The organism is Exiguobacterium sp. s5, assembly GCF_018618075.1.
GTDB lineage: Bacteria > Bacillota > Bacilli > Exiguobacteriales > Exiguobacteriaceae > Exiguobacterium > Exiguobacterium mexicanum_A.
In genome coordinates, this window is sequence record NZ_JACSLK010000002.1 from 400,015 (window position 1) to 456,788 (window position 56,774).

Genomic DNA, 56,774 nt, shown 5'->3' on the forward strand with positions numbered 1-56,774 from the left:
AAATACGCTCAACACGTTGAAGCGTCGGGCGGCCGAAACGCGAGACCCGATCGACATCTCGATCCTCCAGAAGACGCCGGCCAACGTCTGCGATTTGTGTGACGTCACCATCAACGGGCGCGCCTTCGATGTGACCATCCTCTCTCCAGGCAACGAATTACCCGCTGATCTCGTCAACGTCGAGATTACCGTCGCCTCGGAGACGTTGCTCAAACCCATCACATTGAAAGGAGTGGTGACGAATGCGACGCTTCAAGATAAATTCCCTGAGACGGACGTTCCAGAGCTTCCGTGACCGTGAGGACGGCGTCACGCTCGTCGAATTGTTGCTCGCGCTCGTCATCTCCGCCATCTTTGCCGGCATCGTGATCACCGTCTTCTTGACCGGCTCGCTCGGTTTCCGTCTGACGAACGACACGAGCTCGCTCCGGAGTGAGGCCGACTACTTGATTACGAGCGTCCTCCAGGACATCAACCAGACCGAGTTCGACGCCTTGACCGTCAACGGGGATACATATTCGTTCCACCGTCTCCATTCCCCGCGCATCTCGACGGAAGGCATTTTGTACCGTCAAGGCGACTATATGGAAGACGCCGTGTTCGAGCTCGCCCCGTCAAGTTTCGTGACGGACAACCCTGACGTCACCGTCCAAGCCGTCACGATCGACATTCAGGACGAAGTGACGGACGCAAGGAGCGGACGCGAGGCTTACATCGTGTCCGGACTGATGGAGATTCAAGTGACGCTCGCCTCGCGCGACGATGCCACGCTCACCAAGACGTTTACGAGTACCATCCCGTTATGAAAAGAGGGATCCAGATGAAACAAGATGAACGAGGCTACGTCCTCATCCTCGTCCTCGTGACGATGGCGGCGCTCGCCGTCCTCTCGCTCGCTGCGATTCAAGTCAACTTGGCGACGAACAAGCAGACGAATATCCGCGTCGACGAGACGCAACTCGATACCGATATCAAAGGCGTGCTCGACGTGCTCGTCGCCGATTTGCGGACGACGTTCCCGCTCCACGATGCAAATGTTGTTCAACCGTATATGGAGAACCAAGCAGCATTTCAAGCGAAAGTCGCGACGGTGCTCCAAGTGAACACGCTCTATACGGGTGATTTGCAATCGGGCGACAACGACATCCGTTACTCCATCACCCGCTCGACGGCGGACCAGGCGAACGCGCCGTTCACGACGGTGTTGACGCTGACGGCGACCGGGACGACGAAAGCGAAACCGGAACAGCCGATGCAGACGAGCACGTATAGCCAGGAAGTGTACGTGACGGCGTTACCGTCGTTCCTCTATTACGTGCTCGGGTCCGATGACACGTTGACGGTCAACGGTCCGCCGAAGATTGAAGGGAACTTGTTCGCCGGGACGAAACTCTCGCTCGACCGCGATGCGAAGTATCAACTGAAAGATCGAGTCAACACGTTGAACAATAGTGCCTCGAGCCGCTTCTATCTCGACGGTCGCATCGACCTCGGGAACGGGGCGACGTGCGACGGCTGTGACTCGCCGAACTATTTCACGAACTCAGTCACGCCAGGTGTGGACTATCAGCCTGAGATTGGGCCGGTCGAGAGCAGTTTTTCTCGCTTTAATTTGAATTACTCGGTCATTCAGTTTGCGAACCGACATCGTGACAATGCCGGTAAATTACCTTACACGAATTCACCGAAGCAAACATTGTTTCAATCGACGGCTATCCCGACATCGTCAATCTCACCTTTCCTCAAGCAAACGTACGTCGTCGATGGGGAAACAACGCCACGTGAGCGACCAACTGAGTTTATCGACTCCAGTCAGCTCAACTCGATTCAAACGTTACAAGTCGTCAATCTTCCGGATAACGTGACTGGTCCGATCGTCATCACGAAGTCGGTTGTGAATAGCACCGTTCCGCTCCTTTTAAACGGAGACGTCACCATCGATGCATTGGACACCATCACGATTAGCCGCCCACTAATCATTAATGGGGATTTGACGATCCGTGGGAAAGTCGCGTTCAACACGACCGTGTACACTTTAGGGGACGCATTCATCGACCGCGCGGATCTATTGCCGGTCGCATCCGGTGCGAATGATAGTTCCCTCGTTCTTCTCGCTGAAGGAAAGATTTTATTGAACCGGATCAATGAATTCCAAGATAGTTCTTCGACACTCCAAGCGTTCATGTACAGCGCCTCGACTGAATCGACTCGACTCTATTCTGTCGGCTCTATCGTCAACATGAAAGGCGGCCTGTATAGTAAAGGACCTCTCGAAGTGAACACGTTCCGCGGGTCGTTCAAATCGCTACCGCAGCAGGCGAATAAACAAGCTTATTTCGCTCCGGAAAATGTGATCGCTTCTCCAGACGTCGACGATTCGCGTCTCGTCATGGAATATAACGAAGGAGTATTCCGTCAAATCGATACGCTCCCGGTCACGAACCAACTCCAACTGTTCGTCGGTCAACAACTGAAGAAATGAAAAAGAGGCTGCTCGCGTGAGCAGCCTCTTTGAGTATCTGGATTAATAGAAATCGCCAGACGGATCTTCGGTTCCTGGGTTCGGATCCGTGCCGGCTTTGACCCGGACGTAGAAAGTTTGGCTGATGATTTTCGGTCCTTCTCCTGCTTTAAATGATGCACTGACGTCCTCCGTGACCAGTCCGACTTTCGCGATACCTGGCTTCAAGAGTGTCAATACGCCATCTTTTGCGGTCATGACATCGGTTCCTTCAAGTACAGTCAGGCCGTAACCTGTCACGTTTGCCGTCTCAGGCCAGAATTTGACCGGATAGCTGTATGGGCTGTCTGTCATGTATAGAATGACGTTCGGTGTCGAGACTTTTTGTGGGTACTCTTTCACGTTGATCAAGACAGGCATCGTCTGTCCGATATAATCCTTCAATTTTGCGATGACAGAAACGTTGCTCGTACTCCCATGTTCGGCTTGTACGGTCGCGGACGTGTTCTGACTAGAAAGAATTTTCAAGGCGGTCGAATCAACGTCCCACGTCACAGCAAGCGGATTGGTAAGTGCTCGTTTATCTTCTACCAATTGTTCCAATGTCAACAAAGCCTGTTGCTTCACCAACGTTCCTGATTCGTTTTTGTAGACCCAGAGTTCTTGATCATTGGTAGTTAATGATAAATCCGGTAGTTTGACGACAACCTTCATATCATTCGATTTAACTTTTTGACCGTTCGCGTATTCATAGACGGCTTTCACAGTCGCCTCACCTGCATCCAACGCTTTTAGCGTAACACTTTGATTCGTTGATTTCGTTTGATTTACAAAGCCGGTTTGATCGATTTCCCAAGTAAGTTTCGCATTTGGTGGAATCGCCGCTTTCACAGTCGATAAGTTAGCTTCTATCGTTTTTGAATTCCCTAAGTAAATCGTCGTTTCAGTCGGAACATTAATGTTCAGTTCTTCAACCGTCACCGTCGTTTTTGTAAAGCCGCTACCTTCGTCAGTGAAAAAACGGTCGTGCTTCTGTGCACCGCTCCCATTTCCTGAATGATCAGCTTCCAGCGAATAAGCGTATCGCCCATTCTCGAACGTATAACTACCTGGTTTTTCTGCAATCAATTTGATGGTGATAAGGTCTGAGAACGCTGCATTCTTATATTCGTTACAAGATTCAAGTCCGGAGTTTTTCTTTCCACAGAGTACATTGATTGTCCCCGTTAAGAGACGTGTTTTAGGATCGAAATTTAAATTATGAGCTGTTGAAGGAGTTACGACTGCAGATAATCCTTCTGGAATTGTCTCTTCAATTGTCACAGCCCATTCTACATACTTGTAAGAATTGATATTCGGACCGTTTGTAAAATCAAGAATGTTATTCAATGACAAGTCATATGTCAAATCAAAACTGTCCCCTACAAGCACAGCTTCTGGTGTAACTGTTCGAATTGTCTCATCTTTAATATCCGTTTGAAAAACAATGCCCTGTTTGTTTCCATTCCCGTTACCATTATTGCCGTTATTGTTATTGTTCCCATTTCCTCTTCCGTTCCCGTTATTCGCAAACGTTGACGTATATGCGAACAACAATAGAATCATCCCTACCACTATGAGGAACCCGTACTTGGATCTTAGCTGCCTCTTCATCGTTGTGCCTCCAGTCGGTTTGTCATCACACTTCTTCAGTTAATTCATACCCCTTTTTCTTCCTATTCACAAGTGGTTTTTTTCAAACTTTGGAAATAGGTTCTGACTTCACTGATGAAGTAGAGCGACCCGGTCACGACGAGCGTCTCGGATTTCGGTGTCTCCAGCCATGCGGCCAACCAGTCTTGCCAGTCCACATAGCGGGCCCCGTCGGCAATCAGACTTTCTTTCGTCCGGGTGCGCGGGAAATCGAACGTCGTCTCATAGACATCCGCCACCATCTGGAGCGACGCGATCATCGCTTCTCGGTCCTTGTCGGCAAGAATGGCCGCGAGGACGGTCACGTCACGCTCGAGCTTCAACTGTTCAACGAGCGCGGCGACCCCTTCCGCATTATGTGCCCCATCGAGCACGATGCGGGGCTGTCTCGAGATGAGCTCATAGCGACCCGGGTGTTGTGCCGCCTCGAGCCCCGCTCGAATCGCTTCCGCCTTCCAGCCGAGGTGGCGCGCGACGGCGACGGCGCACGCCCCGTTATACGCTTGATGGTGTCCGGTCAATCCGAGCGTCACCGACTTCATCTCGTCATACGTGACGACCGTGTCGGTCCCGTCCTCGATTGACGTGACGAGTGGTGTGACGTCGTGAATCGGCGCGTCCATCGCCTCTCCTTGTCGCTTGAGCAACGTGATCAGCCGTTCATCCGTCAAACTATGGAACATCGGCACGCCCAGCTTCATGATGCCAAACTTCTCAAGCGCGATCTCTTCGAGCGTGTCGCCGAGAATCCCTTGATGGTCGTGCCCGATCGACGTCACGACCGTCGCGAGCGGTCGCGTCAACACGTTCGTCGAATCAAGGCGACCGCCGAGACCGACTTCCCAAATGACGAGGTCAGGTTGTTGCTCGTGGAAATAGAGCCACGCCATGACCGTCAGCAGTTCGAACTCCGTCAACGTCTCCGGTGACGCACTCGCACAGTCACGGACCCGGTTGGCGATTCGGACGAGGTCGTCTTCCCGGATCGGTTCCCCGTTCAACATGATCCGCTCCTCAAACTGGATGATGTACGGTGAGATGAACGTCCCGACGTTCAAGCCCTGTTTCATCGCCATGGCCCGCAAGAAGGCGACCGTCGACCCTTTCCCGTTCGTCCCCGCCACGTGAATCGACGGCAACTCCTCGATTTGTAGTGCGTTCAACATCCACTCGATGCGTTCGAGCCCGGGCTTAATCCCGAACCGTAGCTGCCCGTTCAGCCATTCCAATACGTCTTGTCTCGTCTCCATCTTCCATCACTCCTGTTTTCACACTTCCCTCTCATCTTACCAAAATTCGCGAAGCGCTATGCAAGGAATCGGCTGTGCTATACTCGAGGCGAAGAAGGGGGAATTACTATGACCAACAGTTGGAACTTCGAGGCGACCTACCTCGATCTCCGTGACATTTTTTACGACCGGGGACCGGTCCATCCGGTCGACAAGCCCGAACTCGTCCTGTGGAACGAAGCACTCGCCAAGACGCTCGGTCTCGACGCCGAAACGTCTCAAGACGTCGCACTCTTCGCCGGGAATCGTCAGACCGACACATCGTTCTCTCAAGCGTATGCTGGTCATCAGTTCGGCCATTTCACGATGCTCGGTGACGGACGGGCGCTCGTGCTCGGAGAACACGTCGCACCGAACGGAAAGCGTGTCGACGTTCAATTGAAAGGCTCGGGCCCGACCGAGTACTCGCGTGGCGGTGATGGACGGGCCGCCGTCGGTCCGATGGTGCGTGAATTCCTCATCAGTGAGGCGATGCACTCGCTCGGCATCCCGACGAACCGGGCGCTCGCCGTCGTCACGACCGGTGAGCCGATCATGCGCCAAGGACCGAAGCACGGCGCCGTTCTGACGCGCGTCGCGGCAAGCCATTTACGTGTCGGTACGTTCCAATACGCCGCCGCGGCCGGATCAATCGATGACGTCGTTGCGCTCGCCGATTATGCGATTCAGCGCCACGACCCTGACCTTGCAGGACAACCGGACCGCTATGAACAGTTCCTCGGCCGCGTCATTACCCGGCAGGCGAAACTGATCGCGGATTGGCAGCTCGTCGGGTTCATCCACGGCGTCATGAACACGGACAATACGTTCATCAGCGGTGAAGGGCTTGATTATGGCCCGTGTGCGTTCATGGATACGTATCACCCGAATACCGTCTTCAGCTCAATCGACCGCGAGGGACGCTACGCCTATGCGAATCAGCCGTATATCGGATCATGGAACTTGGCCCGCCTCGCCGAGACGTTGCTCCCGCTCCTCGCTGACACACAAGAAAAGGCCGTCGATATCGCCAACAAGCTGTTGAACGACTACACGGAAACGTATAAAGAGGCGTACTTTACTGGGCTCGCCCATAAAATCGGACTCTACGTGCGAAAAGACGGAGACGACGCACTGACGGATGAATTGCTCCGGCTCATGATGGAAACCGAGGCCGACTTCACGAACACGTTCCGCGCCCTCACGCTCGGCGACACCGAAGCACTCGCCTTCGCCAACCAGGACGACGGCAAGGCGTGGCTCGCAGCTTGGCGGAAACGACTCGGGGAACAAGGTCTCCCGGATGAGGACGTCATCCGCCTCATGCGTCAGCACAACCCGGCCGTCATCCCGCGCAACCATCACGTCGAGGCCGCCCTCATGGCAGCCGAACGCGGTGACTTCAAGCCGACCCACGCACTGCTCGACGTATTGCGGAAGCCGTACGATTACGAAGCCGACTATGGACGCTATGTCTCACCTGGACCGCCACGGACGTATCCATATCAGACGTTTTGTGGCACGTGAACCATTCTGCTTCGGCAGGATGGTTTTTTTGGAACCTTTTTCATTTTCGAGCGTAAAGTGGATAACATCACTTTTAGGAGGTTCAACATGCTTCTACTCACTTCGCTCATTGCGTTAGGGTTTGCCTGCTTGATGTCAATCGAGCTATTGCAAGGACCATTCATAGATGACTGGGCCTGGCTAATGCCTGCCTTTTTCTTTGCTGTTTCCTTTTCCACCTTGATGAGACATTTGAATAACCTTGAATGGAATGAATCGAAATGAAGATGACTATCTTGCTCATGGCAATCATCGTCTTATCCACGTCCTATCTCGTCTACAGTTTTTATCTATCATTTACGGGTCAGCCGATTCAGCCGCAAGTAACTGGACTCGCAATCGGCGTCCTGCTCACGTCCTCGTATTTCGTGACAACCGGTCGTCTTCCGTTTTGGACAGAACCGGAGGAAGAAGACGTATGAAAGTTCTTTATTCCGTCTTGGTAGGATTCGGAAGCATCCTTTATGTCGTCTATGCCATGCACCTATTCCGCATTGGTTATCCTCGACCGCTCCTCTTGCATGTTTTGTTTGCCGCCACTGTATTTGGCATAATCTACATCGAACGCAAACGAAACCCCGAACATCGATGACGATGCTCGGGGTTGTTCTTTTCTATAGACTTATAGTCCGAAATGAATCATGTCCTTCTTGTCTACTTGGGCTTGTGTGATTTTGGAAATAAGTCGATTCAGTTGTTCCGACTCATGCGTGTACATCATCGCTTTGACGACTTGATAGAACAGCGCCAGTGACTCATATGGAATGAGCGTGATCCCGCATTCGTCTAATCCGAATCCAGGACGGTCATAGGAATGGAAAGACGTGCGCATCTCGTTCAGCTCCTCGATAAACTCATCCACCCACTCCCCATCCACCGAGACACAATCGAAGTGTTCAGGTGTATACGTATCATATGATGATTGACGATTTGTTGAATCCAATACACCGAATTCGTGTGTGTATGGCATGGCATTCCCTCCTCTTGAATAATTGATGTCACAAGTATGATCAGTTCATCGGAAAATTCACCGACCACGCCTCCGGTAGCGAGTCCGAGAGGTCGAGCAACACCTCTTCCGACACATTGCCCGTCACGACAATGAGCTTGCCTTGGTCTACATAAAACAAGCCGTTCCCTTCCGGTTGATTCAAGCGATACCGCTCATTCGAAACGTCACGCCGTTCAATCAATTCTCCGTCAGCCACACTGAAAGCATCGGTCACTAAAATCGTGATGCATTGCGTTTCATCATACAACGTCCACATCTCCACCGGCCGCTCCAACTGATTCATCTCGAAGTTGGCGGCAAAGAGCTCCTCTTCAGGCAAGTCCAACCCGTGATAGACTTTTTCGGCCGCCTCGGGAATCGTAAAGTTTTGAATCCCGTGCAACCCCCACTCCTTGCCCCGTGAATAGTTGAATACGCCGAACGAATCGTCGCGGTTTGGTAACTTAATGGCAATGAGCCCGAGATCATCGATGACGGTTTCATAAATCACACCGTCTTTCGATGGTCGCTCGGACGTGCCATCTGTATATTGAAGCGTGTATTGGGACGTGACCGCATCGACTAGTCGAACGGTCCCTTTCGGCACGTCCTCAATCATCGAGCCGAACACTTCTTTGTCCGTCGTTACGGGAATATCCTTGGAAGACGTCTCTTCTGCACTTTCATTAATTGTCACTCCTGATTCCGTCGGTTCGATCGGTTCAGCTCGTTCCGCCACACACCCACTCAGTCCCATCACTGCCAAACTTAACATCATTCCGATTCGTCTCATGTCACACCACCTTTATATCGTCTCCTCTCCTAAATTCCACCAAACGACAAAAAAACCTTCTTCGGAGAACAAGTCTCCAAAGAAGGTTGATTCATTATTTACGCAACTCTTCCAAACGGGCGCGGACTGCGTCACGTTTGTCGAGGTAGTCTTTCTCTTTCGCCTTCTCTTCGTCGATGACGTGAGCCGGTGCCTTGCCAGTGAAGCCTGGGTTGCCGAGTTTCTTCTGAACGCGCTCGACTTCCTTCTCGTACTTCGCCACTTCTTTTTCAAGACGGGCGATTTCTTCCTCAAAGTTGATGAGGTCGGCGAGCGGGATGAACAGTTCCGCACCCGTCATGATGGCCGACATCGACTTGTCAGGAGCCGCCAAGCCGCGTCCGATTTCGAGCTCGGTCGCGTTCGTGAACTTGCCGATCGTCGCTTCGTTTTCGCTCAAGTAACCTTGTGTCGTGTCGTCACTTGTCGCGATGAAGAGCTGAATCGGTTTCGACATCGGGGCGTTCACTTCCGAACGAATGTTACGGACCGAACGGATGACGTTCATGACCGCTTCGAACGCTGGTACCGAGTCCGCGAAGTGGAGCTCGTCGCGACGTGTCGGGTAGCTCGCACGGACGATCGAGTCGCCTTCGTGCGGCAAGTGCTGCCAGATTTCCTCTGTGAGGAACGGCATGAACGGATGCATGAGACGCATGATCGAGTCGAGCGTGTAGGCGAGCACTGAACGTGTCGTCGCTTTCGCCGCCTCGTCCTCACCGTAGAGCGTGAGTTTCGCCATCTCGATGTACCAGTTACAGAACTCTTCCCAAATGAAGTTGTACAAGTAACGACCGGCTTCGCCGAACTCATACTTGTCGACGAGACGCGTCACTTGGTCGATCGTGTCGTTCAAGCGTGTGAGAATCCACTTGTCGGCGAGCGTCTTCTCACCTGACAAATCGATATCCTCATACTTCATGCCGTCCATGTTCATGAGGGCGAAACGGCTCGCGTTCCAAATCTTGTTCGCGAAGTTCCATGTCGATTCGATCTTCTCCCAATAGAAGCGAAGGTCGTTCCCTGGTGTCGATCCTGTGAGGAGGAACCAGCGGAGCGAGTCCGCGCCGTATTGGTCGATGACTTCCATCGGGTCGACGCCGTTACCGAGCGATTTCGACATTTTCCGGCCTTCCGAGTCGCGGATGAGACCGTGGATGAGCACGTCGTTGAACGGCTGCTTCCCAGTGAACTCGAGCGATTGGAAGATCATGCGCGATACCCAGAAGAAGATGATGTCGTAACCCGTGACGAGCGCGCTCGTCGGGAAGTAACGTTTGAAGTCTGCTGAATCCGTGTCCGGCCAGCCCATCGTCGAGAACGGCCAGAGCGCTGACGAGAACCATGTGTCGAGCACGTCTTCGTCTTGGTGCCAGTTCTCACTGTCCGCCGGTGCTTCTTTACCTACATAGACTTCACCCGTCTCATTGTGGTACCACGCCGGGATGCGGTGGCCCCACCAGAGTTGACGGCTGATACACCAATCACGGATGTTCTCCATCCAACGGAGGTATGTGCCTTCGAACCGTTCTGGGACGAAGTTGACTTTCGTATCGTCATGTCCTTGCGCTTCGAGCGCTGCTTTCGCGAGCGGCTCCATGTCGACGAACCACTGTTTCGAAAGATAAGGCTCGATGACCGCGCCTGAACGTTCCGAGTGACCGACCGAGTGCGTGTGCGGCTCGATTTTGACGAGCGTGCCGTCTGCTTCTAGGTCTTTGACGAGTTGCTTGCGGCATTCGAAGCGGTCGAGCCCTTCGTACTTGCCGGCGTTCTCGTTCATCTTGCCGCCTTCGTCCATGACGAGGATGCGCGGGAGCTCGTGGCGGTTCCCAATCTCAAAGTCGTTCGGGTCGTGCGCCGGTGTGATCTTGACGCACCCTGTACCGAACTCCATGTCGACGTAGTCATCGGCAACGATCGGGATCTCACGGTTCATGACCGGAAGCATGATCGTCTTGCCGACGAGGTGCGCGTAACGCTCATCTTTCGGGTTGACGGCAACGGCTGTATCGCCGAGCATCGTCTCCGGACGTGTCGTCGCAATCTCGATGTGGCCTGATCCGTCAGCGAGCGGATACTTCATGTGGTAGAATGCGCCTTCGACTTCTTGGTAGATGACCTCGATATCCGAGACGGCCGTCTTTTGTGCCGGGTCCCAGTTGACGATGTACTCGCCGCGGTAAATCAAGCCCTTCTCATAGAGACGGACGAATACTTCCTGGACCGCTTTCGAGAGTCCTTCGTCGAGCGTGAAGCGCTCACGTGAGTAGTCGAGACCGAGACCAAGTTTTGACCACTGGGCACGGATTGTGTCGGCGTACTCGTCTTTCCATTCCCACGTCTTCTCGAGGAACTTCTCGCGTCCGAGGTCGTAACGCATGATGCCGTCCTCACGGAGCTTCTGTTCGACTTTCGCTTGGGTCGCGATACCGGCGTGGTCCATCCCTGGGAGCCAGAGGACGTCATAGCCTTGCATGCGCTTGAGGCGCGTCAATAAGTCTTGGAGCGTCGTGTCCCACGCGTGTCCGAGGTGAAGTTTCCCCGTTACGTTCGGTGGCGGGATGACGATCGTGTACGGCTGTTTTGAATCGTCCTCGTCTGCTTTGAATACGTCGTTCTCTAACCAGTAGTCATACCATTTCGCTTCCGTCGCACTTGGATCGTACTTCGTCGGCATGGTGATTTCGTTTGTCTCGTTGGCCATATGCCCAACCTCCTCTAATAATGTGGACAAAAAAACGGCTACTCTCGTCCTTAACGCTAAGGACGAAAGAAGCCGTATCTTCCGCGGTACCACCTTAGTTCGCCAACAGGTGGCGCCCTCAAAATCGAATAACGGTCGATGGACCGGACCTTCCTACTTCGTTCAAAAGGTCAGCTCCGAGGCGACTTCCGCACCATCCTTCGCGGCCTCGCACCAAGCGACCGCGTCTCTGAAAAAGGATGTTGTTGGCGTACTATTCCTCATCGTAGCTTTTGTTCGTATCTGTTAAACAATTGTAGCGACAGAAGCTGTTTCCGTCAAGATTACAGTGAAAACTCTTGTTGCAGCTCTTTGAACGTCGCCTCGACCGCTGCGAGCGTCAAGTCGATATCTTCGTCCGTGTGCACGGTCGAGAGGAACAATCCTTCGAACTGTGACGGTGGCAAGAACACGCCGCGCGCCGCCATCTTCTGATAGTAAGCACGGAACAAGTCGAGGTTCGCCGTCTTCGCCTTCTCGAAGTTCGTCACTTTCTCGTTCGTGAAGAAGAATCCGAACATCGAGCCGGCCCGGTTCGTGTCGTGCGGGATGTTATACTTCTCGGCTGCTTTCATGTAGCCTTCGGCGAGACGGTCCGCTTTGCGTTCGAACTCGGCGTAGTGCTCAGGCTTGAGTTGCGACAACGTCGTGTAGCCGGCGATCATCGCGAGCGGGTTCCCTGAGAGCGTCCCCGCCTGGTAAATCGGCCCTTGCGGCGCGATTTGTTCCATGATCTCGCGTTTCCCGCCATAGGCACCGACCGGAAGGCCGCCGCCGATGACTTTTCCGAGGCACGTCAAATCCGGCGTCACGCCGAAGTAGCCTTGGGCACAGTTATATCCGACCCGGAACCCGGTCATGACCTCGTCAAAGATGAGGAGCGCGCCGTATTGTTCCGTGATCTCGCGGAGTCCTTCAAGGAATCCAGGTTGCGGTGGCACGAAGCCCATGTTGCCGGCCGCCGGTTCGACGATGACCCCAGCGATGTCGTCACCGAACTTCTCGAACGCGACGCGAAGGGCATCCAAGTCGTTGTACGGCACCGTGAGCGTCTGGCTCGCCAAGTCTTTCGGCACGCCCGGTGAGTCCGGGAGACCGAGCGTCGCGACGCCCGAACCGGCCTTGATGAGGAGCGAGTCGCCGTGACCGTGGTAGCAGCCTTCGAACTTCAAGATTTTCGTCTTGCCCGTGTACCCGCGTGCGAGGCGGAGTGCCGCCATCGTTGCTTCCGTACCCGAGTTGACCATGCGCACCATCTCGATTGATGGGACGCGCTCGATGACGAGCTCGGCCATTTTCGTCTCCAGCTCAGTCGGTGTCCCGAACGTCCAGCCTTTCTCGGCTTGCTCTTGAATCGCCTTCGTGACGACCGGGTCACGGTGGCCGAGGATGAGTGGTCCCCATGAGAGGACGTAGTCGATATATTCGTTGCCATCGATATCGTAGACGCGTGAGCCTTCACCGCGTTCAGCGAAGATTGGCGTCATGCCGACTGATTTATAGGCACGGACCGGGCTGTTCACCCCGCCCGGCATGAGCGGACGTGCTTGTTCGAACGCCGCTTCTGAGCGTGTTTGTTTGTAGGTCGTCATGAATAGTCTCCTTCCAAATAGCGACAGACGTCTTTTGCGAAATACGTGACGATGAGGTCCGCACCGGCCCGTTTGAAGCCGACCATCGTCTCCATGACGATGCGTTGCTCATCGACCCATTCGTTCAAGGCAGCCGCTTTGACCATGGCGTATTCTCCGCTCACGTTATACGCTACGATCGGCATATCGAGCGAATCGCGCATGTCACGGATGATGTCCATGAACGCGAGCGCCGGTTTGACGATCATGAAGTCGGCGCCTTGCTCGACGTCCGATTGTGATTCACGGAACGCTTCACGGCGGTTGGCCGGGTCCATCTGATAGCCTTTGCGGTCGCCTTCACCAGGTGCCGATTGAGCTGCGTCACGGAACGGTCCGTAGTACGCCGATGCGTACTTGACGCCGTAACTCATGATTGGGATATGGTTGAATCCGTTCTGGTCGAGCCCTTCACGGATGGCGGCGACGAAGCCGTCCATCATCGAGCTCGGTGCGATGATGTCAGCGCCTGCTTGCGCTTGCGTGATGGCCGTCTGGACGTGAAGCGGTAGCGACGCGTCGTTATCGACGTCACCGTTCTTCACGATGCCACAGTGGCCTGTCGACGTGTATTCACATAGGCATGTGTCCGCGATGACCGTGAGCTGTGGCGCCCACTCTTTCACTTTACGGATCGCTTCTTGGACGATGCCGTGGTCATGATACGCTTCCGTACCTTCCGGGTCTTTATGTTCCGGCACGCCGAACAAGAGCACCGATTGAATGCCGATGTCGACGATCTCCTTGATCTCGTCCTCGAGGCGGTCGAGCGAGAAATTGAAGACGCCAGGCATCGAGCTGACTTCGCGTTTAATGTCTGTCCCTTCGATGATGAAGAGCGGGTAAATCAAATCTTCTTTCCGAACATGATTTTCACGTACGAGTGCACGCATCGACTTCGATGAACGAAGACGACGATGACGATCAAACTGGTTCATGAAAAATCCTCCCCTATACACTGTATTAATGCATCCATAGTATAACACTCAGGCACTCGGACCGGTAACGTCGACACTTCCCGGACGGCGCGCTCGGTCACTTCACCGATGGCGTACCACGTCCCGTGGAAATGGTCGAGATATGGCGTGAGCGCCCGGACGGCGGACGGGCTGAGCACGAGGAGCGCCTCGATTCCTTCGAGCGCCTCGACTTCCGTCTCTGTCAGTTCACGGCCGATCGTCTCATAGACGACCCAGTCGTGGACGTTTTCGAGTTGCGTCATATGCGCCGTGTTCGCCAAGTCGCCCCGGGCGAACAGGACGACCTCGCCTGCTGTTACGACGTCCGCGAGGTCGCGGAACAGCGCCTCGCCCGTAAACGTCTCCGGCATGAGTCCGACAGTGAATCCGACGGTCTCGAGTGCTTGTTTCGTTTTCTCGCCGACGGCCGCGACTTTGACGTCACGTGGGACGTCACAAAGCGCCGGTACCGCCGTCTGGCTCGTCACGACGAGCCAATCGAACCGGTGAATCGGCATCTCGCGATGTGTCAATCTCGTCTCGATAAGCGGGACATGATGCACGGAAAGACCGCTCGCGGCGAGCCGGGCTCGTTGCGTAGCGGTCAGTCGTTTTGTCCCTGTGTACCAGACGTCACGCATTGACCGAGGCGAGAATTTCGCGCCCGCCGCGTCCGAGAAGATCGTCTGCTACCTCGTTCCCGAGTGCGACCGCGTCAGACGACGTCTTCGTCACGCGGAGCACTTCTTTGCCGTCGACCGAGGCGATGAGGCCTGTCAGTGTCACGTCGTCCCCGTTGACCGTCGCATAACCGCCGACCGGCACGTGGCAACTTCCTTCGATCGCCTTGAGGAACGTCCGCTCTGCCGTCGCCGCTTTCGCCGTCACGTCGTCATGGAGCAATTGTAGAACTGCCGTCACTTCAGCGTCGTCTTTCCGGCTTTCGATGGCGAGCACGCCTTGGCCGACCGCCGGGACCATCATGTCAGCGTCAAGCGCTTCGAAGTCGACGCGATCCGTCCACCCCATGCGTTCGAGCCCGGCTTTGGCGAGCAAGATGGCGTTGAAGTTTTCCGTCTCAAGTTTTTTGAGGCGTGTATCGATGTTGCCGCGGATCCATTGAATCTCGAAGTCCGGGCGGGCGGCGAGCATCTGCGCGCCGCGACGAAGTGAGCTCGTCCCGATGACAGCACCTTCCGGGAGCGTCTCGAGCGTGTACCCGTTCTCGCAGATGAGCACGTCTCGGGCGTCAACGCGTTTCGGCATGCAGCTGATAAAAAGTTCTTCCGGCAACTCGGCCGGCACGTCTTTCATGCTGTGGACGGCGAAATCGATTTCCCCGGCAATCATTTGTTGCTGGATCTCTTTGACGAACAACCCTTTGCCGCCGACTTTCGATAACTGGACATCGACGATTTGGTCGCCTTTCGTCACGATTTCCTTGATCTCGAACTCGTTTTGAGCCCCGGCTTTCTTCAATTGCTCGATGACCCATTTCGTCTGTGTCATCGCAAGTTGTGAACGGCGTGAGCCGACGATAATTTTACGCATAGTCCATATCCCCTTCATAGAAAAAGGCGACGAGATCCGCCGCCTTTTTTGATTTTGTATTAGCGCATCAAAGCGCGGAGTGGTGCTTTCGCTGACATCGCTTCTGTCTCTTCCATTTCCGGCTCGACGTCAGGGACGTCGACATCAAGGCCGAACGTCTCGACGAACTGGTTGATACGTGTGTTCGCATCCGGTTGCGCCGCGGCGTCTTTGATGTAGTCGATCGGTTCACGAAGCATCTGGTTGATGATCGACTTCATATGTTTGCCGATGACTTTTTTATCCCGGTCCGATAGATGGTCAAGCTTACGCTCGAGGCTTTCCATCGTCTCTTCTTGAACAGTGAGGGCGCGGGCGCGCAACTCGTTCATGATCGGGACGACACCGAGTGTGACGAGCCACGTTTGGAACTCTTGAATCGCTTCGTCGATTTTGATTTCAATCTTCTCCGCTTCGACGAGACGGGCCGCCAAGTTTTTGTTGACGATCCCGTTCAAGTCATCCACATCGAACAAATGGACGCCCGGAAGCGCCCGGACCGCTGGATCGATATCTCGCGGCACGGCAATGTCGATTAACAAAAGTGGACGTTCACGGCGAAGCAGTTGTGCGGCGGCGACATCGTCATAGCCGATGACCGCTTCTTTGGCGCCGGTCGAACTGATCAAAATATCGGCGTCGAGCAATCCACAGGCGATCTCACGAATCGAGTGGGCCCGGCCTTGGAACTTGTCGGCGACCGCTTTCGCTTTGCTCTCGGTCCGGTTAAAGACGGCAATCTGTTTCGCACCGGCCTCGAACAAGTTGAGCGTCGTCAATTCGCCCGTCTCACCGGCACCGACGACGACGACTTGTTTGTCATCGAGACGGTTGTACATCCCTTGAGCGAGCGTGACCGCTGCCGAGCTGACCGATACCGACATTTCCCCAATTTGTGTGTCGGTATGGGCGCGTTTGGCGAGCGTCACGGCCTCTTTGAACAGTTTATTGAACACCGTTCCCGTCGTCCCGTTCTCTTGGGCGCGGAAGAAGCTTGATTTCACTTGTCCTAAAATTTGTGTTTCCCCAATGATCATCGAATCGAGTCCAGACGTGACACGGAACAAGTGGCGAATTGCCTCTTCTCCTTCACGAATCGATAAATAAGGGGTGAATTGGTCCATCTCTAAATCAAACCAGTTCGCTAAAAAGCGTTTTGTATAATAACGTCCGGTGTGGAGCTGGTCTGTGACGACGTATAGCTCCGTCCGGTTACAAGTCGACAAAATAACCGATTCAAATATGCTCTTCTCTTCGCGAAGTGCAATCATCGCGTCCACGATTTCTTGCTCCCCAAACGAGAACTGCTCCCGAATCGTGACAGGGGCTGTCTTGTTATTTAGTCCAACGACGACAATATGCATGTACCTCTTCCCCTCATCCAAAATCCACCGACGGTTGTCTCTTCTTTTTCACATCTCTACCGTACATTATAACAATTTTTATTTAGGAACTATAATCTTCTGTTCGATTTTTGTGAAATAATTTAAGAACTTTTTGTGACAGAAAAAAGTAGAAACGGACATGGAGACCATTTCTACTTGATTCCTCATTTTAAAGAGGATGGATCGGTGATGATTGTACTCTCTTGGGTCTTTTCTTCTTCCTCCGCTTCGAGGTAATGTTTCCGTTCCCTCAGCTTGTAAATGCGGACGATATTTTGAACGACGACTTTCGCCACCGCGTAGAACGGAACCGCAATGAGCATCCCGATAATCCCGGCCAAGTTCCCGGCGACGAGCAAGACGATGATGATCGTCAGCGGGTGCACCTTGAGTGACTTGCCTTGGATGAGCGGCGAGATGACGTTCGATTCGATCTGTTGGACGATGATGATGACGACGATGACCCAAAGCACTTTAATCGGATCTTGGATGAAAGCGACGACAACGGCCGGTGCCGCACCGAGGAACGGTCCGACGTACGGGATGATGTTCGTCACCATCATGAAGAGCGCGAGTAGGATGGCATAGTCGAGTCCGATAATCCATAATCCGATGAGCGACGTGATTCCGACGAAGAACGCCACGATCAACTGGGCATGGACGTAGTTTTTAACCGTCGTATGCATGTCATGTAAGATGTTGCGTGTCTCACGCTCATAGCTCGACGGCAACAACTTCACGATTGAGTCCGGAAGACGTTTCCCGTCAAGTAACATATACAAAAGCATGAATGGAATGACGACGATTGTGATGACGGCCGACGTGATGAAGCCGACAAGACGACCGAACGATGACGCGACATTCCCGAAGACGTCTCCGAGATACGACGTCACGTTGTTCGTGAAGTCGGTGAACATATCGTCATTCTCGGCGATGAAGCGTGACAAGAACTCATTTTGCATGAGCGAGTCACGAACGGCGAACGCCTGTACCTGCAATTCCTTGGCAATGCTCGGCATCGCGTTAACGAGTGACGTCACCTGCTCCGCGAGTACTGGGCCAAGGATGCTGAAGACGAGCGTAAAGATCAACACGAGTCCACCTAGCGTAATCCCGACGGCGAGCGGCCGTTTGCCGTCCATCCGTTTTTCTAAGAAGTCGACGATCCCGACTAAGAAATAATAGAAAAGTCCAGCAATGATGAGCGGTACCGTGACGAGCGCCAAAATAACTTGAATCGGTTCGAACACGAAAGAGATTTCCGTCCCGACCCAGATGACCAAGAAAATCGTCAGCGTCCAAAATAAAAAGCGGTACCATTTGTTCTGAAACATGATTTGCATCTTTCCACCTCGTTCTCTATTCTCTTGTCTTATGTAATTAGGACAATTATACGATAATTACCCGCTCTCGTAACCCTGAAAACAAAAAAGACGAGGGGTTGCCCTCGTCTTCGCTCAATCTTCGTCTTGCGTCAACAAATCGTAAATCGCTTTCCACGCCTCGTCTTTCCCTTCGGCTGTCTCAGCCGAGAAGGCGACGAACCGGTCCGTCGATTCGAACTGCAGCTTCCGTTTGACGGCCGCCTCATGTTTTTGACGTTGCGCTTTCTTGATTTTATCGAGCTTCGTCGCCACGACAATGACCGGAATCTCGTAATGCTTCAAGAAGTTGTACATCGTCACGTCGTCGCCCGACGGTTCATGACGGATGTCGACCAAGAGGACGACGCCACGGAGGGCGCTTTGCGACGTCAAGTACTGCTCCATCATGACGCCCCACTTCTCGCGCTCCGTCTTTGAGACTTTCGCGTAGCCGTAACCTGGAACGTCGACGAACATGATCTCATCGTTGATGTTGAAGAAGTTCAGCGTCTGCGTCTTCCCTGGCTTCGAAGACGTGCGCGCGAGCGCTTTCCGCTGACAAATCTTGTTGATGAACGACGATTTCCCGACGTTCGAACGTCCAGCGAGTGCGACTTCCGGCAACTCGTGAATCGGATAATGGTCCGGTGCGACGGCACTCGTGACAAATTCTGCTTTAGTGATTTTCATTATTTAATTTCCTCCAAATGCTACTTCTAATACTTGATCGAGCGTCGTGACCGGGACGAACGTCAATTTCTCACGGACGGTGTCTTGAATGTCATCGATGTCCCGCTCGTTGTCTTTCGGGATGACGATGGTCGTCAAACCGGCGCGGTGTGCGGCGAGCGCTTTCTCTTTCAACCCGCCGATTGGCAGGACGCGGCCTCGGAGCGTGATTTCTCCGGTCATGCCGATATCACGACGGACTTTCTTACCGGTCAATGCCGAGATGAGCGCCGTCGCGATGGTGATGCCGGCCGATGGACCGTCTTTCGGAACGGCACCTTCCGGGACGTGGATATGCACGTCTTGGCGCTCGTAGAACGTCGGGTCAATCCCGAACCGTTCCGCGTTCGAGCGGACGTAGCTATACGCCGTCTGCGCCGACTCTTGCATGACGTCACCGAGTTTCCCCGTCAACTGGAGCTTGCCCTTGCCAGGTGCGAGTGCAACTTCAATCGTGAGCGTGTCGCCCCCGAACGCCGTGTAAGCGAGTCCGGTGACAGCACCGATCGAGTCTTCCGTCTCCCCTTTGCCGTAGCGGTACTTCGGTTTCCCGAGGTAGTCGCCGAGGCTCTTCAATGAGACGGTGACGCGTTTCTTCTCGCCGATGGCGATTTGCTTCGCCGCTTTCCGGCAAAGTGAACCGATGACGCGTTCCAAGTTCCGGACACCGGCCTCACGCGTGTAACGGCGGACGACCTCGTAAAGCGCGTCATCTTTGATTGTGAGCTGGCTCTTTTTCAAGCCGTGCTCTTTATACTGCTTTGGCACCAAATGACGTTTGGCGATCTCGACTTTCTCGAGTTCCGTGTAACCGCCGATTTGGATGAGTTCCATCCGGTCGAGCAGCGGAGCCGGGATTTGCGAGACGTCGTTCGCCGTCGCGATGAAGAGCACGTTCGATAAGTCGAACGGTTCTTCAATATAGTGGTCCGAGAACGAGACGTTTTGTTCCGGGTCGAGTACTTCGAGCATGGCCGACGCCGGGTCGCCCCGGAAGTCTGACGCCATCTTGTCGATCTCATCGAGCAAGAAGACCGGGTTTTTGCTTTCGGCCTGCTTCAAGCCGCGGATGATACGGCCTGGCATCGCCCCGATGTACGTGCGACGGTGTCCTCGAATCTCAGCTTCATCGCGCACCCCGCCGAGCGAGACGCGGACAAAGTGACGTTCAAGTGCCGACGCGATCGACCGGGCAAGCGACGTCTTCCCGACCCCTGGAGGTCCGGCGAGACAAAGGATCGGTCCACGGAGCGAGTTCGTCAATTGGCGGACGGCCAAATACTCAAGGATTCGATCTTTCACCGATTCGAGGCCGTAGTGGTCGTCGTCTAGGACGTCGGCCGCATGCTTGACGTCGAGTTTATCTTCCGTCTCGATGCCCCATGGGAGCGAAGCGATCCAGTCGAGATAGTTGCGGATGACCGCGTACTCCGGTGACGTCGCCGGGACGACGTTCAACCGTTCGGCTTCGCGCATGACGTTCTTCCGTGTCGTCTCAGGCAAATCGAGCGCCTCGAGCTTCTCACGGAGACGGTTCGGTTCAGACTCTTGCGACTGGTCGCCGAGCTCTTGCTGAATCGTTTTCATCTGTTCGCGCAAATAATACTCTTTCTGTGCCTGCTCAATCGTCTTTTTCGTCCGTTCGCGCAACTCTTGCTCGAGCTCGATGATCTCGACTTCATGCGTCATGATCTCGAGCAGTTCGAGCCCGCGTTTGACCGCATCGGCTTCTTCGAGCATCGCTTGGCGAATGTCGACGTCGACATCAAGTTTAGAAGAGATATAATCGGTCAACGACTCGAGTCGCTCATACATCTCAAAGCGGCGCCGTTCGTCCGGAGACAACCCTTTGATCGTCCCGACGAGTTTGCCGAACTGTTCTTTCAATAGGCGTACGAGTGCAGTCCGTTCGACTTCTTCCCCTTCGACGAGGTCAAGCGTCTCGACGTCGGCGAACCAGCCTTCCTTCGTCTCTTCAATCGAGTTGATCTTGACGCGCTCTTTCCCGACAAGACGAACACGGACCGTCTCGTTCGACAGCTCGCTCATCTTGGCGATATGGACGCGTGTCCCGATCGCATATAAGTCTTCCGGTTCAGGTGATTCTTTGCCTGTTTCTTTTTGTGTCACGACAATCAAATCTGTCTCGTGTTCCTTTGCGGCAAGGAGTGCCCGCAGGGAGAGCGGACGCCCTACGTCGATCGTCACGCCGATGAGCGGATACACGACGACTCCACGCAAAGGAAGGATAGGTAACTGTTCCATTACAACGCCTCCTGTGCAAAAAGGCCCAAAACTCGGATGTGCCGAGTGTTTGAGCCTTTTTCGTTAAAAATTATGCTGTCTCTTTATTGTCGCCTGTCTGTTCGACAGTACCATCGCGAAGCACGTATTTCGGACCGGCAAGACCCGTAATCGTTTCATCCGTGATGATGACTTTCTCGATATCGTCGCGCGATGGGACAGTGAACATCACATCGAGCATCATTTCTTCGATAATCGAGCGGAGACCGCGCGCGCCTGTCTTACGTTTGATCGCAAGCTTGGCGATTTCAACCAACGCCTCGTCTGTGAACGTGAGTTCGACATCGTCGAGTTCGAGCATTTTCTCGTACTGACGAACGAGGGCGTTCTTCGGCTTCGTCAAAATCTCGACGAGTGCTTCCTCGTCAAGCGTCGTGAGCGTCGCCATGACCGGTAGACGACCAATGAACTCCGGAATCAATCCAAATTTCTGAAGGTCTTCCGGAAGTGCGCGGGCGAGCAAGTCTTCTTGCGTCATCTCGCGGTTTTCTTGGTCGTTCCCAAATCCGATAACTTTTTTCCCGATACGGCGTTTGACGACCGCTTCGATGCCAGCGAACGCGCCGCCGACGATGAACAAGATGTTCGTCGTATCGATTTGGATGAACTCTTGATGCGGATGCTTCCGTCCACCTTGCGGCGGTACGCTTGCGACCGTACCTTCCAAGATTTTGAGAAGTGCTTGTTGGACACCTTCACCAGATACGTCACGCGTAATCGATGGGTTTTCCGACTTACGGGCAATCTTATCGATCTCATCGATATAGATGATCCCTTTTTCAGCCTTCTCGACATCGTAGTCCGCCGATTGGATCAGCTTGAGCAAGATGTTCTCGACGTCTTCCCCGACGTAACCGGCTTCCGTCAAGCTCGTCGCATCCGCAATTGCGAATGGGACGTTCAAGACGCGAGCCATCGTTTGAGCGAGAAGCGTCTTACCGCTACCAGTTGGTCCAATCATGACGATGTTCGATTTCGAAAGTTCGACATCATCAGAACGGCCACCGGCGTTGATGCGTTTATAGTGGTTGTAGACGGCTACCGAAAGCGCACGTTTCGCCCGGTCTTGACCAATGACATACTCGTCTAAGATGTTACGAATCTCTTGTGGTTTTGGAATGTCTTTGAATTCTACTTCTTCTTCGACACCGAGCTCTTCCTCAACGATTTCATTGCAAAGCTCGATACATTCGTCACAAATGTATACGCCAGGACCGGCGACTAGTTTACGGACTTGTTCTTGCGATTTCCCGCAAAACGAGCATTTAAGTTGTCCCTTTTCCTCGTTAAATTTGAACATTCGGTACACCCCTTCTGAATGAAAATGGATGTAAGTGCGATAAATCGCCTATTTGTATTTTCAGGTGCAAAGCACTCTCGAAAAAACATTTACATCTCTGCGTTGCAATAATTGTAGCATGAACAAATCACTTCATCAAAGATAAACACATGCAAAGTGTCGTGACGAAAAAAAGGACGACTGCTGAGCAGCCGTCCTTCTGTCATCCGATTACTTCGCTTTCCCGTTTTCAACGAGAACGTCGATCGCTTTACGGAATTTGAGGTCACCTTTAAGTGTCTCGATTCCGCCTTGTGGCGCGAGCATTGTACGGAGTTGATCCGGTGCAATGTTGTAAAGTTTAGACATTTCTTCGAGTTCTTTCTCAGCATCTTCGTCAGACACTTCGATCGCTTCTTTCTCAGCGATTGCTTTCAAGACGAGACGAGCTTTAACGCGCTCTTCAGCTTGCTCTTTCATCTCTTCGCGCATCGCTTCTTCAGAAGTACCAGTGAGTTCGAAGTACATGTTGAGGTCGATTCCTTGTGAAGAAACACGTGTGCCGAACTCTTGAACCATGCGGTCTACTTCTTGGTCAACGAGTACTGCAGGTACGTCGATTGTTGCGTTAGCTGTTGCTTGCTCGACGAGTTGGTCGCGCATTGTGCCTTCCGCTTCTTGTTTCTTCGCAGTTTCTAAGCGCTCACGGATTTTCGCTTTCAACTCGTCGAGTGATGAAACTGACTCGTCGATGTCTTTTGCGAACTCGTCGTCGAGCTCAGGAACTTGCTTCGCTTTGACTTCGTGAAGTTTGACTTTGAATGTCGCTGGTTTACCCGCCAAGTTGTCAGCGTGGTACTCTTCAGGGAATGTTACTTCAACGTCTTTTTCTTCACCAGCCGTCATGCCGACCATTTGCTCTTCGAATCCAGGGATGAATTGGCCTGAACCGATTTCGAGTGTGTAGTTTTCAGCCGTGCCGCCTTCGAATTGCTCTCCGTCAGCGAAACCTGCGAAATCAAAGACAGCTGTATCGCCGTTTTCGATTGCGCCTTCTTTGACAGCAAGCTCTGCGCCTTGCTGTTGAAGCGCGTCAAGTTCAGCTGTAACTTCTTCGTCAGTGACTGTTGTTTCAACAGCTTCGTACTCGAGACCTTTGTATTCGCCAAGCTCAGCTTCTGGCTCAACAACGAACGTTACTTTGAACGTTACAGGTTGGCCTTTTTCGAGCGTGCCGTCTACATCGATGTTTTCGAGAGCGATTGGTTCGAAACCAGCTTCTTCGACCGCATCTTGAACTGTGTCACGGTAGAGGATATCGAGCGCATCTTGATAGAGTGCTTCTTCTCCGTACATTTTGTTGAACATTGGGCGTGGCAATTTCCCTTTACGGAAGCCAGGCACGTTCAAAGTTTTGACGACATCTTTGAATGCGGCGTCAACTGCTTTATCAAAAGCTTCTGCAGGTGCTTCGTACGTGAGTACGCCTTGGCTACCTGATGTTTTTTCCCATTTTGCTGTCATGCTAAGTCCCTCCAACAATTCGTTTATACGTACAAAAATGTACAACAATCCGTATTATAGCATAAATCCGACGACTGCACACAAGGATTTAGTCTAGAAACGCCTCGGTGAAACGCATGTCCGCCTCAAGAATTTCGGCGGCGAGGCCGTCCGTTTCCTCATGTTGCAGGATGGCCGTTTTCGCTTGAGCAATCGCCGTCTCCACGGCAGACGCTTCCTCAGGCGTGAACGGGTAGTGCGTATACATGTAGTTCATGAGCAGCTGCGTCGCGATCTCGTCACCATATACCGCTCGCTGCAACCCGTTGACCATTGTCTCCCACGCTTCCGTGTGGATTTTCGCTTCGTCATGCGTCAATCGGTGACGCGTCCCGAGGTCGGTCCATTCGATGACCGGCAGCTCGTCGAACGCCTTTTGGAGCACAATCAACTTCATCAACTTCGGCCGTTCCGCGACGAGGAGCTCTTTCAAGACGTTGTCGAGGACGTCATCGATATTGAAATGGACGTGTTCGAGCGTCTCGATTTGTTCGCCGATCCCGCCCCGGTTAAGGATTCGCTTCACTTTGGCGATCGCGGCCGGGAACTCGGTCAACTTCAACACTTGGAGCACTTGATGTGCTTGCGTGTTGACATGATCGGTCTTTTCTTGCCACTCGAGATACAGGTTGATCCAATGGGCCGCCTCGAACGGTTGGTCACGCATGATGTAATACTGGGCGATTTGAAGCCCGCCGGCTGCAGGTTCTTCTGCCACCGTCATCTGTGTCGTGACGAGCTCTTCGAGTTTCTCGAGCGTCTCCGGTTCTTCCGGTCGTTCCATCAGACATTGGAATATTTCCATGAAAATAAATGGATCGCCGGGCACTGCCTCGTACCAATCCCACAGAATCGGTTCGACCCGTTGCCGTTCCCCGGCCGCGTCTGCCTCTTGAATCATCTTCTGAAGCCGCGACCAGTTCCCTGGAAACGGGTACGCTTGCTCTTTTGCCATCTCCCCACACCCTTTCCATTCATCTCCATCTTCCTTTAGGAATCGATTCGTTGTCAATCAATACCCCGAAAAACGAAAAAAGAGACAACCTCCGTGGAGGCTATCTCTATTTTAAATGGAAGTGTCCCAAGAGGGATTCGAACCCCCGACCGACGCCTTAGCTTACCACCATGGCTTTCGCCACCAACGTGTGTTGTTTGTAGTCTGGACTATATCTTCACCATTTCAGGTGCGACACGTGTAGTCTCTACGGAACCTCACGATAATCACAAGCGAACAAAATGTTCTGCTTTTGATTATTCTTCGGTGTTTCTACCCTCAAAGCAATTGATTTATTGAATAGAGATGGGTCGAAATAGTAACAGGCATCTGTTTGAGGACAATAGACACAATAGATATCAATTTCTCGCTTATCTACGATGTTTGTCATTACTCCATTTGCTGTACTATAAGATGAGCTGAATCTTACTTCTAACACACCTTTTGAATTTAACGCTCTATACTTAACTTGTACCCGTTTAAAAACATTGTCTTTATAGGCAACTAAATCAAACGAGGCATGTTCCGTAAGAGGAGTTAAAATCATATAACCTTTCTCACATAAATCTGCTTGAGCCTTTAAAACGCCTAAATCTCCTTTGTTCTTCGTGTGATGATACATTAACATCACTCCCTCAGAAGAGATCGTAAGTTTCCTCGGTATTACCATCAGCATGATCTGTTAAGGCTTCACCGATATAGTGTCGTCCACTCTATAGGTTTCTGTTTCCCTATAAAGGCTCCTATTTGTCTTGAAGGGCGTTGCTCTATCCAGCTGAGCTATTGGGACATTGACAAGAAAACTATAATAGAAAAATGGTTTGCTGTCAATTCCTTCTTTTCATTCCGTCACAGCTTTCCGCTCACATCGAGATCTTCGACGGCCGAACCGTCCTCTGACCGATAAAAGCGGACCGTTGCCTGTCCGTTCTCGAGATCCATCAGTACATACGTCTTGTCACTCCGTCCGCGCGGCATGCGAATCGAACCCGGGTTCACATAAAGCACCCCGTCCTCAATCACAGCTCCGGCGACGTGCGAGTGGCCGAACAAGACAACGTTCGCCCCGACCTCTTCAGCCCGGTAACGTAACCGGTTCAAGTCGTACTTCACGTCGTGGTGATGGCCGTGGACGATGAGAATCGTCCCTTCAGCCGTCTCCTCGATTCGCTCGAGCGGAAGGTCGCCGCCGAAGTCGCAATTACCGCGCACCGTACGATATGGGAGCAGATGTTCATCGACGAGCGCGAGCTGGGAATCCCCACAATGGAACGCGTCATCGATTTCTTGTTCGTGCCGGTTGAAGATGATCGATAGTTCTTCTGTCAATCCGTGACTGTCACTGACTACGAGAAAACGCATACAGGTCACCCCTCCATAAACGGAATAATTTCTGCCTCTAACTTTCGTAGTGCTTGACCGCGGTGACTGACCGCCGCCTTTTCGTCGCGTTCAAGTTCTGCTGCCGTCTTGTGAAGTGACGGAACGATGAAGAGCGGGTCGTAACCGAAACCGTTCTCCCCATGAGGCGCGTAGCCGATCGTCCCTTCGATCGTGCCGCGTACCGTCAATGTCTCCCCTGTTGGTTTGGCGAGACAGAGGGCACAGATGAAACGAGCCGTTCGGTCGGTCGCTCCGTTCAACTTCTCGAGAAGAAGCGCGTTGTTCGCTTCATCCGACTTCTCCGGTCCGGCGAAACGGGCCGAATGGACACCGGGTGCCCCGTCGAGCGCATCGACTTCGAGTCCAGAGTCATCTGCGAGGACGGCGTGGCCGAAATAGCGGGCCGCCTCCGTCGCCTTCAACTCGGCGTTCGCTTCAAATGTCGTCCCAGTCTCGTCCGTCTCTGGTGCGTCCGGATAATCTAGAAGTGATTCGACTTCAAATCCGAGCGGCGTGAGCATTCCTTCAATTTCTGCGACTTTTCCTTTATTGCGTGTTGCGACGATCAGTTTCATGTTGTTTCCTCCAATTGTTCCCCGACATACCACCACGAGGCACCGAGCGCGTCTTCGGCCGCTTTGAACAGCGTCTCGATTCCGCTTTGGGCCATGTGGAGCATCTCGTTCATCTCGAGCAACGTGAACGTCGCTTCTTCCCCTGTCCCTTGCACTTCGACGAAACGTCCGCTCGCCGTCATGACGACGTTCATGTCGACCTCGGCCGCGGCATCTTCTTCGTAGTTCAAGTCGAGGAGCAATTCGTCGGTCCGTCCGACCGAGATGGCAGCGACGCCTTCTTTGATCGGCGTGTCGTCGAGCTTGCCTTGCCGGATGAGCGCGTCGACCGCGAGGACGAGCGCGCAGAAGCCGCCTGTGATCGAGGCCGTGCGGGTGCCCCCGTCCGCTTGGATGACGTCACAGTCGATCCAAATCGTCCGTTCACCGAGCCGTTCTAAATCGACGACCGAACGGAGCGACCGCGAAATCAACCGTTGAATCTCCATCGTCCGGCCCGACTGTTTGCCGCGGACCGATTCGCGGACCGTTCGGTTGCCGGTCGCACGCGGAAGCATGGCGTACTCGGCGTTGATCCAGCCTTGCTTCTTGCCGCGCAAGAAGTTCGGGACACGCTCTTCGACGGTCGCCGTGCAGATGACTTTCGTGTCCCCGATCGAGATGAGGACCGACCCTTCCGCATGTTTATTCACATGGGGAACGATCTCGACGGGCCGGAGCTCGTCATGTTGTCTTTCGTTACGCATCGACACCGGACACCTCTACTTTCTCCGCTCTAACGGGTTGACCGAGCCATTCTGTCGCCAAACGGTCAAAGATGACGACATCCCCGGTCGCATAAAACTGGTGCACCGGGACCGTATCCAAATCGTTCTCGAGCTCTTTAAAGTCAAGGATGGCCGCTACTTCGAGCGCCGTCTCGTCACCGGACGAGATCAAATGGACGTCAGGTCCGACGACGTCTTGAATGACCGGTGCGAGCAGCGGATAGTGCGTACAGCCGAGGATGAGCGTGTCCATCTCGGAAGACTGAAGCGGACGAATCGTCTCAGCGACGATGTCGCGGACGCGCTCTCCATCGAGTTCGCCGGCTTCGACGAGCGGGACGAACGGCGGACAGGCGAGCGAATATACATCGATCTCGTCGGCCACGTGTCGGAGCGCCGTCTCGTATGAGTTGCTTTCAATCGTCATCTTCGTTCCGATGACGCCGATATGTTTATTGCGCGTTCCTTTGACGGCCGCCCGTGCCCCCGGGTCGATGACACCGATGACCGGGATATTGAGGCGTTTGCGCGCTTCTTTCAAGACGACCGCTGTCGCCGTGTTGCAGGCGATGACGATCATCTTCACGTTCTTACTTAACAGGAACTCGATCAGTTCCCACGTATAGGCTTCAATCTCATCGTGCGGGCGCGGGCCATACGGGCACCGTTCCGTGTCGCCGATATAAATTATTTCTTCTTTCGGTAGTTGGCGCATCAGTTCTTTGACCACAGTCAAGCCGCCAACTCCTGAATCGAGTACTCCAATCGCTCGTTTCATGATCATCACTTCCATTCCCATCTATCTTACCAAAAAAGCCGATTCTGAAAAAGAAACGGTCTCGTGACAAACAAAAAAGACGAGGTAGCCGATTGGCCGCCTCGTCCGTCACTCAATTACTGAGCAAGACCTTCGCTTGTGAGCATGTCAGAAAGCGTGTTAACCGCTTCTTCTGCATCGTCACCAGCTGCAGTGATTTTGATTGTAGAATCTTTTGCGATTCCGAGTGAAAGTACACCCATGATCGACTTGAGGTTTACTGTCTTACCGTTGTACTCAAGGTTGATATCTGATTGGAATTTAGAAGCTGTGTTTACCAACTGTGTAGCTGGACGAGCGTGAATTCCTGAATCTGCAACGACTGTGAACGTTTTTTCCATGACGTGAGGTCTCCCTTCAAATTTCAATTCTACAGGCGAACCCGCAGAATAATTGTTTGTGAACTCATTATCAAATGATAGCGGATTCGCAAAAATTCTGCAAGCGATTTTTATATTCTGAAGTCCATTCGGTCGGACGACCGGATTTCGACAAGTGCACGAGGCTCGTACGCCCCGCAAACATGAGCTGGTCTCCATCATATGCCCCGTAATGAATATCACATGAAGTGTTTCCGACCGTCAAGACATTGGCATACACCACAATCGATTGCCGCGGCATCACTTGGCGAACGTAGTCGCACTGGGCGTCTGCCACGACGACAAATCCATCTTTCAACGAAAAACCTGTCGCTTCAAGCAACTCGATCCGCGCGTCCTCGAAATAGATGAACGGAATTGTGTTATTCATGTGACCGTACGGGTCGCACTCCGAGAATCGGACTTTGACGTCTAGCGCGATCCCTGCTCTGACACGTGTTTCCCAATCGGCTTCCCGGAAGTACTTCGTCATCCGTAGCCTTACGCCTCGACCGCAGAACCGGTGCGGCCTTTGTCGCTACCGAAGAACGATTTGAACGAGTGAAGCGTCGTCTGACGGTTCATCGCGGCGATTGATGTCGTGAGTGGAATACCTTTCGGACAAACTTCGACACAGTTTTGTGCGTTTCCGCACTGTGCGAGGCCGCCGTCTTCCATGAGCGCTTCCAAACGGTCTTCCGCGTGGAAGGCGCCAGTCGGATGCGAGTTGAAGAGACGGACTTGCGAGATCGCGGCCGGTCCGATGAAGCTCGATTTGTCATTGACGTTCGGGCACGCCTCGAGGCAGACACCGCACGTCATACATTTCGATAGTTCATACGCCCATTGACGTTTGTTCTCTGGCATCCGCGGTCCTGGTCCGAGGTCGTACGTTCCATCGATCGGGACCCATGCCTTCACTTTTTTCAACGCGTCGAACATGCGCTGACGGTCGACTTGAAGGTCACGGATGACCGGGAACGTCTTCATCGGAGCAAGACGGATCGGCTGTTCGAGCTTGTCGACGAGCGCCGTACACGATTGGCGCGGCTTGCCGTTGATGATCATCGAGCAGGCACCACACACTTCCTCGAGACAGTTCATATCCCAGTTGATCGGTGTCGTCTTGTCCCCGTTCGCATTGACCGGGTTTCGGCGGATTTCCATCAACGCCGAGATGACGTTCATGTTCGGGCGGTACGGGACGGTGAACTCTTCCGTATAAGCGGCTTGGTCCGGTCCGTCCTGGCGTTCAATGATAAAACGAATATCTTTTTGTTCAGATTGCATCGGCGTCGTCATTTCGTCTTCGCCCCTTTCTTCGAGTAATCCCGTTTGCGTGGCGGGATTAACGAAACGTCGATCTCTTCATACGAGATATCGACTTCCCCTGCGTTGTAGCGTGCCATCGTCGTCTTCATGAACTTGTCGTCATCACGTTCCGGGAAGTCCGGTTTGTAATGAGCGCCACGGCTCTCGTCACGTTTCAACGCGCCAAGCGTGATGACGCGCGCGAGGTCGAGCATGTGGTCGAGTTGTCGGATGAACGATGCCCCTTGGTTGCTCCAGCGAGCCGTGTCGGTCGCGGAGATGTTGTTATAGCGTTCACGAAGCTCACGGAGTTTGAGGTCCGTCGCCTCGAGCTTGTCGTTGTAACGAACGACCGTGACGTTGTCGGTCATGAGTTCGCCGAGCTCACGGTGGATTTGATACGCGTTTTCCGTACCGTCCATCGCGAGGATGTCATTGAACCGCTCGATTTCTTCACGTTCGTTGAAGTTGAAGAGCGCTTCTGCCACGCTCTCTGTCGCCTGGTCGAGACCGCGCATGTAGTGCACGGCCGCCGGACCGGCTTCCATCCCGCCGTATACGGCAGACAAGAGCGAGTTGGCCCCGAGACGGTTCGCACCGTGCATCGAGTAGTCGCACTCACCGGCTGCAAATAGCCCCGGGATGTTCGTCATCTGGTCGTAATCGACCCATAGTCCGCCCATCGAATAGTGAACGGCCGGGAAGATCTTCATCGGGACTTTTCGTGGATCGTCGCCGACGAACTTCTCGTAAATCTCAAGGATCCCGCCGAGCTTGATGTCGAGCTCTTTCGAGTCTTTATGCGAAAGATCGAGGTACACCATGTTCTCGCCGTTGACGCCGAGCTTCTGGTTGACGCAGACGTCAAAGATCTCACGCGTCGCGATATCACGCGGCACGAGGTTTCCGTAGGCCGGATACTTCTCTTCAAGGAAGTACCATGGCTTGCCGTCTTTATACGTCCAGACACGTCCGCCTTCACCGCGCGCCGATTCACTCATGAGACGAAGCTTGTCGTCCCCCGGGATCGCCGTCGGGTGGATTTGGATGAACTCACCGTTCGCGTAGACCGCCCCTTGACGATAGACCGCTCCAGCCGCTTGGCCGGTGTTGATGACCGAGTTCGTCGATTTGCCGAAGATGACACCTGGGCCGCCTGTCGCGAGGATGACCGCGTCCGATGGGAACGCTTTAATTTCCATCGAGCGCAAATCCTGACAGACCGCACCACGGCACACACCTGCTTCATCGATGATGGCCCGGAGGAACTCCCATCCTTCATACTTCTCGACGAGCCCTTGCGCCTCGTAGCGACGAACCTGCTCGTCTAGTGCGTACAGGAGCTGTTGCCCTGTCGTCGCACCGGCGTAAGCCGTACGGTGATGGAGCGTGCCGCCGAAACGACGGAAGTCGAGAAGACCTTCTGGCGTCCGGTTGAACATGACGCCCATGCGGTCGAACATGTGGATGATTTTCGGTGCCGCTTCCGCCATCTTTTGGACCGGCGGTTGGTTGGCGAGGAAGTCGCCCCCATAGACCGTGTCATCAAAGTGTTGCCAAGGAGAATCCCCTTCCCCTTTCGTGTTGACGGCACCGTTGATGCCGCCTTGTGCACAAACTGAATGTGAACGCTTGACCGGTACAAGCGAGAATAGTTTTACCGGAACACCCATCTCAGCCGACTTGATTGTCGCCATGAGTCCAGCCAGACCGCCACCGATGACGATCAAACTTTGATTTGCCATGAACTTTTCCCCCTAATTACAAGATGCCCGCGAACGTCAAGATAGAACGGATGCCGACAAAAGATAGTGCCAAGAAGACGACGCCTGAGACATAGCTCATGAAGCGCTGTGAACGAGGCGACTGTGTGATCCCCCACGTGATGGCAAACGACCAGAGACCGTTCGCGAAGTGGAACGTAGCCGAGAGGATCCCGACTATGTAGAAGATGAGCATGAGCGGATTGTCGACGATGTTTTGCATCATCTCCGCGTTCACTTCGACGCCACGCAACTTCGCCAAGCGCGTTTCCCAAACGTGCCATGCGATGAAGATGACGAGGAAGACGCCCGTGAAGCGTTGGAGCATGTACATCCAGTTACGGGCGTATGAGTAACGGTTCGTGTTAATCGAACCGAGGAACGCGTAATACACGCCATACACTCCGTGGAAGATCATCGGCAAAGCGATGATGGTGACTTCAAGGAAATACAAGTACGGTAAGCTCTCCATAAATTTTGCTGCCTTGTTGAACGACTCCACCCCATCGACGATATAGTAGTTGACCGACAAGTGAACGATCAAAAACAAGCCGATTGGGATGACCCCAAGTAGCGAATGGACTTTACGACTGAAATAGTCACGACGCGCTGCCATTCTAGTTCCCCCTTTTCACGAGCCCTTGGCTCGTTTTGTAAATAAAAGCGTTTTCAAATGTAAATATAGCTTTCTGTCTCCTATTCTACTCTTGTGAAATTTGTATGACAAGACAACCCGACCGATTTGTGCCACATTCTTTTGCAAAATACCCGGTGACCAAAAGGTGAATCGTCGTTATAATGGTATAGAGAGAATGGAGTGATGGAAGAAGATGGAAACGATGAGCCAACCCACTTTCGCGATCGAACTGCTTCGCGATTATGTGTTGACGGATTTGCTCGGGGACGACTACGCCCAAGTCATCTATTGGTCGGGCAAACGGGTCGCACGCAAGTTCCCGGTCATGACGAACGACGAACTGAGCGCCTTCTTTATGGAGGCTGGCTGGGGGCAATTGACGCTCTTGAAAGAAAAAGGAAATAAGTTCTTGTTCGAACTACTTCCCCCGCCTGCGACCCAAGAAAAGGCAACCGGCTACTTCCAGCTTGAGGCTGGCTTTTTAGCCGAACAAATTGCCGGTCGTTTCCAATGCGTCGCCGAGGGCTACGCCGATGTGGCGCGCCAGGCCGTCCAAATCACCGTCCAACTAGACCGAAAAGATACGTATGAATGACGAAGAGCCGATGCGAACTGACCGCATCGGCTCTTGTTTTATCTTCATTCGTCCGTCTCCTCATGAACATATTGCAAAACGGTCTCGGCCAACTTCTCGGGCAGACCTGCTTCCTTCAACTGTTCGAGCGAGGCGAGGCGGATCTGTTTCATCGACCCGAAATGACGGATCAACTGCTGACGCCGCTTCGGCCCGACGCCCGGGACATCGTCGAGCACCGACTTCGTCATCTTCTTCGTCCGCAAACTGCGGTGGAACGTGATGGCGAAGCGGTGGACCTCGTCTTGCATACGTTGGAGCAAGTAGAACGCGCTCGAGCGCGAATTCAGTTCGACGACTCCGCCGCCTTCCCCGAACAAGAGCTGGCTCGTCCGGTGACGGTCATCTTTTTTGAGCGACCCGACCGGCAAATCGAGCCCGAACTCGTTCTGCAGGACGTCGAGGGCGGCGTTCAATTGCCCGATGCCCCCGTCAATCAACAGCAAGTCCGGTAGACGCTTCTCTTCGGTCAACAGGCGACGGAACCGACGACGGACGACCTCTCGCATCGTCTCGTAGTCGTCCGGTCCTTGGACGGTACGAATCTTGTATTTCCGGTATTCCTTCTTGAGCGGCTTCCCGTCTTCGAAGACGACGAGTGCCGAGACGGCGTCCGCCCCTTGGATGTTCGCGTTGTCGATGATGTCGACGCGCGACAAGTTCGGGATGCCAATCGCCTCACCGAGCTCACGCATGGCGAGGAGCGTCCGCTCTTCGTCGCGGGCGAGCAACTCGAACTTCTCGTTCAAGGCGATGCCCGCATTTTTCGTCGCCAAGTCGAGCAGCTGTCGCTTCGCCCCGCGCTTCGGTTGCATCACTTTCGTCCCAATCGCCTCGTTCAACAAATCGATGCGGACGATCTCGGGGACGAGCACTTCCTTCGGCAAAACGTTCTGCTCGTAGAACTGGACGATGAAACTCTCGAGCTCCTCGGACGGCTCGCCGTGGAGCGGGAACAGTGACACGTCGCGCTCGATCATCTTGCCGCCCCGCATATAGAACACTTGGACGCACATCCAGCCGCGGTCGAGCGTATAGCCGAAGACGTCGCGTGCTGTCGGGTCGGCCGTGATCATGTTCTGTTTGTTCATAATCGACTCGACGGCCCGGATTTGGTCACGGAGCTCAGCAGCTCGTTCGAACTGCATATCTTCGGCCGCTCGTCCCATGTCGACTTGGAGCTTGGCGAGCGTCTCGCTCGTCTCCCCGTTCAGGAAGCGGCGAATCTCTTGGACGATCTCTTTTTGCTCGTCCGTGTCAACGGCGAGCTCGCAAGGTCCGAGGCACTGCCCGATATGGTAATACAGACAGAGCTTGCGCGGCATCGGTTGGCATTTCCGGAGCGGATACAGTTTATCAAGCAACCGCTTCGTCTCGTTGGCGGCATAGGCGTTCGGGTACGGGCCGAAATAGAAGCCGCCGTCCCGCTTCAGCTTCCGCGTCGTGAGTAACCTCGGGTACGGCTCGTTCGTGATCTTGATGTACGGGTACGACTTGTCGTCTTTGAGACGGATGTTGTATTTCGGATCGTGCTTTTTGATGAGCGTCATCTCGAGCAGAAGCGCCTCGAGTTCGCTCGCCGTGACGATATACTCAAAGTCGCGAATCTCAGCGACGAGGCGCATCGTCTTGATGTCATGCGCCCCGGTAAAATAAGACCGGACCCGGTTCTTCAAATTTTTCGCTTTCCCGACGTAAATGATCTCGCCGTACTCGTTCTTATGCAAGTAACAGCCGGGCTCGTCCGGGAGGAGCGCCAATTTATGTTTAATGTGGTCAGAATGACTCAAATTCAATCACCTCAGTTTAAGTTCCTTCCAGACGGGAAAAATTTGATGAAGTCTCAGAGGGAGGGTTTTGTTATGAAACGGTACGATGTCATCATCATCGGCAGCGGCTCGGCAGCGAGCCAAGCCGCTAACGTATTATGCGACGCCGGTAAACAAATTGCCATCGTCGAGAACTGGACGTTCGGCGGGACGTGCCCGCAACGCGGATGTGACCCGAAAAAGATGCTCGCGGAAGGAGCAGAGCTCATTGCCCGTGCGGAACGGATGAAATCACTAGGTGTCCACGGCGAGCTCACGCTCGATTGGCGCGCCTTTAAACGGCGTATCGACGAGTATCGTTTCGCCGTCCCGACGACGAAGATGCATCATTGGAAAGAGCACGACATCGACTTGTTCGAAGGCGAACCCCATTTCATCGATGAAGACTCGATTGTCATTGATGGGCATGAAATCTCGGCGCATCAGTTTTTAATCGCTTCAGGCCTCATTCCGCGACCGCTCGACATCCCGGGTGGCGACTTGGCCATCACGAGCGACGACGTTTTCGACCTCGACGACTTGCCGAAACACGTCATCATCATCGGGGCCGGCTATATCGCGTTCGAGTTCGCTCATATCATCCGCCGCTTCGGGAGCGAGGTGACCCTCCTCATCCGATCGCGGGCACTTAAACAATTCGACCGCAAAGTCGTCAAACGTCTCGTCGATGAGACGATTCGGATCGGCATCGATGTCCGGTACGGCATCGAGCCCGTCCGGATGGATGGGGACGTGCTGACGTTATCAGATGACTCTACCCTCGAAGGCGTCGTCCTTAACGCCACTGGGCGAATTCCGAGCATCGAACGGCTCCGTTTGGACGCGGCCGGTATCGAGTCCGACCACGGCGGCGTCCTCGTCAATGAGTTCCTGCAGACGACGAATGCGAACGTATATGCAGCCGGGGACGTCGCCAAGAGCCGCAACCCGGCCCTCACCCCGTTCGCGGGGCAGGAAGGACGCATCGCCGCTCTCAATCTGTTACGGGACAACACGCGCCCTTTACCGGAGCGCCCTGCCCCGACGGTCGTCTTCACGACACCGCCGATCGCCAAGGTCGGACTGACGGTCGAGGAGGCGAAGGCGCGCGGCATCGACTACGAGTGTAAGGACAACGACTTGTCCCATTTCTTGACGTATGAGCGCATCAACGACACGACGGCGTTTTCCCGCATTCTGCTCAGCAAAGACGGCCACGTGCTCGGGGCCCACTTGATCGGGCAACATGCACCGGAATTGATCAACTTGTTCTCGTTTATTATACAAAACAACATCACCCATCAACACATCAAACACTTGGAGTTCGCCTATCCGACGTCAGCCTCTGACGTGACGTATCTGATGTGACGCAAAAAGGCTCTTCCAATTTGACTTGGAAGAGCCTTTCGTCATTCGATTCCTTTATCCTTATCTTCTCGAAGTGCATCTTGGAGCGATTTCTTCCAAAGCGGGACACCTTGAGAATGGGCCGCGCGGGCCACCAAGTGACTGCCGACCGGCGCCGTCAATAAGACGAAGAACAGTCCGAGCAGAAGCCGTGCGTCAAAGATGCGCTGGTCGACCCAGACGTGCAAGAGCGCCGCGAACAGGACGAACATGACGCCGAGCGTCGCACTCTTCGAGGCGGCGTGGGCGCGGGAATAGATGTCCGGAAGCCGGATCAGACCGATGGCCGCGACGACGGTGAAGAACACACCGATGATCGTGAAGACGCCGGTCAAGATGTCATAAATCATTGTTGCGGTCATGTTGGATGATCTCTCCCTTCTCGAGGAATTTTGAGAACGCCACCGTTCCGATAAAGGCTAAAATCCCGAGCAAGAGGATGACCTCGAAGAACATAGTCGTATCGAGCAAAATCGATAACAACGATACGACCGAAATCAACCCGATGCCGATCGAGTCGAGGGCGATGACTCGGTCCGCTGTCGTCGGCCCTTTGACGACCCGGTACAGCATACCGAGCATGGCGATCACGAGGATGGCGAGGGCGACGTAAATAATAATATTTAACATTAGCTGGTCGCCTCCTTGATGTTCGACTCAAAGTTATCGTAAATGTCTTGTTTGAGCGACTCTTTATCCGGCATATGGAGCGCATGGATGTAGAGCGTCTTATTGTCGTCTGACACTTGGACGACAAGCGTACCGGGTGTCAGCGTGATGAGCATCGATAACCAACTCACTTTCCAACCGGCATCGAGTTCGGTGTGGTACCGAAAGATGCCTGGTTGGATTTTTAGTTTCGGGCTCAAGACGAGCCGGAGCACTTCGATGTTGGCTACGACGAGTTCGCGACAGAAAATCAAGAACAGTTTAAACAGTTTCAAGACACGGGTGAAATAAAAGTCCGTGTTTTTGAAGAAGCGGCGCATCATGAAGATGACGAGTAACCCGAGCAAATAACCGATGATGAATCCGCTCGTCGTGAACGTACCCGTGAAGAACATCCAAATGAACGCCAGGAAAAAGTTGATGAGTAGTTGGTAAGCCATCTCTAAATCACTCCTTAATCACGGCATCAATATAGATTTCGGGTTGCACGAGCGGTTCGATTGCCTGGGTAATGAACGGATGTATCGCTTCGGCACCAAACCCATAGGCGACGGCGACCGCGACAAGCAAGAACGTCGGCACGATGAGGCGGTTCATATACGGCACGAGCGGACCGTCATAGACTCGTTTCTCTTCTCCCCAAAATCCGTACAAGAAGATTTTGATGACCGAGAAGAGGACGAACAGACTCGACAGTAAAATGAGGAGCGGCCCGAACAGGCTGCCTTCCCCGACCCCGCCTTGAACGATCAACAGTTTCCCGAAGAATCCGCTAAGTGGCGGAATCCCGGCGAGCGACAACGCTGCGATGAAGAACGTCCAACCGAACAATGGGAAGCGGGTAATCAAACCGCCCATGTCGCGCAGTTGACCGGACTTGGTAATGCCGATCATCATCCCGACGAGCATGAACAAGGCGGCCTTGATCAACATGTCATGAATCAAATAGTAGAGCGCCCCTTCAAGCGACGTCTGCGTGTTGAGTGCGATTCCGTACAAGATGACGCCGACGGCGATCATGATGTTGTAGATGATGATCAACTTGACGTCGTTGTAGGCGATTGCCCCGATCATCCCGATGACGATCGTCAACACGGCAAGGATAATCAAGAAGTTCTGCATGAACGCACTTCCGCCATCAAACAGGAGCGTATACGTCCGTAAGATCGAGTAGACGCCGACTTTCGTCAACAGCGCCCCGAACATGGCGAGAATCGGTGTCGGCGCCACGACATACGAGCCCGGGAGCCAGTAATGAAGCGGCACGAGTGCCCCTTTCAAGCCGAAGACGATGACGAAGAACACACCGATGACGGTGATGACGCTTTGATTCCCCACGAGCGGAATCTTTTGCGCGAGGTCCGCCAAACTGAGCGTACCGACCGTCCCGTAAAGAAGCGCGACGGCCATGACGAACAGCGCCGAGGCGATGACGTTCACGAGCAAGTACTTAATCGACTCGCGTAACTGGACACCCTTCCCGCCGAGCACGATCAACACGTACGACGAGATGAGGAAGACTTCAAAGAAGACGAACAAGTTGAAAATATCGCCTGTCGTGAAGGCACCGTTCACCCCGACGAGGAGGAACAACATCGCGACGTAGACGTAGTTCGATTCATAGGCGTCTGAGAAGTAATGGGTCGCAAACCAGACGATGAAAAAGACGAGCAACGTCGACGTGGCGACGAGTAGTGCTGACAGCATGTCCGAGACGAGCGTGATTCCGAACGGTGCCGGCCAGTTCCCTAAGTTGACGGTCATGATGCCGTCTTGAGACACGGTGAAGATGAGCAGCACCGTCACTGCAAACGTTACAAGTAAAGCCCCGAGTGCCACTCCGCGTTGCAGACGAACTTGCTTCGGTGCGAAGAGAAGAAAGATGGCCGCAAGCGCCGGGATGACAATCGGAAAGATCGGTAAGTTAATCATTCGATTCCGTTCCTTTCATTTCCTCAATATTATCCGTGTTCAGTTCCTGGTAAGCCCGATACGCGAGCACGAGGAAGAACGCGGTCACCCCGAAGCTGATAACGATCGCCGTCAAGACGAGCGCTTGCGGGAGCGGGTCAGTATATTCCGTGACCCCATCGACGAGGACGGGTGCCGCTCCGGTTTTCAGTCCACCCATCGTCAAGACGAGCAAGTGGGCAGCGTGGCTGAGCAACCCGGTGCCGATGATGATGCGCAACAAACTCTTTGAGAGAATCATATAGACCGCGCTCATCGTCAGGACACCGATGATGATGCTAACGAAGATTTCCATTATTCACTCTCTCCAATCGTTTGAATGATCGTCATCGTCACACCGATGACCACAAGGTAAACGCCAAGGTCAAAGGCGATCGCCGTGTGAAGCGTCTGTTCGCCCAAGAGCGGCAAATCGAATTTGTCATAGGCGTGCGTCAGGAACGGACGGTCCCAAAAGATGCTATGGAGTGACGTCAGCATCGCGATGACGAGACCGAGCGCCGTCATCTTCCGATAGTCGAACGGGAGCACGTCAGCGAGCGTCTTCGAGTCAAAGGCGAGAAGCAAGAGGACGAGCGCCGCCGCTGTCATCAAACCACCGATGAAACCTCCGCCCGGCGAGTAGTGCCCGGCGAAGAACAAATTGATCGAGAACACGATGATGATGAAGAAGATGATCACCGCGGCCGTCTGTAAGATGACGTCATTGACTTGATCATTTTTTCGGTTCATGTTCGCGCGCTCCTTTCGTACGTACTGTCGTTCTAAATTTGATCATCGTGTAGATTCCAATGGCCGCGATGGCAAGGACGACGATCTCGAACAACGTATCAAAGCCACGGAAGTCGACAAGGACGACGTTGACCATGTTCTTCCCGGCTGCCAAGTCATAGACGTTTTCTTTATAATACTCGGAGATCGACGACAATGAACGGTTCGACAGCGCCATGAAGCTGAGGAGCGTCACCGTCACCCCGACGAAAATCGAGACAATCGCATTCTCGATTTTAAACTTAACACGCACTTCTTTCTTGCTGATCTCCGGCATGTGGTAGAAGACGAGCAAGAACAAGGCGACCGATACCGTCTCGATGACGAGCTGCGTCAAGGCGAGGTCCGGGGCATTGAAGAAGACGAAGAACAACGCGACCGAATATCCGACGACACCGAGCAAGATGATCGACGGCAGACGCGAACGCATGAACAGAATCGCGAGCGATGCCAAGATGACGACCGCCCCGAGGACGTATTCATACGGTGCGACAGGTTCCATCTCGCCGAACGAGAAGTCGAACAAGTCGAAGCGATACATCGAGAACAACATCATGCCTGACAAGAACAAGAAGATGTACACCAAATACGAGCGGATGAAGCCCGTCATATAGTTGTCTTTAAAACGGTACGCCGCCTTGTTCGACCAGACGAGCGTCCCGTCGTACATGCCATTGAGCGTCAAGCGATGCGGGATATGGTTGTAGATGCCCATCCACTTGTTGATTGTGAAGAACATGAGCGTCCCGAGCAGGATGACCCCAATCGTCATATAGAGTTCAGGTGTCAATCCATGCCAGAAGTAGATGTCGACCTTCACGTCCTGCCCGCTCGCGACGAGCGTCGGATAGATCGACTCGACGGCCGGCTTGATGAGCGAGTTCGACAACACGTTCGGTACGAAACCGAGAACGACGACGAGGATAGCGAGAATCGCTGGCGGGATGAGCATCCCGATCGGTGCCTCGTGCGGCTGTTTCGGTAACCGGTCGAACTGGGCTTTGCCCATGAACGTCCGGGTGAAGATAATCAAGCTGTAGATGAATGTGAACACGCTCGCGATGAACGCGACGACCGGGATCAAGATGCCGATCGTATCGAGCGCGAAGAAGTCCATCGAGAACACTTTCGTGGTTGCCTTCAAGAACATCTCTTTACTGAGGAAGCCGTTGAACGGCGGCAGCCCTGCCATCGACAACGAGCCGATGACGGCAATCGTGAACGTGATCGGCATGACGGTCATCAGACCGCCGAGCTTACGGATGTCACGCGTCCCCGTCTCGTGGTCGACGATTCCGACCATCATGAACAGCGACCCTTTGAACGTCGCATGGTTGATCAAGTGGAAGATTGCCGCGATTGTCGCGACCATATAGATGTTGTCATCCATGCCGTCATAATGTAGCGCCGCGGCCCCGAGGCCAAGAAGCGACATGATGAGACCTAGCTGACTGACCGTCGAGAAGGCGAGAATCCCCTTCAGATCGGTCTGTTTGACCGCGTTGAACGAACCCCAGAAGAGCGTGAACGTCCCGACCGAGGCAATGATCCATAGCCAGAGTGACGACTCCTGGAACACCGGGCTCATCCGTGCGACGAGATAGAGACCGGCCTTGACCATCGTCGCCGAGTGGAGGTACGCACTGACCGGGGTCGGTGCCTCCATCGCATCCGGCAACCAGATGTGGAACGGGAATTGCGCTGACTTCGTGAAGGCGCCGAGCAAGATGAGAATCATCGCCGCGATAAAGAACGGGCTATCGGCGATGAGTGCCTGATTGGCGACCATGTCACGGATGCTGAATGAGCCGACGATCGACTCGAGGATCACAATCCCCCCTAGCATCGACAAGCCCCCGAACACGGTGATGAGCATCGACTTACGTGCCCCGTAGCGTGAGCGTTCTTTCTCGTACCAATACCCGATCAACAGGAACGACGAAATCGATGTGAGTTCCCAGAACATGTACATGACGACCATGTTATCCGAGAGGACGACACCGAGCATCGCACCCATGAACAAGAGCAAGTACACATAAAAATGACCGAGCGACTCTTTGTCTTTATTCAAATAGTAAATCGAATAGAGGACGACGAGCGCCCCAATCCCTGTAATGAGGAGGGCAAACAATAGTCCGAGCCCGTCCACGTAGGCCGTGAAGTTGATGCCGAGCGATGGCATCCATTCGACCGTCTCCGTCACGACGTCCCCCGCGCTCGTGATTCCGATGAAGCGGAAGAAGTACACGAACAGGACGACCGGAACGATTAACACGAACCAACCCGTATGGATTCGCTTCAGCGCCCGGAACAAGAACGGGATGAACGGTGCCGCGAGAAGCGGCAATAAGATAGCTAAATGTAACACCGACAAGAAAATTCCTCCTTCGAACAGAGTCTTACAAGCGATGGGCCAATTATTAAGGTCACTTGACGCCATCATGTCTTCTTCATGAGTATAGCGTAAATTTTCAGTCTGTTTCCATGATAAAACCTTCCCGCTTTTCAGAGCCTCGTCAAAAAATACCGAACTGTTAAATATGAAGAGAGTCGACAAAAAGCGACGAAAAAAAAATTCTGATCAAGCGTTGTATGTATCCGTTTTCAGATGGTGCTTTTTCCGGATTCCCCGTTAAATCCGGACCGAACCTTAACCGTTGTTATTCCATGCGAAACGACTAAACTCCTTCTTCCCTAACGAGCCCAACAAAAAACAGCCGACCAGTTCCCCGGTCGGCCGTACGCATTATTTTGCTGTCGCGATAAACTCTTTGAGTGCTTCTTTTGGTTGGAAGCCCATTGTTTTCGAAACAGGTTGTCCATCTTTGAACATCATGAGTGTTGGGATACTTTGGATTTGGAAAGCACCCGCTACTTCTGGGTTCTCGTCAACGTCAAGTTTCACGATTTGGACTTGATCGCCCATCTCTTGGTCAAGCTCTTCGAGTACCGGTGCGATCATGCGGCACGGTCCACACCAAGCTGCCCAGAAATCGACGAGGACGACGCCCTCTTTTACTTCTTGTTCAAATGTTTGAGTCGTTGCGTGTTTAATAGCCATTTGGTAAATACCTCCCCAGTAAGATGTGAGAGCCGATTAAGAACTCTCATGCATTTCATGTTCAGAGTATACCACGGAGGGTACGTTTCCCCAAACATTCTGCATATCAGCTATTGACGAGGTGTTTGCGGAACTCTTCCGTCAAGAGCGGGACGACGTCGAACAAGTCACCGACAATGCCGTAGTCGGCCACGGTGAAGATGTTCGCTTCCGGGTCTTTGTTGATGGCGACGATGACTTTGGCGTTGCTCATCCCGGCCAAGTGTTGGATCGCCCCAGAGATGCCGCAGGCAATATACAAGTCCGGCGTGACGACTTTCCCGGTCTGCCCGATTTGAAGCGCGTAGTCACAGTAGTCGGCGTCACATGCTCCACGTGAAGCACCGACGGCCCCGCCGAGCAATTCCGCGAGCTCTTCGAGCGGCTTGAAGCCGTCCTCGCTCTTGACACCGCGCCCACCGGCGACGATGACTTTCGCTTCCGTCAAATCGACTTTCCCCGTCGCCTTGCGGACGACTTCTTTGACGATCATGGCGAGGTCCTTGAGCTCCACGCTCGGTGTCTCGACCGACACACTCGCTCCAGCCGTACGCGGAAGAGCGTCGATGTTGTTCGGACGGATCGTGAAGAACATGACCGAGTCTTTGAATTTCACTTTCTCGAACGCTTTCCCTGAATAGATCGGGCGAACGAACTCGGCGTCTTTGCCAGATCCTTCAATCGAGACGACGTCACTGATGAGACCGGCGTCCAGACGAGCCGCTAGTTTCGGTGCGATATCTTTCCCGAGCGCCGTATGGCCGAGCACGATCATGTCCGGCGACTCCTGGTCGATGACTTGGCGGAGCACTTGTCCGTAACCGTCTGGCGTATAGTGTTTGAGACGCTCGTCTTCGATGACGAGGACGCGTCCCGCGCCGTATTCCCCGAGTTCATTGGCGAGTGCTTTGACATCATCCCCGATGACGACCGCCGTCACGTCGTCCGTCAGTTGCTTCGCCGCGGCGATGGCTTCGAATGATACGTTCCGTAACGCGCCTTCACGCGCTTCTGCGAGTACTAGAGCTTTCATCTATGTGTCCCCCTTAAATGACTTTTGCTTCCGTGCGAAGTAATTGAACGAGCTCGCTCACTTGTGACGACGTATCCCCTTCAAGGATGCGTCCCGCTTTCTTCTCTTCCGGCAAGAACCGTTCAATCGTCTCGATCTTCGCTTCGATCTCGTCTTCATCGAGGTCGATGTCCGACAGTTCGAGTTCTTCGAGCGGCTTCTTCTTCGCCTTCATGATGCCTGGAAGACTCGGGTAGCGCGGTTCGTTCAACCCTTGTTGCGCCGTCACGAGGAGCGGGAGCGGCACTTCGATCACTTCGGTGTCCCCTTCGACGTCACGTGTGACCGTCGCCATCGTCCCGTCGATTTTGAGTTCCGTGATCGTCGTCACGTAGTTCATGTCCAACAGTTCTGCGACGCGTGGCGCGACTTGGCCGCTGCCGCCGTCGATGGCGACGTTCCCGGCGAAGACGAGGTCAGGCGCTTGTTCCTTCAAGTACGTGGCGAGCACTTTTGAGATCGTCACGTGATCGGCGTCCTCGACGTCATCTTCAATTGAGATACGGACCGCTTTGTCCGCACCCATCGCGAGCGCCGTGCGAAGTTCTTTGTCCGCGTCTTCTGGACCGACCGTCACGACCGTGACTTCTCCCCCGAGATCATCACGCTTGCGAATGGCCTCCTCGACCGCATACTCATCGTACGGGTTAATGATGAACTCAGCGCCGTCTTCTTGAATTTCCCCATTCTCGAGCTGAATCGCTTCTTCTGTATCGAACGTACGCTTCAGCAATACAAAAATATTCATCGTAGTTCCCCCTTTAAGTTGTTCGCACCATCATTCATGAATCTCCATTCATTTTTTGAGCTAGCGAGAGGGCTTACGGTTAAGCAAGCCCTTTTTTTAACATATGGTGTACTTTCGGTAACGTCGACATCAAATCATATTTGAAGCCGCTCGCCATCCAGCTCGTGACCACTTCATCAATCGTGCCGAAGATCATCTGCCGGGCGAGGCGATAGTCAAGTTCTTGGTCGAACTCGCCGGTGTCGACCCCGTGCTGTACGACCGCATCGATCAAGTTCAAGTACGGCTTCAACACTTCGCTGATCTTTTGACGAAGCGCCAAGTTCGACTGCCGAAGCTCGATTTGCGTCACGACGGCGAGGTCGTAATCGGCCGACAGTTGCTTCAAGTGCGACTCGATCAACTGATAGAGTTTGTCGCCGGCCGTCGTCTCCTGCTCGATTTGTTGCTTCGAGTAGTCGATGAACAAGCCCATCTTCGTTTGGAACAATTCAATCAACAGATGCTCCTTGTTTTTGAAGTACAGATAAATCGTTCCGTCGGCGACGCCCGCCTCTTTGGCGATGGCCGTCACCTTTGCACCGTGATAGCCATGATCCGCAATCACTTTCACTGCCGCATCGATAATGCGGTCACTTTTTGATCCATTCTTTGTCATAAACACCCAAGCTCCTTACCGCTGCAGAAAAATGAATGATGGTTCATTCATTTATTATTCTATCATGTGACACGGTTGTGTCAACTGCTTTGTTTCACTTGTTTCGCCTTCTCTTCGTCGACGAGGACACGACGTAAAATCTTACCGACGAACGTCTTCGGCAACTCTTCCCGGAACTCATACAGCTTCGGCACTTTATACGCCGCGAGCTTCTCGCGACAGTGCTTGTCGAGCTCTTCTTCCGTCACGCTGGCGCCGTCACGCGTCACGATGAACGCCTTGACCGTCTCACCGCGATACGGGTCCGGTACGCCGATACAGACCGCTTCCTTGACGGCCGGATGTTCGTATAGCACTTCTTCGATCTCACGCGGATAGACGTTGAAGCCTCCGGCGATAATCATGTCTTTCTTGCGGTCGACGATATAGAAGAACCCATCCTCGCCCATATAGCCGAGGTCACCGGTCGCGAGCCATCCGTCCTTCAAGACGGCTGCCGTCTCTTCCGGCTTCTGCCAGTACCCTTTCATCACTTGCGGACCGTGCAGCATGATCTCCCCGATTTCACCGATATCCGCCGGCGTCTCCCCGTCTGCCTTTACAATTTTAGCAGATGTGTCCGACAACGGCACGCCGATCGAGCCGACAATCCGTTTATCCCATAGGAAGTTCGCGTGCGTGACCGGTGATGTCTCCGATAACCCGTACCCTTCGACGATGCGACCGCCCGTGATGCTCTCGAACTGCTCCTGCACTTCGACCGGGAGCGGCGCCGACCCGGAGATACACGCCTCGATTGACGACAGGTCATATTTCTTCAATTTCGGGTCGTTGAGGATGCCGACATACATCGTCGGTGCACCTGGGAAGAAGTGTGGCTTCTTCTTGTGGATCGTCTTCAAGACGTCAGTGACGTCAAAGCGCGGGACGAGGACGAGCTCATATCCGTTCGCCATCCCGAAGTTCAGACAGCATGTCATCCCGTAGACGTGGAAGAACGGCACGACGCTCAAGACACGCTTTAGGTCGCCTCGATTATATCTATAGAAGAAGTTCGAGATTTGGTCGACGTTCGCCGTCAAGTTGAAGTGGGTCAGCATGACGCCTTTTGGCAACCCTGTCGTTCCGCCAGTATATTGCAAGACAGCGACATCCTCTTTCGGATCGATCGCGATCGGAGTGATCGGCCCGAAGTTCTTATGGTCTTTGAATGCGACCGAACCTGTCGTGTCGATGACGATGTTGTTCTCACGTTTCACTTTGATCGGGTACAGCTTGTTCTTCGGGAACGGAAGATAGTCGGCGATGCTCGTCGTGATGATCGTTTTGATGTCCGTCTTCTGTTTCACACGAAGCGATTTCGGATAGAGGAGGTCGAGCGTGATGAGGATGTTCGCACCTGAGTCGGTGATCAAATTCTCGAGCTCATGCTCGGTGTAGAGCGGGTTCGTCTGGACGACCGTGCCACCAGCGTACAAGACGGCGTAGAATGAAATGACGTATTGCGGACAGTTCGGGAGCATCAGGCTGACGCGGTCCCCTTTTTGCAGGCCTTTCGATTGGAGCATCGTCGCGAGTCGCTTCGCCGTGTCATCGACCTCGGCGAACGTCAACTCTTTGCCGATGAAAGAGACGGCGGTCCGGTCCGGATAATCGGTAGCGGCCCGGGATAGCGCTTCATAGAGCGGCTTCACCTCGTAATCAATTGTTTCTGGCATGTCAGCTGGATAATCTTGCAACCACGGTTTGTTCATCGATTCTCCCCCTTGGAATGAATAGTCATTCAGTTAACTCTATTATAATGCCAAGAAAACGCTTTCATCTACCCTTTACCCGATAATTTTCAGAAAATATCGAAAAAACGTGCGCGGATGAAAGTTTCCGCACACGTTCAGATTCTCTTGAAATAGGCTTCGGTCTGCTCTTGGTTGCTGATTTTCTCGTCCAAGTGATCCTTTAATTCTTTTTCCCACTTGATCGTCGAGAAGTCGACGTCGAGCCACGCCTCCATCTCCGGGCGTGAGAACGAATATGTTCGGTTCGGGAAAGCGAAGCGGACAATCTCCGTGTTTTGCACGAGTGTGAAGTACGTCGCCGCGTTCCGAATCGCGAGTCGCTCCTGCTCGATCCGTTCAATCTCAGGATCACTGTAACGAATCGTCAGCCCGTAAGGACGTTTTTTCGTCTGCAGCTCGATCGACTTGTAGCAGTCGTGCATCGGCAACGTCTGGGCGATGCCGGCGACGGCGTTGTTGTCCCCGACGTAAGACCCTTTGTATTGGAAAGCGTTCGATCGTTCGGTGTCCCCGCATCCAGCGAGCACGATGAGCAAGACGACGAGCAGACTGAGCCGTTTCATGAAAATCCTCCTATCAAGATTTTAGTTTCAAGTTCAAGCGATAGAGCAGGCGTTTCGCAAGTAAATGAGCGAGGAAACCGCCGATGAAAAAGCCGACAACGTAAAGGATGCTGTTCGTCGGGTACGAGAGGTTGGCCAGAATGATCCCGCCGAGCATGGCGAAACAGACGACCATGATCACGTGGACAAGCCAAAGCCAGTTCGTGAACATGAAGAAGCGGCCGTTGTTCTCTTGTGGGGCCCGGTTGAACATCCATAAGCCGAGAACGAACGAGAGGATGATAAAGCTGATGGCGCTAAGCATCGCCACCGTCATAAAGTCTTCCCACACCGTATTGTCCGTGAACATGTTGAACGTATCGACATTAAATACGTTCGCAAGCGGTGAAATCACTCGCAAGAACACACTTTCCATAGCCCGTTCGAACAGACCGTAGACGCCCGACGTATTTTGAGCGACCGCGTAAATCGACCCTTGAATCAACAGGATGATGCCGACAGGGAACAATAAGGCGACGACCGACCAGAGCACTTGCGAGACAGCCTCCCCGCCGAATGAACCCATCCATAACGCCAACGAGAAAACGGCAATCCCGGTCAACAACATAAACCCAACAAGCCCCGCGACTTGTAACGTGTGTCCGTCCATCAAAAATGAATAGCGTGATGAATGGATCACCCAAAGCATGAGCGGTCCGCCAATGAGAGACGAGACAATGATCCCGCTCGTCCCAATCAACCACTTCGATATGTATAGCTGGTTGCGGTTGAACGGGAGGGACATCGCAAAGTCAGACATTTGGCTATTGCGTTCACTTCCAATCAAGACGGATGCCATCAAGAAGCCGAAGATGATATAGAGGAAGATGACGCCACCGTACGGGATCAGTGTCTGTAAGTCACCAATAAAGTAGCTGTACTGCGGGCTAAACAACTCTTCAACCGACGGATTCGTTACATTGTCGCCATACCATTCGGCAAACTCATCGGGATTCGCTTGAATTTCTCGAACTTGTTCATCGAATGATTGCATCTGCGTCCATACTGGAAGCGTATAGGCGACGATCCCAAGGAAGACGAGCAACATCCATAACAACGACACTTGTTTCCAGTCTTTCTTTAACAACACTTTAAAAGACACTTGCCTCACCTCCTAATTGGACCCGGAAGATGTCTTCGAGCGACATTGGGATTTCTTCGACGAGCATCGGGTCGTGCGCATCGACGAACGTATCGAGTTCTTTCGTCCGTTCTTTCGCCATGAACAAGGCGACCCGGCCTGTGACGTTGATGATTTCGATATCTTTCCGTTCGAGCAGTTCGACTGGCACTTGATCGTTGAAGACGACTTGCAGTTTGACGCTCGTCTCCCGCGCCTCCTCGAGCGACATGATCGCTTTGACGCGCCCTTTTTCGATCATGATGATGCGGTCGGCGATTCGTTCGAGCTCATGTAACTGGTGACTCGAGACGATGATGGAACAGTTACGTGCCTCGACTTGGGCGATCATCAGCTTCAAGACGTCCGACTTGGCGACGACGTCGAGTCCGTCCGTCGGTTCATCGAGCAGATAATATTTCGCTTGGACGGCGAACGCGAGCGAGAGCGTCACCATCGCCTTCTGCCCTTTCGAGAGCTGGCGAATCTTCTTGTTGTCGATGTTATATCGTGTGAGCGTCTCTCTAAAGGTTGAACGGTTGAACGTCGGATAAATCGATTCGTAGAGCGCTGCCGCCTCGTTGACTGTGTAATGCTTGAGCGCGTCGGCCGAATCTGGGACGAAGATGACGTCACGCTTTAACTCTGCTTTTTCAAAGATGCTCGATGGACCGTAGCGGACGTCGCCCGTGTCCGGTCGGATGATGCCGACCATCGTCCGGAGGAGCGTCGTCTTGCCGGCCCCGTTCCGTCCGACGAGGGCGATGATTTCCCCTGCGCCGACGGTGAAATCGATATCATCAAGGACTTGCTGTCGATCGATTTTTTTACTCAGTTGCTGGACTGTCAGCATGGTTCTCCCCTACTTTCTTATACTCTGTCTCAAATAGCGTCAGCGCTTCAGTGAGCGCGATGTTCGCGTAATGGCAATCGATGGCGAGCTTCTTGATCGCCTCTAGGATTGGGGCGCGCGGTGAGTCCTGGTCGATCCAGTCCTCGGAGACGAACGTCCCCCGCCCGCGGTGCATCTCGAGCAATCCGAGCCGCTCGAGTTCCTGATACGCCTTACTGACCGTGTTCGGATTGATGACGAGGTCGGTCGCAAGTTCGCGCACCGACATGACTTTGTCGCCCGGCCGTAAAATTCCGCGGATGACGAGTGCCTTCGTCTGATTGACGATTTGTTCATACAAAGGTTCCGCGCTTTTCATATCAATTTTATATAACATGGGTCACACCCTCTCTTGTGTACGTGGTATAAGTGTATTATATGTATTAGTACACGTAAATACAATAGTTCTTAAAGGGCACTTTCAGTTTACAGGCAATTGGGAATAAATTGAATACGACTTTGGACCGAGGTAGTACACTTCCATTTCAGGTACATTGGTAGAGAGGTGAATCAAAAATGAGAAAACGATGGTTAGTCGCAACCGCTGTCGCCGTGACCGCGCTTGGCACGACATGGTCGACTTATGCAAAACAAGATGAGGAAGAACGATACGCGTCCTATATTGAGGATACATATGGAGAGGACGTCGAGGTCACGCTCAAGCGCGACTGGAAGATGGGCGGCTATGCGGCCGAATTCACCCTGACCGATCCGATACTCGAAGGTGACTATTGGGCTGAGACGTATCAGACTGATCAAACGATCCATGACAACGTGCTCGAACATGTCTGGCAACAGGAGGCCGAAGACACGTTCAAGGAGCGGCTCGAGCAACTCGACTTGTTGACGGAGGCGGAAACGGTCCGCGCGAGTGTACCGACCGGTGTGGATGAAGGCGTTGCGACGACTATACGCCCTACCCCGACGTCCGTCTTCGACGTCGAGTCAAAAGAGTTCTTGGATGTGTCGATCATGTTCCACGAGGAGTGGTCCAATACCGATGCGCAGAAACAACGGATGCTCGGCGTGATACGAGCTTTGGAGGACGACGTCTACTCGATTCATTTCTCATTCGACGGGGCACCTTATGCGGATGACGACTTCACCGAGCGGTATTTGAACATCGCACGCGATTCCTTACCGGGCGAACCGGCGATGCATGAAATTCAGACGATTGACGACTTGAATCGCCATGATCGACTGTATGGCTTCGACGAGACGACGTTCATCCATGACTACCACTTCGACGGTACAAAATATGAAGACTGATTACCATTCGCACGAGCGGATGGTTTTTTTGTGAGCATTCTCCTTTACAGCACGGCGTGAATGTTTTACATTTGACGAGTCAACAATTGACTTATCAAATGAGAGGGGTGAGACACCACAGATGGAATTACGAGATATCAGCCGACTGCTCTACCAAATCAAACTGGCGGACCAACGCGTCGCGACCTCGTTCGAGAAAGAGACGGGCTTCAGCCTGACCCGCTACGAGATGCTCATGATCGTGCATGACAAGGGCGTCTGTTCGCAAAGCGAGATTCAGCAGGCGATGAAAATCGACAATGCGGCCATCACCCGCCATTTGAAGATCCTTGAAGAAAAAGGCTACGTCCGCCGGGAACGGAACACCGCGAACCATCGTGAAGTGTTCGTCCATTTAACCGACGAAGCCAAACATGACTTGACGAGCTGTGAACAAGACCACGACCGCGGCAAGCATCTGATCACGAAAGTGCTGTCCGAGTCAGAAATCAATCAGCTGTCGAGTCTGCTGCAAAAGCTTAACCAACTATAACAAGAGAGAAAGAGGTAATATCCATGGCAACTACATTCGAAAACAACACATTCACTGACGTGATGCTCGGTCGCAAATCGATCCGCGTCTACGACGAGAACGTCAAAATCTCACAACTTGAAATGCTTCAAATGATCGAGGAAGCGACAACGGCCCCTTCTTCAGTCAACATGCAACCGTGGCGCTTCGTCGTCGTCGAGAGCCCAGAGGCGAAAGAAACGCTAAAGCCGCTCATCCGCTTCAACGTCCGTCAAAACGACACGTCGGCTGCGATGGTCCTCATCTTCGGCGACATGGAATGCTACGAGCTCGGTGAAGAGATTTACGACCAAGCTGTCGCGGAAGGCAAAATGCCGCAAGAAGTACGCGACCAACAGCTCGGCGCCATCCTCCCGTACTACAAGAACTTGTCGACACAAGAGATGAACGACATCGTCAAAATCGACTCGAGTCTCGCAGCGATGCAATTCATGCTCGTCGCCCGTGCTCACGGTTACGACACGAACCCAATCGGCGGTTTCGAGAAAGACCAACTCGCGGAAGCGTTCGGGCTCGACAAAGACCGTTACGTGCCGGTCATGATCCTCTCGGTCGGTAAAGCTGCAGAAGAAGGCTACCAATCGGTACGTCTCGACGCTGAAAAAATCACATCATTCAAATAATCGGAGGACACCCACATGATCTTAATCAATGCTATTTTCGACGTGAAAGAAACGGAATTTGAAAACTTTTTGGCAGACATCAACAAGCTTATCGATTCGTCGAAACAAGAAGCCGGTTGCTTGAGCTATGAACTGTTCCAATCGACGACTTCGGAGAACCGCTTCGTCATGATCGAGAACTGGGCCGACCAAGCGGCCGTCGAACAACACAACCAAAACCCGGACCTCATCGCGTTCGCCCAAAACGTAGGCAACTACGTGACGGCGAAACCAGTGCTCCATGTGACGGAAGTCGCGACGGCCAACTAACGTGTCCGGGCTCACCCTCGTCCTCGGAACACTCGTCGCCATCGAGTTCTTCTACATTATGTATTTAGAGACGTTTGCCACGCGTTCGAGAACGACGGCCCGTGTCTTCAACATGACGGAACAAGAGCTCGCGCGAGATTCTGTGTCGGTGCTGTTCAAGAACCAAGGCGTCTATAACGGGTTGATCGGCGTCGGCTTGCTGTACGGTCTGTTCGTCAGCCAGTCGATCGAGATCGTCACGATGCTTCTCATCTATATCGTGCTCGTCGCGTTGTACGGCAGTATCACGAGCAACAAAAAGATTATCCTCACGCAAGGCGGATTGGCGATTTTGACGCTGTTGTCCATGTTGTTGTGAGTTAAGCGGTCGACCTCGTGTCGACCGTTTTTTTGTCCCATCGATTCATCGGTCCGATGTTTCGGCATACAAAAAACCGCTTCTACGCATTTGTAGAAGCGGCTGTTTGTTATACGCCGAGAATCGCGAACGAGACTCCGACGACACCGATGAGCGCCATGGCGTAAACTGGTACGCGTGGCATTTCACCGTTATTATCGAGCGCCTTCCCGAACATGTAGAACACGATTGGGTGGACGAGGAATGGCATCGAGAAGATGAGCGGGATGAGAAGCGACGCTTCCGTCCCGAACATGCCGCCCTGCACGGCTGCGAAGAGACCGAAGTGCGAGATGGCTGACGATTGAGCCATCGTCGTGTAGTCGAACGCGATCGTGCTGAACGTGAGAAGGACGAGTCCACCGAAGACCGCCATCATCTGCCAACCGAACGAGAACTGCATGAGCGCCTTCACTTCTTTGAAGTCTTCTCCGTTGGCACCGCGCAAGTTTTTAAGCGAGAGCGCAGTCAACGTGAGACCGACCAAGACGATGATCGCCGTCGGCCAAATCCAGAGCGCCCCGTTGTCGGCACTGACTGCCAAAATCGAGAACACGAAGATGTGACCGAAGAACGGGATGTTGATCATGATTGGGGCACGTTTCGCGGCCACTTGACCGAAGTCACCGGCCGTACATGCGCCTGTGAGACCACTGTGCGAGAGCGAGCCGGCCATACCCGGTGCGAGGTTGCGGATGTGTCCTGTGCGGGCGAACCACATGAGGAGCGCAATCCCACCGAACATCCAGAACAACTGACCGAAGAAACCGTACACGAGAATCGAGTTCATGCCTTCGATGGCGAACGCATCACCGATTCGCGAGCCACCGACCATGAAGTTGGCGGCCAAGACGACCGGGATTCCGGCGAACAGAAGCGCACGGACGGTCGGTCCATACGTCCAGTTGTGGAAGATGGCACCGAGTGCTGACGAAAGCAACATGGCGAAGAAGATTTGCGGCAGCGCGATAATCGGTTGAACCGCCACGGCGATGCCGTACGACACGAACAAGATGACGAGCATCAAGACTGTCTCGATGACGCCTTTACGCATGTATACCTTCTTATCGTCGATTTGAGCCTTGTGGTCGATTAAGAGGAACGATGCCGCGAGACCGATCAACGCGAGAATTGGGTAGTAGAGCATGATGCCCTCTGCCGCGCCCGGTTGAATCATCATGCGGAAGAATCCTTCGAGACCGACGAGCAAGAAGAACGAACGGAGGATGAAGATGAACTGTGTCCGTCCTGTTCCGAGGAACATCTCTTCTTTCGATGGCATGACGATGTCTTTCATGTCGAGCTCTTGTTTGCTTAAGATCTTGCGAAGTTCTTGTCCACCGACGAAGAACGATACGACGAGCGCGATGATCGTCGTCCGTGATAGGAAGTCGACGAGCGGGAACTCAGGGAGCCCCGGTGTCGCGATGCCCATCTCGACCATGGCGAAACCAAGTCCGAGACCGAAGATGACGATGACGAGGATTGGTGAGAACCGTGAACCGGCCACGACCATCCGCGATAAAATGACCATCGGGATGACGAAGGCCATGAGCAACCAGAATTGGTTGAGTAATTGTACTTGCGATAATTGCTGAACGATTTCCATGGATAAACCCCTTATACATTTTTTTCACACTGTTTCGAAGTTTACAGGATTGAACATTCTGTGACAAGGGGGTGTGATGTTTTGTAAACATTGAAAGCGGAACCAACTGAAATGGTTCCGCTTTCGGTTAATTATTCGGTTGGCGAAGGCCCCAAACACCTTTATTTCCCGTGGAATAGAATAAGTCTTCTTTCCCCGCGAAGCTGGCCGAATCACTCGAATGGGCCCGAATCTGTTTATTGACGTGAGCCTTCCAGTCTTTATACCGATCGAGCTCGAGTTGATAGTATGACCGCTCGATATATTCGTTGATTTCTTTCAATGAAGCCGTCCCGCCATGATGCTGGAGGGCGAATTGGATTTTGCGAAGTAGTGCGCGTTTCAAGTTAAAGACTCCTTTCCCAATCATTCTGAAGCTTTTCGACTAAAGTAGTGATGTAGTCGCACTTCAACGATTTGACTGACCCATTCGTAAACCAAAGGATGAGCATACGCTTCATTATGCTCGATGTGTAATGACTCCTCTGATACGAAGAACGGTCCTTTAGCTATTTTATCAAATGGCATCCGCAACAGTAACTTTTCAATCTTTTGTTGATGGAACGGGGATTGGAAGTCTTTCGTCTGTCCGTCAATCTGCTGACGATATGGGAATTCATTGATGAACTCATAGAATGGACGAGCCGCCTCGCTCGCTGCGAGTGGCTGAAGCCATCCCGCGACCCCACGACTTAACATGATGGATAACACAATCATCTTATAGCTCTTCGTCATGTCTGTGTATTCTACTTCAAGCAACAGCGACTTCGCCTCTTCAAACAGGTGACTCTCTTCATCATCTAGCTCCCCCACCCGATTTAGGAATCCGTAATATCCTCCGTCTTTCTTCCATTCAGAACGATAGGCATCTATCGAGTATTCACCTCGCTGGATCAACTCTAGGTAACTCGGACGTCTTCCAAGTTCTTCTTTCACCATGAAGTAGTTACGCTTCAACTGCTGTCGGCGCGTCGAAGACCTTGTCACCATCCGCTTCAACAAATCGATGGCATGTAAATCGAATTCGATGGTACACCCATTAGGTAAGGTCGCATTTGTCGGGAGTTCTTTTACAATCGGTTGCCTCTTCATCGTCAACAACGCCAACTTCTTATCGATGTTTTTATAGTTGCCAATCAAATCGATGATGGTGCAGTGCGTCTTACCGCTCAATAGACGTAACCCACGACCGATCTGTTGTGTGAAGACCGTCAACGATTCCGTCGGGCGGCAGAACAATAGCGTGTCAATCTCCGGGATATCGACACCTTCATTGAATAAGTTGACTGCGAAGATGATATCGAGATGCCCTTGCTTCAATTGACGCATCACATCGGCGCGGTCATATTCGGCCTGGCTATGTAACGCGACAGCTTGAACACCTTGCAGGCGGAAATAGTCGGCCAAATATTCCGCCTGAGTGACCGATGAACAGAAGCCGAGTGCTCGCGTTTGGTGATGCATACGCCAGGCATCAAAGATTTTTTTAGCGACGCTTTCCTTCAATTGTTCCGCCAACAGTTCGTCTTGATCATAGCGACGACCATTAATCAATCGAATCTGTGAATAATCGATCTCATCATAAATCCCAACGTAATGGAATGGTGTCAAATACGACTCCTCAATCGCTTCGGTGAAGTGCATCTGATATGCGACGTTGTCGTCGCATAAAGCATAAACGTCGCCCCCGTCCAACCGATCAGGTGTCGCCGTCAATCCGAGCAAGAATTTCGGCTCGAAGTA

General features: G+C 53.2%; 59 protein-coding genes and 1 other annotated feature (2 of these 60 only partly in view). Of the genes, 13 read left to right on the top strand and 46 right to left on the bottom strand.

The annotated features are described in order from the left end of the window. The 3 genes in view from KNP60_RS06135 to KNP60_RS06145 are tightly spaced (at most 14 nt apart) and all read left to right on the top strand, a layout consistent with a single transcriptional unit that may run on beyond the window. Positions 1-295: the 3' portion of a prepilin-type N-terminal cleavage/methylation domain-containing protein gene (locus KNP60_RS06135; RefSeq protein WP_034809733.1), read on the top strand. Its footprint begins 155 nt before the window's first position; the window shows 295 of its 450 coding nt (coding positions 156-450); the start codon falls outside the window, past its left edge; the stop codon is at positions 293-295. Next, the gene (locus KNP60_RS06140; RefSeq protein WP_214752524.1) at positions 243-806 is read left to right on the top strand and encodes a PilW family protein; all 564 of its coding nucleotides are present in this window, start codon (positions 243-245) and stop codon (positions 804-806) included. Before KNP60_RS06135 ends, KNP60_RS06140 begins: the two co-directional genes overlap by 53 nt. Before the next feature lie 14 nt (positions 807-820). Then, positions 821-2,482, top strand: a complete 1,662-nt coding sequence (locus KNP60_RS06145) for a hypothetical protein (RefSeq protein ID WP_214797108.1) — start codon at positions 821-823, stop codon at positions 2,480-2,482. Between the two features lie 42 nt (positions 2,483-2,524). Here KNP60_RS06145 and KNP60_RS06150 read toward each other — a convergent pair whose 3' ends face one another. Both KNP60_RS06150 and KNP60_RS06155 read right to left on the bottom strand, forming a co-directional pair. Then, positions 2,525-4,114 carry a hypothetical protein gene (locus tag KNP60_RS06150; protein ID WP_214797109.1) on the bottom strand — a complete coding sequence of 530 codons (1,590 nt, stop codon included), beginning with the start codon at positions 4,112-4,114 and terminating at the stop codon, positions 2,525-2,527. 62 nt (positions 4,115-4,176) lie between these two features. After that, positions 4,177-5,403, bottom strand: a complete 1,227-nt coding sequence (locus KNP60_RS06155) for a bifunctional folylpolyglutamate synthase/dihydrofolate synthase (protein WP_214797110.1) — start codon at positions 5,401-5,403, stop codon at positions 4,177-4,179. A 108-nt stretch (positions 5,404-5,511) separates the two neighbouring features. Here KNP60_RS06155 and KNP60_RS06160 point away from each other — a divergent pair, with 108 nt between their 5' ends. The 3 genes from KNP60_RS06160 (at position 5,512) to KNP60_RS06170 (ending at position 7,409) form a co-directional block, all read left to right on the top strand. Then, entirely contained in the window at positions 5,512-6,948 is a 1,437-nt protein-coding gene (locus KNP60_RS06160; protein WP_214797111.1) for a protein adenylyltransferase SelO, read from the top strand. Positions 6,949-7,035: 87 nt separating this feature from the next. Next, positions 7,036-7,212: a hypothetical protein gene (locus KNP60_RS06165; protein ID WP_158001045.1), complete on the top strand. Its 177-nt coding sequence runs from the start codon at positions 7,036-7,038 to the stop codon at positions 7,210-7,212. Continuing rightward, the gene (locus KNP60_RS06170; protein ID WP_029595847.1) at positions 7,209-7,409 is read left to right on the top strand and encodes a hypothetical protein; all 201 of its coding nucleotides are present in this window, start codon (positions 7,209-7,211) and stop codon (positions 7,407-7,409) included. The genes KNP60_RS06165 and KNP60_RS06170 overlap by 4 nt, the downstream gene beginning before the upstream one ends. A gap of 200 nt (positions 7,410-7,609) precedes the next feature. Here the strand turns inward: KNP60_RS06170 and KNP60_RS06175 are convergent, their stop codons facing one another. From KNP60_RS06175 to KNP60_RS06290, 24 genes are all read right to left on the bottom strand, one after another. Continuing rightward, positions 7,610-7,957 carry a short-chain dehydrogenase gene (locus KNP60_RS06175; RefSeq protein ID WP_214797112.1) on the bottom strand — a complete coding sequence of 116 codons (348 nt, stop codon included), beginning with the start codon at positions 7,955-7,957 and terminating at the stop codon, positions 7,610-7,612. 40 nt (positions 7,958-7,997) lie between these two features. Further along, positions 7,998-8,771, bottom strand: a complete 774-nt coding sequence (locus tag KNP60_RS06180; RefSeq protein WP_214797113.1) for a hypothetical protein — start codon at positions 8,769-8,771, stop codon at positions 7,998-8,000. A gap of 94 nt (positions 8,772-8,865) precedes the next feature. Beyond that, a complete protein-coding gene (locus KNP60_RS06185) occupies positions 8,866-11,517 on the bottom strand; it encodes a valine--tRNA ligase (protein WP_138859758.1) in 2,652 nt (883 codons plus the stop codon). A gap of 55 nt (positions 11,518-11,572) precedes the next feature. Continuing rightward, positions 11,573-11,793, bottom strand: a binding site (T-box leader). Between the two features lie 47 nt (positions 11,794-11,840). Then, the gene (gene hemL, locus KNP60_RS06190; protein ID WP_214797114.1) at positions 11,841-13,148 is read right to left on the bottom strand and encodes a glutamate-1-semialdehyde 2,1-aminomutase; all 1,308 of its coding nucleotides are present in this window, start codon (positions 13,146-13,148) and stop codon (positions 11,841-11,843) included. Then, positions 13,145-14,125, bottom strand: coding sequence for a porphobilinogen synthase (gene hemB / locus KNP60_RS06195; protein ID WP_214797115.1), 981 nt, complete (start codon positions 14,123-14,125; stop codon positions 13,145-13,147). The genes hemL and hemB overlap by 4 nt, the downstream gene beginning before the upstream one ends. Further along, complete coding sequence (locus KNP60_RS06200) at positions 14,122-14,787, bottom strand: uroporphyrinogen-III synthase (RefSeq protein WP_214797116.1); 666 nt, start codon at positions 14,785-14,787, stop codon at positions 14,122-14,124. The genes hemB and KNP60_RS06200 overlap by 4 nt, the downstream gene beginning before the upstream one ends. Further along, positions 14,780-15,697, bottom strand: coding sequence for a hydroxymethylbilane synthase (gene hemC, locus KNP60_RS06205; RefSeq protein WP_214797117.1), 918 nt, complete (start codon positions 15,695-15,697; stop codon positions 14,780-14,782). Before hemC ends, KNP60_RS06200 begins: the two co-directional genes overlap by 8 nt. Before the next feature lie 59 nt (positions 15,698-15,756). Then, positions 15,757-17,100 (bottom strand): glutamyl-tRNA reductase, encoded by a 1,344-nt coding sequence (hemA, locus tag KNP60_RS06210; RefSeq protein WP_214797118.1) that lies wholly within the window; start codon positions 17,098-17,100, stop codon positions 15,757-15,759. 185 nt (positions 17,101-17,285) lie between these two features. After that, complete coding sequence (locus tag KNP60_RS06215) at positions 17,286-18,464, bottom strand: AI-2E family transporter (protein WP_021066848.1); 1,179 nt, start codon at positions 18,462-18,464, stop codon at positions 17,286-17,288. Between the two features lie 114 nt (positions 18,465-18,578). Next, positions 18,579-19,175, bottom strand: coding sequence for a ribosome biogenesis GTP-binding protein YihA/YsxC (yihA, locus tag KNP60_RS06220; RefSeq protein WP_034776812.1), 597 nt, complete (start codon positions 19,173-19,175; stop codon positions 18,579-18,581). A gap of 3 nt (positions 19,176-19,178) precedes the next feature. Continuing rightward, a complete protein-coding gene (gene lon, locus KNP60_RS06225) occupies positions 19,179-21,479 on the bottom strand; it encodes an endopeptidase La (RefSeq protein ID WP_214708075.1) in 2,301 nt (766 codons plus the stop codon). 70 nt (positions 21,480-21,549) lie between these two features. Then, positions 21,550-22,818 (bottom strand): ATP-dependent protease ATP-binding subunit ClpX, encoded by a 1,269-nt coding sequence (gene clpX, locus KNP60_RS06230; protein WP_034776808.1) that lies wholly within the window; start codon positions 22,816-22,818, stop codon positions 21,550-21,552. 210 nt (positions 22,819-23,028) lie between these two features. Then, positions 23,029-24,321, bottom strand: coding sequence for a trigger factor (gene tig / locus KNP60_RS06235; RefSeq protein WP_214797119.1), 1,293 nt, complete (start codon positions 24,319-24,321; stop codon positions 23,029-23,031). A gap of 88 nt (positions 24,322-24,409) precedes the next feature. Next, positions 24,410-25,315 (bottom strand): hypothetical protein, encoded by a 906-nt coding sequence (locus KNP60_RS06240; RefSeq protein ID WP_214797120.1) that lies wholly within the window; start codon positions 25,313-25,315, stop codon positions 24,410-24,412. 247 nt (positions 25,316-25,562) lie between these two features. After that, positions 25,563-25,976, bottom strand: coding sequence for a group I intron-associated PD-(D/E)XK endonuclease (locus KNP60_RS06245; protein ID WP_214797121.1), 414 nt, complete (start codon positions 25,974-25,976; stop codon positions 25,563-25,565). A 227-nt stretch (positions 25,977-26,203) separates the two neighbouring features. Next, positions 26,204-26,716, bottom strand: a complete 513-nt coding sequence (locus KNP60_RS06250; RefSeq protein ID WP_034776800.1) for a metallophosphoesterase family protein — start codon at positions 26,714-26,716, stop codon at positions 26,204-26,206. Positions 26,717-26,721: 5 nt separating this feature from the next. Beyond that, on the bottom strand, positions 26,722-27,312 hold the full coding sequence (locus tag KNP60_RS06255) for an XTP/dITP diphosphatase (RefSeq protein ID WP_034776799.1): 591 nt from the start codon (positions 27,310-27,312) through the stop codon (positions 26,722-26,724). Beyond that, positions 27,309-28,058, bottom strand: a complete 750-nt coding sequence (gene rph / locus KNP60_RS06260; protein WP_034776797.1) for a ribonuclease PH — start codon at positions 28,056-28,058, stop codon at positions 27,309-27,311. The genes KNP60_RS06255 and rph overlap by 4 nt, the downstream gene beginning before the upstream one ends. Then, complete coding sequence (gene racE, locus KNP60_RS06265) at positions 28,051-28,857, bottom strand: glutamate racemase (protein ID WP_285800877.1); 807 nt, start codon at positions 28,855-28,857, stop codon at positions 28,051-28,053. The genes rph and racE overlap by 8 nt, the downstream gene beginning before the upstream one ends. 116 nt (positions 28,858-28,973) lie before the next feature. Then, positions 28,974-29,237 (bottom strand): phosphocarrier protein HPr, encoded by a 264-nt coding sequence (locus KNP60_RS06270; protein WP_021066838.1) that lies wholly within the window; start codon positions 29,235-29,237, stop codon positions 28,974-28,976. A 70-nt stretch (positions 29,238-29,307) separates the two neighbouring features. Next, positions 29,308-29,748: an acyl-CoA thioesterase gene (locus tag KNP60_RS06275; protein ID WP_214797122.1), complete on the bottom strand. Its 441-nt coding sequence runs from the start codon at positions 29,746-29,748 to the stop codon at positions 29,308-29,310. A gap of 8 nt (positions 29,749-29,756) precedes the next feature. Further along, positions 29,757-30,545, bottom strand: coding sequence for a succinate dehydrogenase iron-sulfur subunit (sdhB, locus tag KNP60_RS06280; protein ID WP_200881496.1), 789 nt, complete (start codon positions 30,543-30,545; stop codon positions 29,757-29,759). Between the two features lie 8 nt (positions 30,546-30,553). Continuing rightward, the gene (gene sdhA, locus KNP60_RS06285) at positions 30,554-32,311 is read right to left on the bottom strand and encodes a succinate dehydrogenase flavoprotein subunit (RefSeq protein WP_138859768.1); all 1,758 of its coding nucleotides are present in this window, start codon (positions 32,309-32,311) and stop codon (positions 30,554-30,556) included. 16 nt (positions 32,312-32,327) lie between these two features. After that, positions 32,328-32,945 (bottom strand): succinate dehydrogenase cytochrome b558 subunit, encoded by a 618-nt coding sequence (locus KNP60_RS06290; RefSeq protein WP_034776788.1) that lies wholly within the window; start codon positions 32,943-32,945, stop codon positions 32,328-32,330. 223 nt (positions 32,946-33,168) lie between these two features. Between KNP60_RS06290 and KNP60_RS06295 the strand changes: the two genes are divergently transcribed. Then, positions 33,169-33,561, top strand: a complete 393-nt coding sequence (locus KNP60_RS06295; protein ID WP_232939140.1) for a YslB family protein — start codon at positions 33,169-33,171, stop codon at positions 33,559-33,561. A 44-nt stretch (positions 33,562-33,605) separates the two neighbouring features. On the opposite strand, the gene uvrC is transcribed toward KNP60_RS06295, so the two are convergent. Next, the gene (uvrC, locus tag KNP60_RS06300; RefSeq protein ID WP_214797123.1) at positions 33,606-35,390 is read right to left on the bottom strand and encodes an excinuclease ABC subunit UvrC; all 1,785 of its coding nucleotides are present in this window, start codon (positions 35,388-35,390) and stop codon (positions 33,606-33,608) included. Positions 35,391-35,462: 72 nt separating this feature from the next. On the opposite strand from uvrC, the gene KNP60_RS06305 reads away from it, so the two are divergent. Further along, complete coding sequence (locus KNP60_RS06305; RefSeq protein WP_052090088.1) at positions 35,463-36,776, top strand: dihydrolipoyl dehydrogenase family protein; 1,314 nt, start codon at positions 35,463-35,465, stop codon at positions 36,774-36,776. A gap of 41 nt (positions 36,777-36,817) precedes the next feature. Here the strand turns inward: KNP60_RS06305 and mnhG are convergent, their stop codons facing one another. The 16 genes from mnhG to KNP60_RS06385 all read right to left on the bottom strand — a co-directional run bounded on the left by mnhG (position 36,818) and on the right by KNP60_RS06385 (position 50,551). Next, complete coding sequence (mnhG, locus tag KNP60_RS06310; protein ID WP_034776781.1) at positions 36,818-37,177, bottom strand: monovalent cation/H(+) antiporter subunit G; 360 nt, start codon at positions 37,175-37,177, stop codon at positions 36,818-36,820. Then, complete coding sequence (locus KNP60_RS06315; RefSeq protein ID WP_034776778.1) at positions 37,155-37,445, bottom strand: Na(+)/H(+) antiporter subunit F1; 291 nt, start codon at positions 37,443-37,445, stop codon at positions 37,155-37,157. Before KNP60_RS06315 ends, mnhG begins: the two co-directional genes overlap by 23 nt. Beyond that, a complete protein-coding gene (locus KNP60_RS06320; RefSeq protein WP_034776777.1) occupies positions 37,445-37,924 on the bottom strand; it encodes a Na+/H+ antiporter subunit E in 480 nt (159 codons plus the stop codon). Before KNP60_RS06320 ends, KNP60_RS06315 begins: the two co-directional genes overlap by 1 nt. Positions 37,925-37,931: 7 nt before the next feature. Then, on the bottom strand, positions 37,932-39,416 hold the full coding sequence (locus KNP60_RS06325) for a Na+/H+ antiporter subunit D (protein WP_214797124.1): 1,485 nt from the start codon (positions 39,414-39,416) through the stop codon (positions 37,932-37,934). Then, a complete protein-coding gene (locus tag KNP60_RS06330) occupies positions 39,409-39,750 on the bottom strand; it encodes a Na(+)/H(+) antiporter subunit C (RefSeq protein WP_021066825.1) in 342 nt (113 codons plus the stop codon). The genes KNP60_RS06325 and KNP60_RS06330 overlap by 8 nt, the downstream gene beginning before the upstream one ends. Next, positions 39,750-40,187 (bottom strand): Na(+)/H(+) antiporter subunit B, encoded by a 438-nt coding sequence (locus tag KNP60_RS06335; protein WP_034776773.1) that lies wholly within the window; start codon positions 40,185-40,187, stop codon positions 39,750-39,752. Before KNP60_RS06335 ends, KNP60_RS06330 begins: the two co-directional genes overlap by 1 nt. Beyond that, a complete protein-coding gene (locus KNP60_RS06340; protein WP_034776771.1) occupies positions 40,171-42,600 on the bottom strand; it encodes a Na+/H+ antiporter subunit A in 2,430 nt (809 codons plus the stop codon). Before KNP60_RS06340 ends, KNP60_RS06335 begins: the two co-directional genes overlap by 17 nt. 372 nt (positions 42,601-42,972) lie before the next feature. Next, on the bottom strand, positions 42,973-43,287 hold the full coding sequence (gene trxA / locus KNP60_RS06345) for a thioredoxin (protein WP_034776769.1): 315 nt from the start codon (positions 43,285-43,287) through the stop codon (positions 42,973-42,975). Between the two features lie 106 nt (positions 43,288-43,393). Continuing rightward, positions 43,394-44,359 (bottom strand): electron transfer flavoprotein subunit alpha/FixB family protein, encoded by a 966-nt coding sequence (locus KNP60_RS06350; protein WP_034776767.1) that lies wholly within the window; start codon positions 44,357-44,359, stop codon positions 43,394-43,396. 13 nt (positions 44,360-44,372) lie between these two features. Beyond that, positions 44,373-45,146, bottom strand: a complete 774-nt coding sequence (locus tag KNP60_RS06355; RefSeq protein WP_214752493.1) for an electron transfer flavoprotein subunit beta/FixA family protein — start codon at positions 45,144-45,146, stop codon at positions 44,373-44,375. Positions 45,147-45,225: 79 nt separating this feature from the next. Further along, the gene (locus KNP60_RS06360) at positions 45,226-45,804 is read right to left on the bottom strand and encodes a fatty acid metabolism transcriptional regulator FadR (protein ID WP_034776763.1); all 579 of its coding nucleotides are present in this window, start codon (positions 45,802-45,804) and stop codon (positions 45,226-45,228) included. Positions 45,805-45,884: 80 nt separating this feature from the next. Next, positions 45,885-47,558: an AMP-binding protein gene (locus KNP60_RS06365; protein ID WP_214797125.1), complete on the bottom strand. Its 1,674-nt coding sequence runs from the start codon at positions 47,556-47,558 to the stop codon at positions 45,885-45,887. A 137-nt stretch (positions 47,559-47,695) separates the two neighbouring features. Further along, positions 47,696-48,163, bottom strand: coding sequence for a DUF4825 domain-containing protein (locus tag KNP60_RS06370; RefSeq protein ID WP_214797126.1), 468 nt, complete (start codon positions 48,161-48,163; stop codon positions 47,696-47,698). A 13-nt stretch (positions 48,164-48,176) separates the two neighbouring features. Beyond that, positions 48,177-49,304: an ABC transporter permease subunit gene (locus KNP60_RS06375; RefSeq protein WP_214797127.1), complete on the bottom strand. Its 1,128-nt coding sequence runs from the start codon at positions 49,302-49,304 to the stop codon at positions 48,177-48,179. Continuing rightward, the gene (locus KNP60_RS06380) at positions 49,294-50,175 is read right to left on the bottom strand and encodes an ABC transporter ATP-binding protein (protein WP_214752485.1); all 882 of its coding nucleotides are present in this window, start codon (positions 50,173-50,175) and stop codon (positions 49,294-49,296) included. Before KNP60_RS06380 ends, KNP60_RS06375 begins: the two co-directional genes overlap by 11 nt. Next, positions 50,150-50,551: a GntR family transcriptional regulator gene (locus KNP60_RS06385; RefSeq protein WP_034776753.1), complete on the bottom strand. Its 402-nt coding sequence runs from the start codon at positions 50,549-50,551 to the stop codon at positions 50,150-50,152. Before KNP60_RS06385 ends, KNP60_RS06380 begins: the two co-directional genes overlap by 26 nt. Before the next feature lie 179 nt (positions 50,552-50,730). Here KNP60_RS06385 and KNP60_RS06390 point away from each other — a divergent pair, with 179 nt between their 5' ends. From KNP60_RS06390 to KNP60_RS06410, 5 genes are all read left to right on the top strand, one after another. Further along, complete coding sequence (locus KNP60_RS06390; RefSeq protein WP_214797128.1) at positions 50,731-51,483, top strand: hypothetical protein; 753 nt, start codon at positions 50,731-50,733, stop codon at positions 51,481-51,483. A gap of 121 nt (positions 51,484-51,604) precedes the next feature. Beyond that, positions 51,605-52,015 (top strand): MarR family winged helix-turn-helix transcriptional regulator, encoded by a 411-nt coding sequence (locus KNP60_RS06395; RefSeq protein ID WP_034776750.1) that lies wholly within the window; start codon positions 51,605-51,607, stop codon positions 52,013-52,015. A gap of 23 nt (positions 52,016-52,038) precedes the next feature. Then, on the top strand, positions 52,039-52,677 hold the full coding sequence (locus KNP60_RS06400; protein ID WP_058763170.1) for a nitroreductase family protein: 639 nt from the start codon (positions 52,039-52,041) through the stop codon (positions 52,675-52,677). A 15-nt stretch (positions 52,678-52,692) separates the two neighbouring features. Then, positions 52,693-52,986 carry a putative quinol monooxygenase gene (locus KNP60_RS06405; RefSeq protein ID WP_214752481.1) on the top strand — a complete coding sequence of 98 codons (294 nt, stop codon included), beginning with the start codon at positions 52,693-52,695 and terminating at the stop codon, positions 52,984-52,986. A gap of 1 nt (position 52,987) precedes the next feature. After that, complete coding sequence (locus tag KNP60_RS06410; protein WP_214763764.1) at positions 52,988-53,344, top strand: DUF1304 domain-containing protein; 357 nt, start codon at positions 52,988-52,990, stop codon at positions 53,342-53,344. A 109-nt stretch (positions 53,345-53,453) separates the two neighbouring features. Here KNP60_RS06410 and KNP60_RS06415 read toward each other — a convergent pair whose 3' ends face one another. The 3 genes from KNP60_RS06415 to KNP60_RS06425 form a co-directional block, all read right to left on the bottom strand. Next, positions 53,454-54,992, bottom strand: coding sequence for a hypothetical protein (locus KNP60_RS06415; RefSeq protein WP_214797129.1), 1,539 nt, complete (start codon positions 54,990-54,992; stop codon positions 53,454-53,456). A gap of 127 nt (positions 54,993-55,119) precedes the next feature. Then, positions 55,120-55,377 (bottom strand): hypothetical protein, encoded by a 258-nt coding sequence (locus tag KNP60_RS06420; RefSeq protein WP_214797130.1) that lies wholly within the window; start codon positions 55,375-55,377, stop codon positions 55,120-55,122. Between the two features lie 20 nt (positions 55,378-55,397). Beyond that, a protein-coding gene (locus KNP60_RS06425) for a DEAD/DEAH box helicase family protein (protein WP_214797131.1) crosses the window boundary here: on the bottom strand, positions 55,398-56,774 show its 3' portion. The gene runs 981 nt beyond the window's last position; the window shows 1,377 of its 2,358 coding nt (coding positions 982-2,358); its start codon lies beyond the right edge, outside the window; its stop codon occupies positions 55,398-55,400.

Excerpts from the sequence above, each read along its gene's own strand:
- KNP60_RS06140 (WP_214752524.1), top strand. The coding sequence starts at position 243 with ATGCGACGCTTCAAGATAAATTCCCTGAGACGGACGTTCCAGAGCTTC.
- KNP60_RS06145 (WP_214797108.1), top strand. The coding sequence starts at position 821 with ATGAAACAAGATGAACGAGGCTACGTCCTCATCCTCGTCCTCGTGACG.
- KNP60_RS06150 (WP_214797109.1), bottom strand. The coding sequence starts at position 4,114 with ATGAAGAGGCAGCTAAGATCCAAGTACGGGTTCCTCATAGTGGTAGGG.
- KNP60_RS06155 (WP_214797110.1), bottom strand. The coding sequence starts at position 5,403 with ATGGAGACGAGACAAGACGTATTGGAATGGCTGAACGGGCAGCTACGG.
- KNP60_RS06160 (WP_214797111.1), top strand. The coding sequence starts at position 5,512 with ATGACCAACAGTTGGAACTTCGAGGCGACCTACCTCGATCTCCGTGAC.
- KNP60_RS06165 (WP_158001045.1), top strand. The coding sequence starts at position 7,036 with ATGCTTCTACTCACTTCGCTCATTGCGTTAGGGTTTGCCTGCTTGATG.
- KNP60_RS06170 (WP_029595847.1), top strand. The coding sequence starts at position 7,209 with ATGAAGATGACTATCTTGCTCATGGCAATCATCGTCTTATCCACGTCC.
- KNP60_RS06175 (WP_214797112.1), bottom strand. The coding sequence starts at position 7,957 with ATGCCATACACACACGAATTCGGTGTATTGGATTCAACAAATCGTCAA.
- KNP60_RS06180 (WP_214797113.1), bottom strand. The coding sequence starts at position 8,771 with ATGAGACGAATCGGAATGATGTTAAGTTTGGCAGTGATGGGACTGAGT.
- KNP60_RS06185 (WP_138859758.1), bottom strand. The coding sequence starts at position 11,517 with ATGGCCAACGAGACAAACGAAATCACCATGCCGACGAAGTACGATCCA.
- hemL (WP_214797114.1), bottom strand. The coding sequence starts at position 13,148 with ATGACGACCTACAAACAAACACGCTCAGAAGCGGCGTTCGAACAAGCA.
- hemB (WP_214797115.1), bottom strand. The coding sequence starts at position 14,125 with ATGAACCAGTTTGATCGTCATCGTCGTCTTCGTTCATCGAAGTCGATG.
- KNP60_RS06200 (WP_214797116.1), bottom strand. The coding sequence starts at position 14,787 with ATGCGTGACGTCTGGTACACAGGGACAAAACGACTGACCGCTACGCAA.
- hemC (WP_214797117.1), bottom strand. The coding sequence starts at position 15,697 with ATGCGTAAAATTATCGTCGGCTCACGCCGTTCACAACTTGCGATGACA.
- hemA (WP_214797118.1), bottom strand. The coding sequence starts at position 17,100 with ATGCATATTGTCGTCGTTGGACTAAATAACAAGACAGCCCCTGTCACG.
- KNP60_RS06215 (WP_021066848.1), bottom strand. The coding sequence starts at position 18,464 with ATGCAAATCATGTTTCAGAACAAATGGTACCGCTTTTTATTTTGGACG.
- yihA (WP_034776812.1), bottom strand. The coding sequence starts at position 19,175 with ATGAAAATCACTAAAGCAGAATTTGTCACGAGTGCCGTCGCACCGGAC.
- lon (WP_214708075.1), bottom strand. The coding sequence starts at position 21,479 with ATGGAACAGTTACCTATCCTTCCTTTGCGTGGAGTCGTCGTGTATCCG.
- clpX (WP_034776808.1), bottom strand. The coding sequence starts at position 22,818 with ATGTTCAAATTTAACGAGGAAAAGGGACAACTTAAATGCTCGTTTTGC.
- tig (WP_214797119.1), bottom strand. The coding sequence starts at position 24,321 with ATGACAGCAAAATGGGAAAAAACATCAGGTAGCCAAGGCGTACTCACG.
- KNP60_RS06240 (WP_214797120.1), bottom strand. The coding sequence starts at position 25,315 with ATGGCAAAAGAGCAAGCGTACCCGTTTCCAGGGAACTGGTCGCGGCTT.
- KNP60_RS06245 (WP_214797121.1), bottom strand. The coding sequence starts at position 25,976 with ATGTATCATCACACGAAGAACAAAGGAGATTTAGGCGTTTTAAAGGCT.
- KNP60_RS06250 (WP_034776800.1), bottom strand. The coding sequence starts at position 26,716 with ATGCGTTTTCTCGTAGTCAGTGACAGTCACGGATTGACAGAAGAACTA.
- KNP60_RS06255 (WP_034776799.1), bottom strand. The coding sequence starts at position 27,312 with ATGAAACTGATCGTCGCAACACGCAATAAAGGAAAAGTCGCAGAAATT.
- rph (WP_034776797.1), bottom strand. The coding sequence starts at position 28,058 with ATGCGTAACGAAAGACAACATGACGAGCTCCGGCCCGTCGAGATCGTT.
- racE (WP_285800877.1), bottom strand. The coding sequence starts at position 28,857 with ATGAAACGAGCGATTGGAGTACTCGATTCAGGAGTTGGCGGCTTGACT.
- KNP60_RS06270 (WP_021066838.1), bottom strand. The coding sequence starts at position 29,237 with ATGGAAAAAACGTTCACAGTCGTTGCAGATTCAGGAATTCACGCTCGT.
- KNP60_RS06275 (WP_214797122.1), bottom strand. The coding sequence starts at position 29,748 with ATGACGAAGTACTTCCGGGAAGCCGATTGGGAAACACGTGTCAGAGCA.
- sdhB (WP_200881496.1), bottom strand. The coding sequence starts at position 30,545 with ATGCAATCTGAACAAAAAGATATTCGTTTTATCATTGAACGCCAGGAC.
- sdhA (WP_138859768.1), bottom strand. The coding sequence starts at position 32,311 with ATGGCAAATCAAAGTTTGATCGTCATCGGTGGCGGTCTGGCTGGACTC.
- KNP60_RS06290 (WP_034776788.1), bottom strand. The coding sequence starts at position 32,945 with ATGGCAGCGCGTCGTGACTATTTCAGTCGTAAAGTCCATTCGCTACTT.
- KNP60_RS06295 (WP_232939140.1), top strand. The coding sequence starts at position 33,169 with ATGAGCCAACCCACTTTCGCGATCGAACTGCTTCGCGATTATGTGTTG.
- KNP60_RS06305 (WP_052090088.1), top strand. The coding sequence starts at position 35,463 with ATGAAACGGTACGATGTCATCATCATCGGCAGCGGCTCGGCAGCGAGC.
- mnhG (WP_034776781.1), bottom strand. The coding sequence starts at position 37,177 with ATGACCGCAACAATGATTTATGACATCTTGACCGGCGTCTTCACGATC.
- KNP60_RS06315 (WP_034776778.1), bottom strand. The coding sequence starts at position 37,445 with ATGTTAAATATTATTATTTACGTCGCCCTCGCCATCCTCGTGATCGCC.
- KNP60_RS06320 (WP_034776777.1), bottom strand. The coding sequence starts at position 37,924 with ATGGCTTACCAACTACTCATCAACTTTTTCCTGGCGTTCATTTGGATG.
- KNP60_RS06325 (WP_214797124.1), bottom strand. The coding sequence starts at position 39,416 with ATGATTAACTTACCGATCTTTCCGATTGTCATCCCGGCGCTTGCGGCC.
- KNP60_RS06330 (WP_021066825.1), bottom strand. The coding sequence starts at position 39,750 with ATGGAAATCTTCGTTAGCATCATCATCGGTGTCCTGACGATGAGCGCG.
- KNP60_RS06335 (WP_034776773.1), bottom strand. The coding sequence starts at position 40,187 with ATGAACCGAAAAAATGATCAAGTCAATGACGTCATCTTACAGACGGCC.
- trxA (WP_034776769.1), bottom strand. The coding sequence starts at position 43,287 with ATGGCTATTAAACACGCAACGACTCAAACATTTGAACAAGAAGTAAAA.
- KNP60_RS06350 (WP_034776767.1), bottom strand. The coding sequence starts at position 44,359 with ATGAAAGCTCTAGTACTCGCAGAAGCGCGTGAAGGCGCGTTACGGAAC.
- KNP60_RS06355 (WP_214752493.1), bottom strand. The coding sequence starts at position 45,146 with ATGAATATTTTTGTATTGCTGAAGCGTACGTTCGATACAGAAGAAGCG.
- KNP60_RS06360 (WP_034776763.1), bottom strand. The coding sequence starts at position 45,804 with ATGACAAAGAATGGATCAAAAAGTGACCGCATTATCGATGCGGCAGTG.
- KNP60_RS06365 (WP_214797125.1), bottom strand. The coding sequence starts at position 47,558 with ATGAACAAACCGTGGTTGCAAGATTATCCAGCTGACATGCCAGAAACA.
- KNP60_RS06370 (WP_214797126.1), bottom strand. The coding sequence starts at position 48,163 with ATGAAACGGCTCAGTCTGCTCGTCGTCTTGCTCATCGTGCTCGCTGGA.
- KNP60_RS06380 (WP_214752485.1), bottom strand. The coding sequence starts at position 50,175 with ATGCTGACAGTCCAGCAACTGAGTAAAAAAATCGATCGACAGCAAGTC.
- KNP60_RS06385 (WP_034776753.1), bottom strand. The coding sequence starts at position 50,551 with ATGTTATATAAAATTGATATGAAAAGCGCGGAACCTTTGTATGAACAA.
- KNP60_RS06390 (WP_214797128.1), top strand. The coding sequence starts at position 50,731 with ATGAGAAAACGATGGTTAGTCGCAACCGCTGTCGCCGTGACCGCGCTT.
- KNP60_RS06395 (WP_034776750.1), top strand. The coding sequence starts at position 51,605 with ATGGAATTACGAGATATCAGCCGACTGCTCTACCAAATCAAACTGGCG.
- KNP60_RS06400 (WP_058763170.1), top strand. The coding sequence starts at position 52,039 with ATGGCAACTACATTCGAAAACAACACATTCACTGACGTGATGCTCGGT.
- KNP60_RS06405 (WP_214752481.1), top strand. The coding sequence starts at position 52,693 with ATGATCTTAATCAATGCTATTTTCGACGTGAAAGAAACGGAATTTGAA.
- KNP60_RS06415 (WP_214797129.1), bottom strand. The coding sequence starts at position 54,992 with ATGGAAATCGTTCAGCAATTATCGCAAGTACAATTACTCAACCAATTC.